Source organism: Enterobacter sp. P82, assembly GCF_037053385.1.
Taxonomy (GTDB): domain Bacteria; phylum Pseudomonadota; class Gammaproteobacteria; order Enterobacterales; family Enterobacteriaceae; genus Enterobacter.
In genome coordinates, this window is record NZ_JBALHX010000009.1 from 1 (window position 1) to 56,818 (window position 56,818).

At 55.1% G+C, this 56,818-nt stretch carries 56 protein-coding genes, 2 pseudogenes and 1 other annotated feature (1 of these 59 cut by a window edge); of the genes and pseudogenes, 21 read left to right on the forward strand and 37 right to left on the reverse strand.

Features of this window, described 5'->3' with window-relative positions:
• The 10 genes and pseudogenes from WB237_RS21780 to WB237_RS21825 all read right to left on the reverse strand — a co-directional run.
• A pseudogene (locus WB237_RS21780) lies at positions 1-127 on the reverse strand (type VI secretion system Vgr family protein); the annotation flags it as partial.
• A 144-nt stretch (positions 128-271) separates the two neighbouring features.
• Entirely contained in the window at positions 272-1,669 is a 1,398-nt protein-coding gene (gene uhpT / locus WB237_RS21785; RefSeq protein ID WP_336216353.1) for a hexose-6-phosphate:phosphate antiporter, read from the reverse strand.
• A 132-nt stretch (positions 1,670-1,801) separates the two neighbouring features.
• A complete protein-coding gene (locus tag WB237_RS21790; protein WP_028017806.1) occupies positions 1,802-3,112 on the reverse strand; it encodes an MFS transporter in 1,311 nt (436 codons plus the stop codon).
• On the reverse strand, positions 3,105-4,610 hold the full coding sequence (gene uhpB / locus WB237_RS21795) for a signal transduction histidine-protein kinase/phosphatase UhpB (RefSeq protein WP_028017805.1): 1,506 nt from the start codon (positions 4,608-4,610) through the stop codon (positions 3,105-3,107). Before uhpB ends, WB237_RS21790 begins: the two co-directional genes overlap by 8 nt.
• Positions 4,607-5,200 carry a transcriptional regulator UhpA gene (gene uhpA / locus WB237_RS21800; RefSeq protein WP_114979020.1) on the reverse strand — a complete coding sequence of 198 codons (594 nt, stop codon included), beginning with the start codon at positions 5,198-5,200 and terminating at the stop codon, positions 4,607-4,609. Before uhpA ends, uhpB begins: the two co-directional genes overlap by 4 nt.
• Before the next feature lie 77 nt (positions 5,201-5,277).
• A complete protein-coding gene (ilvN, locus tag WB237_RS21805) occupies positions 5,278-5,565 on the reverse strand; it encodes an acetolactate synthase small subunit (protein WP_033144334.1) in 288 nt (95 codons plus the stop codon).
• A gap of 3 nt (positions 5,566-5,568) precedes the next feature.
• The gene (ilvB, locus tag WB237_RS21810; RefSeq protein ID WP_336216358.1) at positions 5,569-7,257 is read right to left on the reverse strand and encodes an acetolactate synthase large subunit; all 1,689 of its coding nucleotides are present in this window, start codon (positions 7,255-7,257) and stop codon (positions 5,569-5,571) included.
• A gap of 106 nt (positions 7,258-7,363) precedes the next feature.
• On the reverse strand, positions 7,364-7,462 hold the full coding sequence (gene ivbL, locus WB237_RS21815; protein ID WP_057979964.1) for an ilvB operon leader peptide IvbL: 99 nt from the start codon (positions 7,460-7,462) through the stop codon (positions 7,364-7,366).
• A 147-nt stretch (positions 7,463-7,609) separates the two neighbouring features.
• Complete coding sequence (locus tag WB237_RS21820) at positions 7,610-8,026, reverse strand: helix-turn-helix domain-containing protein (protein ID WP_336216486.1); 417 nt, start codon at positions 8,024-8,026, stop codon at positions 7,610-7,612.
• Positions 8,026-8,340: a type II toxin-antitoxin system HigB family toxin gene (locus WB237_RS21825; protein ID WP_032662028.1), complete on the reverse strand. Its 315-nt coding sequence runs from the start codon at positions 8,338-8,340 to the stop codon at positions 8,026-8,028. Before WB237_RS21825 ends, WB237_RS21820 begins: the two co-directional genes overlap by 1 nt.
• Before the next feature lie 485 nt (positions 8,341-8,825).
• Between WB237_RS21825 and tisB the strand changes: the two genes are divergently transcribed.
• The 4 genes from tisB (at position 8,826) to emrD (ending at position 11,682) form a co-directional block, all read left to right on the forward strand.
• Positions 8,826-8,915, forward strand: a complete 90-nt coding sequence (gene tisB / locus WB237_RS21830) for a type I toxin-antitoxin system toxin TisB (protein WP_336216362.1) — start codon at positions 8,826-8,828, stop codon at positions 8,913-8,915.
• 64 nt (positions 8,916-8,979) lie between these two features.
• Entirely contained in the window at positions 8,980-9,426 is a 447-nt protein-coding gene (locus tag WB237_RS21835; RefSeq protein ID WP_014881927.1) for a GNAT family N-acetyltransferase, read from the forward strand.
• A 62-nt stretch (positions 9,427-9,488) separates the two neighbouring features.
• A complete protein-coding gene (locus WB237_RS21840; RefSeq protein ID WP_336216368.1) occupies positions 9,489-10,322 on the forward strand; it encodes an EamA family transporter in 834 nt (277 codons plus the stop codon).
• 175 nt (positions 10,323-10,497) lie between these two features.
• Positions 10,498-11,682, forward strand: a complete 1,185-nt coding sequence (gene emrD / locus WB237_RS21845) for a multidrug efflux MFS transporter EmrD (protein ID WP_114979059.1) — start codon at positions 10,498-10,500, stop codon at positions 11,680-11,682.
• On the opposite strand, the gene WB237_RS21850 is transcribed toward emrD, so the two are convergent.
• Positions 11,585-12,673: a cellulase family glycosylhydrolase gene (locus WB237_RS21850; protein WP_336216371.1), complete on the reverse strand. Its 1,089-nt coding sequence runs from the start codon at positions 12,671-12,673 to the stop codon at positions 11,585-11,587. The genes emrD and WB237_RS21850 overlap by 98 nt on opposite strands.
• Before the next feature lie 84 nt (positions 12,674-12,757).
• Positions 12,758-13,684: a DNA-binding transcriptional regulator DsdC gene (gene dsdC, locus WB237_RS21855; RefSeq protein WP_336216373.1), complete on the reverse strand. Its 927-nt coding sequence runs from the start codon at positions 13,682-13,684 to the stop codon at positions 12,758-12,760.
• Between the two features lie 204 nt (positions 13,685-13,888).
• Between dsdC and dsdX the strand changes: the two genes are divergently transcribed.
• Together dsdX and dsdA are read left to right on the forward strand one after the other, a co-directional pair.
• On the forward strand, positions 13,889-15,226 hold the full coding sequence (gene dsdX, locus WB237_RS21860; RefSeq protein WP_336216375.1) for a D-serine transporter DsdX: 1,338 nt from the start codon (positions 13,889-13,891) through the stop codon (positions 15,224-15,226).
• A 17-nt stretch (positions 15,227-15,243) separates the two neighbouring features.
• Entirely contained in the window at positions 15,244-16,530 is a 1,287-nt protein-coding gene (dsdA, locus tag WB237_RS21865) for a D-serine ammonia-lyase (RefSeq protein ID WP_336216379.1), read from the forward strand.
• Here the strand turns inward: dsdA and WB237_RS21870 are convergent.
• From WB237_RS21870 to WB237_RS21890, 5 genes are read right to left on the reverse strand one after another with little or no spacing between them, the layout of a single operon-like run.
• On the reverse strand, positions 16,513-17,616 hold the full coding sequence (locus tag WB237_RS21870; RefSeq protein ID WP_336216381.1) for an anaerobic sulfatase maturase: 1,104 nt from the start codon (positions 17,614-17,616) through the stop codon (positions 16,513-16,515). The two genes, dsdA and WB237_RS21870, sit on opposite strands and share 18 nt — an antisense overlap.
• Positions 17,616-17,975: a DUF202 domain-containing protein gene (locus tag WB237_RS21875; RefSeq protein WP_061096700.1), complete on the reverse strand. Its 360-nt coding sequence runs from the start codon at positions 17,973-17,975 to the stop codon at positions 17,616-17,618. Before WB237_RS21875 ends, WB237_RS21870 begins: the two co-directional genes overlap by 1 nt.
• The gene (locus tag WB237_RS21880) at positions 17,965-18,312 is read right to left on the reverse strand and encodes a YidH family protein (RefSeq protein WP_061096701.1); all 348 of its coding nucleotides are present in this window, start codon (positions 18,310-18,312) and stop codon (positions 17,965-17,967) included. The genes WB237_RS21875 and WB237_RS21880 overlap by 11 nt, the downstream gene beginning before the upstream one ends.
• Before the next feature lie 9 nt (positions 18,313-18,321).
• On the reverse strand, positions 18,322-19,818 hold the full coding sequence (locus WB237_RS21885) for a sulfatase-like hydrolase/transferase (protein ID WP_336216385.1): 1,497 nt from the start codon (positions 19,816-19,818) through the stop codon (positions 18,322-18,324).
• A complete protein-coding gene (locus WB237_RS21890) occupies positions 19,815-21,530 on the reverse strand; it encodes a solute:sodium symporter family transporter (RefSeq protein ID WP_336216387.1) in 1,716 nt (571 codons plus the stop codon). The genes WB237_RS21885 and WB237_RS21890 overlap by 4 nt, the downstream gene beginning before the upstream one ends.
• Before the next feature lie 172 nt (positions 21,531-21,702).
• On the opposite strand from WB237_RS21890, the gene WB237_RS21895 reads away from it, so the two are divergent.
• The gene (locus WB237_RS21895; protein WP_336216390.1) at positions 21,703-22,596 is read left to right on the forward strand and encodes a helix-turn-helix transcriptional regulator; all 894 of its coding nucleotides are present in this window, start codon (positions 21,703-21,705) and stop codon (positions 22,594-22,596) included.
• On the opposite strand, the gene WB237_RS21900 is transcribed toward WB237_RS21895, so the two are convergent.
• Both WB237_RS21900 and WB237_RS21905 read right to left on the reverse strand, forming a co-directional pair.
• Positions 22,593-23,915 (reverse strand): 6-phospho-alpha-glucosidase, encoded by a 1,323-nt coding sequence (locus tag WB237_RS21900; protein ID WP_336216392.1) that lies wholly within the window; start codon positions 23,913-23,915, stop codon positions 22,593-22,595. The genes WB237_RS21895 and WB237_RS21900 overlap by 4 nt on opposite strands.
• Positions 23,912-25,534 (reverse strand): alpha-glucoside-specific PTS transporter subunit IIBC, encoded by a 1,623-nt coding sequence (locus WB237_RS21905; protein WP_028017793.1) that lies wholly within the window; start codon positions 25,532-25,534, stop codon positions 23,912-23,914. Before WB237_RS21905 ends, WB237_RS21900 begins: the two co-directional genes overlap by 4 nt.
• A gap of 222 nt (positions 25,535-25,756) precedes the next feature.
• Between WB237_RS21905 and WB237_RS21910 the strand changes: the two genes are divergently transcribed.
• On the forward strand, positions 25,757-26,503 hold the full coding sequence (locus tag WB237_RS21910) for a GntR family transcriptional regulator (RefSeq protein WP_336216394.1): 747 nt from the start codon (positions 25,757-25,759) through the stop codon (positions 26,501-26,503).
• Here the strand turns inward: WB237_RS21910 and WB237_RS21915 are convergent.
• The 3 genes from WB237_RS21915 to ibpA form a co-directional block, all read right to left on the reverse strand.
• Complete coding sequence (locus tag WB237_RS21915) at positions 26,471-28,132, reverse strand: putative transporter (protein ID WP_129324376.1); 1,662 nt, start codon at positions 28,130-28,132, stop codon at positions 26,471-26,473. The two genes, WB237_RS21910 and WB237_RS21915, sit on opposite strands and share 33 nt — an antisense overlap.
• A 172-nt stretch (positions 28,133-28,304) precedes the next feature.
• The gene (ibpB, locus tag WB237_RS21920) at positions 28,305-28,733 is read right to left on the reverse strand and encodes a small heat shock chaperone IbpB (protein ID WP_336216399.1); all 429 of its coding nucleotides are present in this window, start codon (positions 28,731-28,733) and stop codon (positions 28,305-28,307) included.
• 136 nt (positions 28,734-28,869) lie between these two features.
• On the reverse strand, positions 28,870-29,280 hold the full coding sequence (gene ibpA / locus WB237_RS21925; protein ID WP_008500162.1) for a small heat shock chaperone IbpA: 411 nt from the start codon (positions 29,278-29,280) through the stop codon (positions 28,870-28,872).
• Positions 29,274-29,346 (reverse strand) — a sequence feature (ROSE (Repression Of Heat Shock gene Expression) occurs in the 5'-region of heat shock genes and acts as an RNA thermometer to modulate expression.). It overlaps the preceding gene by 7 nt.
• Before the next feature lie 247 nt (positions 29,347-29,593).
• Between ibpA and WB237_RS21930 the strand changes: the two genes are divergently transcribed.
• Entirely contained in the window at positions 29,594-29,926 is a 333-nt protein-coding gene (locus WB237_RS21930; protein ID WP_336216404.1) for a YceK/YidQ family lipoprotein, read from the forward strand.
• On the opposite strand, the gene WB237_RS21935 is transcribed toward WB237_RS21930, so the two are convergent.
• The 8 genes from WB237_RS21935 to WB237_RS21970 form a co-directional block, all read right to left on the reverse strand.
• Positions 29,923-31,152, reverse strand: a complete 1,230-nt coding sequence (locus WB237_RS21935) for a DUF3748 domain-containing protein (protein WP_336216406.1) — start codon at positions 31,150-31,152, stop codon at positions 29,923-29,925. The genes WB237_RS21930 and WB237_RS21935 overlap by 4 nt on opposite strands.
• Before the next feature lie 51 nt (positions 31,153-31,203).
• Entirely contained in the window at positions 31,204-32,541 is a 1,338-nt protein-coding gene (locus WB237_RS21940) for an MFS transporter (RefSeq protein ID WP_128348472.1), read from the reverse strand.
• 74 nt (positions 32,542-32,615) lie between these two features.
• The gene (gene dgoD / locus WB237_RS21945; RefSeq protein WP_336216409.1) at positions 32,616-33,764 is read right to left on the reverse strand and encodes a galactonate dehydratase; all 1,149 of its coding nucleotides are present in this window, start codon (positions 33,762-33,764) and stop codon (positions 32,616-32,618) included.
• On the reverse strand, positions 33,761-34,378 hold the full coding sequence (locus WB237_RS21950; protein ID WP_129324378.1) for a 2-dehydro-3-deoxy-6-phosphogalactonate aldolase: 618 nt from the start codon (positions 34,376-34,378) through the stop codon (positions 33,761-33,763). Before WB237_RS21950 ends, dgoD begins: the two co-directional genes overlap by 4 nt.
• Positions 34,362-35,240, reverse strand: coding sequence for a 2-dehydro-3-deoxygalactonokinase (locus WB237_RS21955; protein ID WP_336216415.1), 879 nt, complete (start codon positions 35,238-35,240; stop codon positions 34,362-34,364). The genes WB237_RS21950 and WB237_RS21955 overlap by 17 nt, the downstream gene beginning before the upstream one ends.
• Complete coding sequence (gene dgoR, locus WB237_RS21960; RefSeq protein ID WP_003861109.1) at positions 35,237-35,926, reverse strand: D-galactonate utilization transcriptional regulator DgoR; 690 nt, start codon at positions 35,924-35,926, stop codon at positions 35,237-35,239. The genes WB237_RS21955 and dgoR overlap by 4 nt, the downstream gene beginning before the upstream one ends.
• Before the next feature lie 225 nt (positions 35,927-36,151).
• Positions 36,152-36,964, reverse strand: coding sequence for a sugar-phosphatase (yidA, locus tag WB237_RS21965; protein WP_336216418.1), 813 nt, complete (start codon positions 36,962-36,964; stop codon positions 36,152-36,154).
• A gap of 115 nt (positions 36,965-37,079) precedes the next feature.
• On the reverse strand, positions 37,080-38,105 hold the full coding sequence (locus WB237_RS21970) for a zinc-dependent alcohol dehydrogenase family protein (RefSeq protein ID WP_336216421.1): 1,026 nt from the start codon (positions 38,103-38,105) through the stop codon (positions 37,080-37,082).
• 110 nt (positions 38,106-38,215) lie between these two features.
• Here WB237_RS21970 and WB237_RS21975 point away from each other — a divergent pair, with 110 nt between their 5' ends.
• A complete protein-coding gene (locus WB237_RS21975) occupies positions 38,216-39,151 on the forward strand; it encodes a LysR family transcriptional regulator (RefSeq protein ID WP_336216424.1) in 936 nt (311 codons plus the stop codon).
• Between the two features lie 32 nt (positions 39,152-39,183).
• On the opposite strand, the gene gyrB is transcribed toward WB237_RS21975, so the two are convergent.
• The 4 genes from gyrB to dnaA are packed head-to-tail and all read right to left on the reverse strand — an operon-like array spanning position 39,184 to position 45,196.
• On the reverse strand, positions 39,184-41,595 hold the full coding sequence (gene gyrB, locus WB237_RS21980) for a DNA topoisomerase (ATP-hydrolyzing) subunit B (RefSeq protein WP_114979037.1): 2,412 nt from the start codon (positions 41,593-41,595) through the stop codon (positions 39,184-39,186).
• A gap of 28 nt (positions 41,596-41,623) precedes the next feature.
• Entirely contained in the window at positions 41,624-42,697 is a 1,074-nt protein-coding gene (recF, locus tag WB237_RS21985) for a DNA replication/repair protein RecF (RefSeq protein WP_013094779.1), read from the reverse strand.
• Entirely contained in the window at positions 42,697-43,797 is a 1,101-nt protein-coding gene (dnaN, locus tag WB237_RS21990; RefSeq protein WP_008500170.1) for a DNA polymerase III subunit beta, read from the reverse strand. Before dnaN ends, recF begins: the two co-directional genes overlap by 1 nt.
• Positions 43,798-43,801: 4 nt before the next feature.
• Positions 43,802-45,196, reverse strand: coding sequence for a chromosomal replication initiator protein DnaA (gene dnaA / locus WB237_RS21995; RefSeq protein WP_010426558.1), 1,395 nt, complete (start codon positions 45,194-45,196; stop codon positions 43,802-43,804).
• A gap of 321 nt (positions 45,197-45,517) precedes the next feature.
• On the opposite strand from dnaA, the pseudogene WB237_RS23085 reads away from it, so the two are divergent.
• The 10 genes and pseudogenes from WB237_RS23085 to WB237_RS22040 form a co-directional block, all read left to right on the forward strand.
• Positions 45,518-45,568, forward strand: a pseudogene (locus WB237_RS23085) (hypothetical protein); the annotation flags it as partial.
• A 228-nt stretch (positions 45,569-45,796) separates the two neighbouring features.
• A complete protein-coding gene (gene rpmH / locus WB237_RS22000; RefSeq protein ID WP_000831330.1) occupies positions 45,797-45,937 on the forward strand; it encodes a 50S ribosomal protein L34 in 141 nt (46 codons plus the stop codon).
• 16 nt (positions 45,938-45,953) lie between these two features.
• Complete coding sequence (gene rnpA / locus WB237_RS22005) at positions 45,954-46,313, forward strand: ribonuclease P protein component (protein ID WP_024907873.1); 360 nt, start codon at positions 45,954-45,956, stop codon at positions 46,311-46,313.
• Complete coding sequence (gene yidD / locus WB237_RS22010; RefSeq protein ID WP_001307474.1) at positions 46,277-46,534, forward strand: membrane protein insertion efficiency factor YidD; 258 nt, start codon at positions 46,277-46,279, stop codon at positions 46,532-46,534. The genes rnpA and yidD overlap by 37 nt, the downstream gene beginning before the upstream one ends.
• A 2-nt stretch (positions 46,535-46,536) precedes the next feature.
• Positions 46,537-48,180, forward strand: a complete 1,644-nt coding sequence (gene yidC / locus WB237_RS22015) for a membrane protein insertase YidC (RefSeq protein WP_114979038.1) — start codon at positions 46,537-46,539, stop codon at positions 48,178-48,180.
• A 72-nt stretch (positions 48,181-48,252) separates the two neighbouring features.
• A complete protein-coding gene (mnmE, locus tag WB237_RS22020; RefSeq protein ID WP_129994683.1) occupies positions 48,253-49,617 on the forward strand; it encodes a tRNA uridine-5-carboxymethylaminomethyl(34) synthesis GTPase MnmE in 1,365 nt (454 codons plus the stop codon).
• A 111-nt stretch (positions 49,618-49,728) separates the two neighbouring features.
• Positions 49,729-50,904 carry an MFS transporter gene (locus WB237_RS22025; protein WP_336216435.1) on the forward strand — a complete coding sequence of 392 codons (1,176 nt, stop codon included), beginning with the start codon at positions 49,729-49,731 and terminating at the stop codon, positions 50,902-50,904.
• On the forward strand, positions 50,873-51,844 hold the full coding sequence (gene yidZ / locus WB237_RS22030; RefSeq protein WP_028017775.1) for an HTH-type transcriptional regulator YidZ: 972 nt from the start codon (positions 50,873-50,875) through the stop codon (positions 51,842-51,844). Before WB237_RS22025 ends, yidZ begins: the two co-directional genes overlap by 32 nt.
• A gap of 122 nt (positions 51,845-51,966) precedes the next feature.
• Complete coding sequence (locus WB237_RS22035; RefSeq protein WP_336216439.1) at positions 51,967-52,713, forward strand: 4'-phosphopantetheinyl transferase family protein; 747 nt, start codon at positions 51,967-51,969, stop codon at positions 52,711-52,713.
• Between the two features lie 36 nt (positions 52,714-52,749).
• Complete coding sequence (locus tag WB237_RS22040) at positions 52,750-53,316, forward strand: NADPH-dependent FMN reductase (protein ID WP_028017773.1); 567 nt, start codon at positions 52,750-52,752, stop codon at positions 53,314-53,316.
• A gap of 62 nt (positions 53,317-53,378) precedes the next feature.
• Here the strand turns inward: WB237_RS22040 and adeP are convergent, their stop codons facing one another.
• Positions 53,379-54,716, reverse strand: coding sequence for an adenine permease AdeP (adeP, locus tag WB237_RS22045; RefSeq protein WP_336216489.1), 1,338 nt, complete (start codon positions 54,714-54,716; stop codon positions 53,379-53,381).
• Between the two features lie 166 nt (positions 54,717-54,882).
• Here adeP and yieH point away from each other — a divergent pair, with 166 nt between their 5' ends.
• Positions 54,883-55,548, forward strand: coding sequence for a 6-phosphogluconate phosphatase (gene yieH, locus WB237_RS22050; protein ID WP_336216442.1), 666 nt, complete (start codon positions 54,883-54,885; stop codon positions 55,546-55,548).
• A gap of 44 nt (positions 55,549-55,592) precedes the next feature.
• Here the strand turns inward: yieH and phoU are convergent, their stop codons facing one another.
• On the reverse strand, positions 55,593-56,318 hold the full coding sequence (gene phoU / locus WB237_RS22055) for a phosphate signaling complex protein PhoU (protein WP_008500182.1): 726 nt from the start codon (positions 56,316-56,318) through the stop codon (positions 55,593-55,595).
• Between the two features lie 13 nt (positions 56,319-56,331).
• Positions 56,332-56,818 carry the 3' portion of a phosphate ABC transporter ATP-binding protein PstB gene (gene pstB, locus WB237_RS22060; RefSeq protein WP_049007093.1) on the reverse strand. It continues 287 nt past the right edge of the window, so 487 of the gene's 774 nt are visible here — the last part of the coding sequence; its start codon lies off the right edge, out of view — the gene reads right to left on this strand; its stop codon occupies positions 56,332-56,334.

Sequence of the window (56,818 nt, forward strand, 5' to 3'; positions counted from 1 at the left end):
GCCATTCAGACGGGGCGCTCAGCGCTTCGCGTCCGTGGAAGTTCAGCACATCCGGTTTGACCCGGCTGTCGTTTATCTCCAGCGTGTAGCGGGTCTGTCCGTCGAACAGCGCCAGCCAGTTATCCATAACATAACCCTACAAAAATAATGTTAATCGGTTATATTGACACGTACTGGCTAAGAGTTATACAACTGAAAAATGGATAAATTCTGAAAAAAAACAGCCCTGAAGAGTGACCTCTACAGGGCTGTTTTTATTGTTCTCGTTTACTTAAGCTGCTTTCAATTTCTGCTTCTGCACACGATTCTCACGGCGGATCTTACGCTCTTCCAGCACCGCGACCATCGCCATCAGGACGATACAGCCGATCGCTGCGGCATCCAGCGCGGCGAAGGTGCCAGCCCAGCCGGTGAGGCCGAAAATTGGCGTGCCGTCGGCGATCATCCCCAGACCGAGCTTGGCGAAGCTGTCGCCAATCAGGTACGCGAAGGTGCCCTTAATCCCATCGGCAGCGCCGATCGCTTTTTTAGGTACGAAACCAACGGCGGCCACGCCGATCAACAGCTGTGGACCAAACACCAGGAAGCCGAGCGCAAACAGTGACGCCAGGTATACATACTGGTTGCTGGCATGCTGGTAAACGCCCAAGGTGGCGATAATCAGCGCCAACGCGATGCAAGCCACCAGCGCACGACGGCCATTGGCGAGATCCGAGAGCCAGCCCCACAGCAGCGTGCCGACCAGCGCGCCCACTTCGAACAGGGTAAAGCCCTGAATCGCGACTTCTTTAGAGAGCTTCAGCTCCTGGAAGGCATACACGGTTGACCACTGGTCGATACCGATACGCACCACGTACAGGAAGATGTTGGAGAAGCAGAGCAGCCAGATCACTTTGTTTTTCAGCACGTACTCAACAAAGATCTGCCACTTGGTCATCTCGTTTTCTTCGGTTTCTTTGTCCTCTTCGCTGATCTCCTCGCCAAACAGCTCTTCAGCTTTGCCGAGGCCATAAGATTCCGGGGAATCACTACCGAAGCGCAGACCGATAAAACCGACGATCAGGGCGATAATAGACGGGAAGATAAACATGCCGATCACATGGCCGTCGAACAGATAGTTGGCACCGAACAGCGCCACACCTGCCGCACCCGCACCACCGAGGTTGTGGGAGATATTCCACATGCCAAGATACGAACCACGCTTGCGGCGCGGCGTCCATTTGGTGATGGTGGAATAGCTGCACGACCCGCCGGTACTCTGGAAGAAACCGCTCAGGGCGTAGAAGGCGATCATCAGGAACAGGCTAACCGAACCTGCGCCCATGCTGGCGCTAAAGCCGAGCATACAGATGGCGGAGAGGATCAGCATAAACGGCAGGAACTGCTTGGTGTTTTTGCCGTCAGCGTAATAGGAAACCAGCGTTTTACCCACGCCGTAGGTGATGGAGAAGCCCAGGCCAATCATCCCCAGCTGCGTCATGCTCAGCCCGTAGGTGGAGATCATGTCGTTCTGCGCGATGTTAAAGTTTTTGCGGATGAGGTACATGGTCAGGTAGCCGATAAAGACTACCAGATAGGACTGCATGAACGGTTTGAACCACATTTTGCGCCGCACGTCGAGCGGCAGATCCAGGGTCGGCTTGCGCACCTGGTTTAAGAAGGCCAGCATGGTTGGTTTACTCCTGAGCTGATTTTTACCGCATTGTAAAAATCAGCCGGGAGAGATGCCTGAGACAGCGTCCAGGTGAAACCGGGAATATTTCCTAGTTTTGCCCCATTCAGGACGAAAAGGTGAGGCGTATCACGCTTCGCGCGGTACCTGGGCGTGCAAAAACGGCAACAGCAGCAGAGCAGAAACCCCCGCCGCGATGGCGATCACCGCGAAGAAACCGCTCCAGTGCCAGATGTCGATGACCCGCGCCAGCGGCCAGCCGGAGAGCGATGCGCCAAGGTAGGCAAAGAGCCCGACAAAGCCCGTCGCCGCACCGGCCGCCTCTTTGTGCGAGCACTCCGCCGCCGCCATGCCGATCAGCATTTGCGGGCCAAACACAAAGAAACCGGTGGTGAAGAAGCACGCCGCCTGCATCACGTAGCTGGCAAACGGCATCAGCCACAGTGAGCCTACCGAGAGCAAAATCCCGGCAGCAAAAATGAGATTCATCGGGCCACGGTTGCCGTTGAACAGCTTGTCCGATCCCCAGCCTGCCACCAGCGCGCCGATAAACCCGCCAAGTTCAAACATGGTCACCGCCGAGTTGGCCGTCACCAGATCCACGCCGAGCGTCTCGGACATGTACAAATTACCCCAGTCGTTGATCGCCGCGCGCACCACGTAGACCAGCACGTAACAGAGCGATAGCAGCCAGATGTAGGGGTTCTTCAGCACGTATTTGGTGAGGATTTCTTTGCGGGTTAACCCTGCCCCTTCCTGCTGCTGGGCAATCTCCATTTCATCATGACGCCAGTCACCCACCGCGGGAAGTCCTACGGTCTGCGGCCTGTCGCGCAAACGCCAGCAGAGGAACAACCCGGCGATAATCGCTAACCCGCCCGCAATCATCATGCCTGCACGCCAGCCGTAATGCAGCGCCGCTGCGCCGACGACGATGGGGATCAGCGCACCACCCACGTTATGCGCGGTGTTCCAGACTGCCCACCAGCCGCCACGCTCGTTGCGCGAGTACCAGGTAGTGAGCAGACGGGCACAAACCGGGGCTCCCCAGCCCTGGAAAAAGGCGTTCAGCGCCCACAGCAGCGCAAAGGCCCACAGTGATGTGGAAAAACCAAACAGGATATTCACCACTCCCGTGGCAATCAGCCCGAAGCCCATAAAATAGCGGGCGTTGGAACGGTCGCTGACGATACCCGAGAAGAACTTCGACAGGCCATAGGTGATGTAAAACAGCGTCGCCAGCAGGCCGATATCGGTGCGGGCCATCACGCCGCTAGCGAGGATCTCCGGTGCGGCGGCGTTGAAGCTTTTGCGGGTGAAGTAGAACAGCGCATAGCCGAGCCAGATGGTGATCAGAATATGGCGACGCCAGTAACGATAGCGGGCGTCAATTTCATTTTTATCGCCGATCGGGGTGGCATTAGCAGGGGCTTTAAACATGGTAACTCCTCAGCGGCAAACTGACGCTGACGCGCGTTCCGTGGGTACAGGAGATATTCAGCGTGCCGCCCAGCGCCTTCACGCGCTCGCGCATCCCCGCCAGACCAAATCCCTGCTGGCCGGAGCCCGGCGGCAGGCCGCAGCCGTCATCTTCAATTACCAGCATCAGACGCTCGTCCTGCTGCCAGGCCTGCAACGTTACCGCACTGGCATTGGCGTGCTTCACAATATTATTCAGCCCTTCCTGACACACCCGAAACAGCGTCACACGCTGGCCTTCACTCAGCAGCGACTCTTCAATCCGCCAGTCGAGATGGCTGACAATCCCGCGACTTTCCAGCTCCATTTCACGCATGAGCGATCGTACCGCCTGCTCCAGAGATAAATCATCCAGCTGGCGTGGACGTAACCTTCCGAGCAAACGCCTTACCGAGTCATACACACCTAGCGAGAGCTGTTCGATATGCGCCCCACCCTGCTTCACGCCGGCGTTTTCCGCCGCCAGACGCTGAACGATGCCCGCCTGGGTGCGGATGGCGGTGATGGTCTGGCCGATGTCGTCATGCAGTTCGCGCGCCACCTCCTGCCGTACGCTCTCTTCTGTTTCCAGCAGGCGTTCGGCCAGACGACGGTTGCGCGCCAGCTCGGTTTGCAAAGACTGGTTCAGTTCACGCAGCCGTTGAATGCCCGCCCCGAGCAGCAGCCCGGTCAGGCTCTGGGCCAGCAGCGAGAGCAGTAAGTCTACCGGATGATCGTGCCAGGTCTGGCTGGCAATCAGCGCAATGGCGTTCATCAGGGTGGCGATAAGCGCGCCCTGCCAGCCATAGTGCCAGGCAAGCGCAATAATCGGCAGGGCCAGGCAAAACGGCGTAAAGCGCGAGAGCTCAGCGGGCAGACCAAGCTGCAGCCACAGGCTTACCACAAACAGCAGCAGATACCAGATGAGGTGCCGTGCGCGCCAGTTCACCGGCTGAGAAACCAGCGCCGGGCCGAGTGGCTGCCAGACGGTGCTGGTCAGGTAATGCCAGATCACCAGGCAAGTTGGCGCGAGCGTCAGGCCGCCGGTAAGGGTCAGTAGCAGAGCGTTGAGCATCTCTTTTTCGCCCACCCAGGGCAGAGACTGAAGCAGCGCGGCGGCAATCAGCGCCGCCCCCTGACGCAGCAGCGTGCGCCAGTCGCGCTGGTGACGGTATCGGGAAATCAGCGCAACAGGGAGAAGCGTGAGCAGACTTCCGGTCATCAATAAGGGCAGATGCGCGAGGGCGACTTCCTGCGCCAGCCAGACCAGCATCAGCCACTCTGCGCCCAGCAAAACGGGCCAGTAGCCACGCGGGCACTGCAGCATTAACCCCAGACGCAGGCCGAACGGGAACAGCAGTACTGCCAGTTCCGGGCGCTCCACCAGATGCAGGCTGATGCTCCACAGGCAAAACCAGGCTGCAGAGAAGATAAAAAAGCTGGCGACGACGGCGATCAGCCGCGAAAGCACGGGACTCATTGCCAGCTATCAAACATGCGGCGCGCCAGCTCGACATCGTTACTGACGTTGAGTTTTTCCATCAGATTGGCGCGGTGAACGTGCACGGTTTTTGGCGACAGATCCAGCTCAGCGGCAATCTCTTTCACCGACATCCCCTGAGCGAGCTTCTCCGCCACCTGCCGCTCGCGTTTGGTCAGCGGATCTTGTCGCCCGGCGGCTAGCTTGATGGCGATATCCGGTGTCAGATAGCAGCCGCCGGTAGAGACGGTACGCACGGCGGCGATCAGTTCGTCCGGGCTACAGCGTTTAGAGAGAAACCCACGTGCGCCCGCGTTAAGCGCCTGCTCCACCAGCGCCGGGCTGTCATGGACCGAAAGCATAATGATCGCCATTCCCTTCGGTAACTGAGTCAGCAGTTCCAGCCCGGAGAGATCAGGCATTGAGATGTCACAAATACAGACCTGCACCCCACGTCCGGGCAAACCGGCCAGCGCCTCGCGCCCGGAGCCGAACTCTGCGACGACCTCAAAATCAGGTTCAAGGTTCAAAAGCTGAGCAAATCCGGAGCGGACGATAAGGTGGTCGTCGATAAGAGCGATGGTCGTCATGGCGCGTTCCTGGCGAGCAGATAAAAAAACGCGCTTACCTTAACGATAAGCGCGTGGGTGTTCAAGCAATGAGCGATTTATTCGAAGAACACCGCAATTTTGTTAAACATGGTGGGATCGGACTGGTTGCGCGCCACTCTGGTGACATCTTCCAGCTTATCGATCTGCGCCATCATCTGCTCCAGACGCTGATCGTCGTTGACCAGTAGCCAGATGCGGCTGTGCTCGCTGCCCTGAATCGGCAGACAGAGAATGCCTTCGACGTTAAATGCACGGCGGGCGAATAGCCCACAGACGTGCGTCATGACGCCAGGGTGGTTGCGGACGGTGAGTTCCAGAATGACGTTATCATGTTGTTTCTGCATGGCTTATTCCCCCACCATCTCAGTATTTGCCGCACCCGGCGGCACCATCGGATACACTTTTTGTTCAGGGTCGATACGCACGTGGATCAGCGCCGGGCCTGGCCGTGAAATCGCCGCTTGCAGCGCCGCGTGGGCATCCTCTTCAGCGTTCAAATCGCAGGTATGCAGGCCAAAGCCGGCGGCAATCTGCATAAAGTTGATCATACCGGGATAGGTCGCGGCAAACACGCCCTGCTTATAGAACAGGCTCTGCTGCTGATGCACCAGCCCCAGCGCTTCGTTGTTCATCAGGATGATTTTGACGTCTAACTGGTTTTCGGCCGCGGTCGCCATTTCCTGAATGTTCATCATCAGGCTACCGTCACCGGAGAAACAGATAACCTTGCGGTCCGGATTCGCCAGCGCCGCACCCACAGCGGCAGGCAGACCAAAGCCCATGGTACCCAGGCCGCCGGAAGTCAGCCACTGACGCGGACGGTTCAGCGGATAAGCCTGCGCGGTCCACATCTGATGCTGGCCTACGTCGGTGGTGATGATCGCGCTGTCGTCCACGCAGGCGGCAACGGCGTTAATCAGTCCGTAGTGGCTGAGTGGGTCGCCTTCCGTCGGGATGGCACCCGGGAACTCTTTTTGCAGGTCGGCTACCAGCTGACGCCACTCTTCACGCCCGGTCGCTTCTGTCTGCGGGATCAGCTGCGCCAGTACCTCGGCAACGTCACCCTGAATCGCGACGTGCGGCTGTTTAATTTTCCCCAGCTCGGCGCGATCGATATCCACATGAATGATTTTGGCATTCGGACAGAACTGCTCGGTTTTACCAATCGCCCGGTCATCAAAACGTGCGCCGAGAACAATCAGCAAATCAGCCTCTTGCAGAATGTAGTTGGTGCTGCGCGCACCGTGCATCCCCAGCATCCCCAGTGACAGCGGGTGCGCTTTCGGCAGCATGCCAAGCGCCATCAGCGTCATGGTGGTGGGCAGGTTGGCTTTCTCTGCCAGCTCACGCACCGCGTCAGAGGCATTAATCGCCCCGCCGCCCAGATAGAGCACCGGGCGTTTGGCGGCGTTAATCATGGCTGCGGCGTCACGTACGCTTTCAGCGCTGAATTCCGGGGCAGGGGCACGGCCGCCCGGCTCAGGCAGTACGTCGATCTCGATCTCTGCGGTCTGGACATCCTTAGGAATGTCTATCCACACCGGGCCCGGACGGCCGGACTGCGCAATGCGGAACGCATCGCTGATAACCTGAGGAAGCTCGGCGATATCGCGAACTAAATAGTTATGTTTGGTGATGGGGATAGAGATGCCGTAGGTATCCACTTCCTGGAACGCATCAGTACCAATCATTGAGGATGGTACCTGGCCGGTAATGCAGATCAGCGGAATGGAGTCGAGACGTGCATCGGCAATGGCGGTCACCAGGTTGGTCGCCCCCGGACCGCTACAGGCCATACAAACCGCCGGTTTACCCTGCGTACGTGCCATGCCCTGGGCGATAAAACCAGCCCCCTGCTCGTGGCGCGCCAGGACGTGGCGGATCTGCGTGCTTTGGCTTAACGCATCGTACAGCGGCAGCACCGTCCCGCCAGGAATACCCGCAACCGTGGTGATGCCCTGTCGTTCCAGTAAATGAACGATTAACTGCGCGCCAGTAAAACGCGTCTTGGTGGATGTTGTGCCCGAACTTGCCATGCTCCAGTCCTTTTCTTCTGGGCCGACTTTCCGGGGAGGCTCTTAAACGAAAAACCCCGCCCGGTTTGCGCCGGCGGGGTTTTGGATTCGTGTGTTGATCCAGTCCCTACGGCGCATTGCCGACGACCACCACCACACGCACGACGACCACTGCGGCTGGTTGCGCAGTTTTTAGTAGGGTCGAAGTGAAGATGGATGAAGTCATTGGGGACCTGTGTTTGGAATCATTGATGGAATTTATACAAACACAGGTTTTCTGGCGTGACAATGGAAATATTTTCATCTGCGCAAAAATGCGTCAGGGATCACGTTTCGTTTATTGGATGATAGCACTCAAAAAGCCGGTTTTAACTCACTCAATAAACAGAGCTGGTGATACCCCAAATCTGGCCGCCAGCTTTTTAATATGGTTCAGAGTAAGCTGTCTTTGACCATTCAGAACCCGTGAAACCATTGATTTACTGCCAATTTCATCCTGAAAATCCGATATCGTCAGTTTGTATTGATCCATTAAGGTTCTTAAAACCGCAATACCGACAGGAACAGACTCCATCTCCTTGCGTAATGCGACTATCTCAGGCCGATTGGCTTCGTAACGGCTAATCCTGGCGCACACAATATCCAACAAGGGGCTATCGGGCTCGTTCATGAGCAGATACTCAACCAGCTCAAGCGCATCTTTATAATCTTTCTCGCTCGGATGTTCACCCAGTAAAGGAACTGCCGTAACAAGGGCATGCGTAGCTTTCATTGCATCAGCGACGATCATCATTTCTTCCCCTTAGTGCGATGTTTCTCCGTAAAACGGTCATATTCCTTATGAGTAAAAACATGGCGCACATAAAACTTTTGGCTTTCAAAGAAAATGAGAGCCACTACTCTGAGATTGTTGTTTGCAATATCAATAACATAATGCTTATCCAGATACTTAAAGTTATCCAGCGTCGGAAACAGTTTTTTCAGCGCAGCAGGCGTCGGACAATGGCTCTTTTCGATGGTGCGGCCCAAAAAGAGAAGTTCTTCTTTGTGCTGCGGAAACTGAGTTACCGCATCCAAAATAGCTTTCATAGAGATTAAATGCATACTGCATGCCTGCCGCGTCCGTTGCCATTATGGCAATGATGACATTCATTGCCAATAAGTCAACAGGCATTTTTGGTGCGTAGCCCAGAAAACAAAAAACCCCGCCTAAGCGAGGTTTTTATCAGGGTTTTGCGGTTGGTCGCCGCAGAACACACTGTGTTACGTCAACGCAAAAAGTATACGCGATCGCAGGAGAACGCGCAATTCCGGCACGGATTTTGACGTTTTTGAGTATGGATCGTCTTCCAAATTTTGTCCATAAAATACTGTTCATGCATACAGTATTTATCTATACTGAGGGTGTTCGCAGTGCGCGAGGGGGCCGCTGTTCTACCGGCGCAACAAAGTCCTGGCTGAAACGGGTGGTGCCGTCAGTGCCTTAACCCCCGAAGTGAGCACACTGTGTTACGTCAATCCAGGTGCTGGCAACAGGCGGCGGAAAGGTACGCCAGCATCGTGCTCCTTTTGACCAAAAGGAGACGCGTATGAGCGTAGTGGATATGATGATACTTATCCTCAAACTCATTGTTGCTGTACTGCAACTGCTTGATGCTGTCCTGAAATACCTTCGGTGATTCAGGTTCAAGTCGCACCTGAGAGGGGCGGGCAACCGCCCCTCTTTAATAACGAGGGAATGCTATGTCGCGTCTGTTAATTGAGCCTGTCACACCGGATGAGCCGGGGTATATCGCCCTGAAGGCGGAAAGTATCGCACTGAATTTCAACATGCTGCGCAGGCTGGAAGAGAACTGGCAGCGTGGTGAAAACCGCTTTAACGCGCCGGGTGAAAAGCTACTGGGGGCGTTTCTCAACGGCAAACTGGTAGGCGTGTGCGGCCTCAACCGCGATCCCTTCAGCCAGCAGCCGCGTGCCGGGCGCATTCGCCACCTCTATGTCAGCGAGAAATGCCGTGGGCTGGGCATTGGCAAACAGCTTTTGACCGTGGTGATGGCCGATGCCAGCATCTGGTTTGATTTTCTCAATACCCACGCGCCTGACACCGCTTACGGGTTCTATCGCCGGGCGGGTTTTACGCTGGTCTCGGACGAACCACGGGTGACGCACCGCCTTTTTTGTGCGGTGTAACTGGCTGGCAGCATCAGGGTGTGAATGTTACAGTTGAGTGACAATTCATCAGCCGATACACCATGACCATCACCGTTTTCTGCATTTTGCTCTTCGCCGCACTGCTGCATGCCAGCTGGAACGCCATCGTCAAAGCCGGAACGGACAAGCTCTATTCCGCGATTAGCGTCAGCGGCTCCGCTGCGGTTATCGCTCTGATCTTACTGCCATTTTCCCCACAGCCTTCTGCAGAAAGCTGGCCGTTTTTGATTGTCTCTTGTGCCTTACAGGTGGTGTATACCGTACTGGTGGCGAAGACGTATCAGGTCTCAGACATGAGCCAGACCTATCCGTTGATGCGCGGGACAGCCCCGTTGCTGGTGGCGCTGATCAGCGTGCTGGTGCTCGGGGATAGCCTCTCATGGCTCGCATGGTCCGGCATCGGCGTGATCTGCCTGTCGATTCTGGCCATGGCGATGAATGGCCGTATGCGGTCGCGCAAAGGGATATGGCTGGCACTACTCAACGCATGTTTTATCGCCGGGTATACGCTGGTGGACGGCACGGGCGTACGTTTATCCGACACCGCACTGGGTTATACGCTCTGGACCTTCTTTATGAACGGCTTCTGTCTCCTGTGCTGGGCGATGGTCGCGCGACGACGCGAAGCCTCTCGTTACCTGGGTCTGCACTGGAAAAAAGGTCTGCTCGGCGGCGTCGGGACGATGGGATCGTATGGCCTGGCATTATGGGCGATGACTCAGGCTCCGCTTGCGGTTGTCGCCGCGCTACGTGAAACCTCAATTCTCTTCGGTGCGTTAATTGCTTTTGTGCTTTTGAAAGAGAAGGTTGCTGGTCTGCGCATCGCTGCTGCGCTGGGTATTGCCGGCGGGGCTATCCTGCTACGCCTGGCGTAATCCACTGGCAACATTAGTTGCCGATCTTGTTTACAAATCCTGCCTTTACCGGTTTTTTCATTCACCACGACAATGCTTAAATTGTCATCTCTCTGTGGTAGATTCTTCGCGCATTTATGGGAATGCGCAGTCACTTATTCTTCATTTTTCTCTTTTGGCAAAAGTATTCAGCGACATGAAAAAACAAAGGAACGTTAACTTATTGTTGATGCTGGTGTTACTGGTGGCCGTCGGTCAGATGGCACAAACCATCTACATTCCGGCGATTGCCGACATGGCAAAGGAACTTAACGTCCGTGAGGGCGCAGTACAAAGCGTGATGGCGGCCTACCTGCTGACCTATGGCGTTTCGCAGTTGTTCTATGGGCCGCTCTCCGACCGTATCGGCCGCCGCCCGGTGATTTTAGTCGGTATGTCTATTTTCATGGTCGCCACGGTGATCGCGATGACCACCCACAACCTGACCGTGTTGATTGCCGCCAGCGCCCTGCAGGGTGTCGGCACCGGCGTTGGCGGGGTGATGGCGCGTACCTTACCGCGGGATATGTATCAGGGCACTCAGCTTCGCCATGCCAACAGTTTGTTGAACATGGGGATTCTGGTCAGCCCGCTGCTGGCCCCGCTGATTGGTGGCCTGCTGGATACCATGTGGTCCTGGCGTGCCTGTTACGCTTTCCTGCTGGTGCTGTGCATGATCGTCACTTTTAGCATGGCGCGCTGGATGCCGGAAACGCGCCCGCAAGATGCACCGCGTACGAAGCTTATTGCCAGCTATAAAACACTGTTCGGCAACGGAGCGTTTACCTGTTACCTGCTGATGCTGATCGGTGGCCTGGCGGGTATTGCGGTGTTCGAAGCCTGCTCCGGTGTACTCCTGGGCGCAGGGCTTGGCCTGAGCAGCATGGTGGTCAGTATTCTGTTTATTCTGCCTATTCCTGCGGCATTCTTCGGTGCCTGGTTTGCCGGACGTCCCAACAAACGTTTCTCAACGTTAATGTGGCAATCGGTCATCAGCTGCCTGCTGGCAGGCGTAATGATGTGGATCCCGGGGCTGTTCGGCGTGATGACCGTCTGGACGTTGCTGATCCCGGCGGCACTGTTCTTCTTCGGTGCGGGGATGCTGTTCCCGCTCGCCACCAGCGGCGCGATGGAGCCGTTCCCGTTCCTGGCAGGCACTGCGGGGGCGCTGGTGGGCGGTTTGCAGAATATCGGTTCCGGTGCGCTGGCCTGGCTCTCCGCTATGATGCCGCAGACCGGTCAGGCTAGTTTGGGTTTGCTGATGACGCTGATGGGACTGCTGATTTTACTGTGCTGGCTGCCGCTGGCGTCGCGTGTCCCGCATCACGAGCAACCGGTTTAACCGCATGATGGCCCGGCTTTTCGCTGGGCTTTTCACAGACAGGGGCGATCATCGCCTGTAGCAGCGGTTCTGGTGCGGGTCGCCAGGCCCCCTCTTCTCCGTCGTAAAACTGGAAATCTGCGTTGATCGCATAGGGAATTTTCGCCTTTTGTAGCTCACAGGCCATAAAGGTAGCAAAGGCCATTTGCGAAGCGGTTGGGGTGAAGTGGCTTGATTCCCCAACACCCCAACCCCCGACCCAGCTAACGTGTCCGGTTTTTTGTTGCCAGTGCAGCGCGGTAGTGATGCGATTATGAATCGCGGCTTTCTCCGCCGCCGTCCCGGACGTCCACGGATATTTACCGCTATTTTTCAGCGGGCCCCACGGGAAAATGTGCCACTCCGCCAGAAGGTAGTTTTGGCTGTGCGCAGGGAGCTTCAGGCTGGATAAATCTTCCGGTGCGGCACGCAGGCGAGGAGCGATAAAAATCATGCGATTAGCATCAATTGCATGAATGTCTTTGATCGTCTTCTCATACACACGGTTGAGCGATGCCGTATTGTGATTGAGCTTGTCCGCAGGCTCGTAGATCAGGTCAAAACCCAGCAGTGGTGAGCTTTGGCCGAAATAGTGCGCGACAGCAATCCACCAGTTTACCACCTCTTTCTCGTTATCCGCTTTCGGGTCATTTTTATATTCATCAGCCTGATAAGAGATAATCGGGATCACACCGTATTGCTCGCAGGCTTCCACCAGCTTGCGCAGATGAATCAACCGCGCTTCCGTCGGCTCATCGGCTACTCGGATGCGCACGTGGGTAATGCCCTTTGCGCGAAAATCACGCACCACCAGCGGGTCAAACTCGCGGATCCCGCGCTCGGTACGCGCCCAGTCGACATCGAGACCCACACCCAGCAGCTGTGCATAGCGGGCAGCTGTCATCGGCGGCTCAGCAGCAATGGCCGAGCCGGAAGCGATCAGTAACGCAGAGGCAATAAAAGGCTTTAACACGGTTTACCCTGGATAAATCGAAAGCATTACCTGTATTTAGCACGCTTTTTCACATTTGGTGTAGAGCCAAAGCGTAATAATTCTTCAGCTTGCCAGTTCTCTAAGCCAGCCAATAAAGGCGTCTATTTTCGGCCACTGGCGACCGGAAAGCGTCGAGATATAGTAGTGCTGATGACATTTTAGGGTCTTTTCACCAAACGGGGCGATCAGCTCGCCCCGTTCGAGCCGTTTCTGCACCAGCCGCTTTCTGCCCATCGCGACGCCGACGTGGTTAATGGCCGCGATAATCGCTAAATCGGAACGATCGAAACCAATGCCCGACGATGGCGGCATATTCACCGCAAAGTGCTGCGCCCAGCTAAGCCACTCATCCGTACCGGAATCATTGCTCCAGGCCTGACGGTCGTGCAGCAGCGTGCAGTGGCTGAGGTTATCGGGGTTTTTCAGCAGTTCATGCTCGCGGGCATACTGCGGTGAGCAGACGGGCAAGATCTCTTCGTCCATCAGGAAGTGATGAGAAAGGTGGTTTGGCGGCGTATCGTCAAAATACAGCGCCAGATCGACACCCGTTCGCTGCATATTGACGTAATCATTGCCGGTCAGAATAGTGAGAGAAATAGACGGGTAGCGACGGGTAAAATCCCCCAGCATGGGGACCAGCCAGCACTGGGCAATCGACGGTCGGGAGTAGACCGTCAGCGTACCGGACAGCGCCTGGTTTTTGATATCCAGGATCTCCTGGTTCAGGGTGTCGAGTGAAGATTTGAGCGTCCAGTAAACGCGTTTTCCCTCTTGCGTCAGCTCCACTTTACGGTGCGAGCGGACAAACAGCTGAATGCCCAGCTCCTCTTCCAGCAGGTTGATGCGGTGACTCACCGCGCTGGGGCTGAGCGACAACTCTTCCGCAGCCAGCGCGAAGGACTCGTGCCGGGCAGCCACCTCAAAGGTGTACATTTTCGACAGCTGCCAGCCGTTTAACAGCCGGTTTCGGGCTTCATTCACATCGTTCATCACAATTCCCACGCCTTATTTTCATGTTCAGCATATCGTTCAAAGGTGAATTTATGTGAACCTAATACGAATTTAGTGCGCTTTTTAGAGTTTAGTCACTCAGTTGATCCAATCTGGCTCATCTGAAAGCCAATTTATATCGTTTGTCAGCCCAAGCCGTTTTTTCGTCCAATACCCGTAGATTACTTAAGGGTGAGGTGAGATATGGGATCTCAGGTCTGGGTTGTGGCGACACTGCTTGTCAGCATCGTGTTGATTGTTTTAACCATCGTAAAACTGAAGTTTCACCCGTTCCTCGCACTGCTGCTGGCGAGCTTTTTCGTCGGTGCAATGATGGGGATGAGCCCGCTGGATATGGTGAACGCCATTGAGAACGGGATTGGCGGTACGCTGGGCTTCCTGGCTGCGGTCATCGGCCTTGGCACTATTCTCGGTAAAATGATGGAAGTCTCCGGGGCGGCAGAGCGCATCGGGATCACACTGCAGCGCTGCCGCTGGCTGTCAGCTGACGTGATTATGGTGCTCGTGGGGATGATTTGCGGGATCACGCTGTTTGTGGAAGTGGGCGTGGTGCTGCTGATACCGCTGGCATTTTCCATTGCCAAAAAGACCCACACCTCACTGCTCAAACTTGCCATTCCGCTCTGTACCGCATTGATGGCGGTGCACTGCGTGGTGCCTCCCCATCCTGCGGCGCTGTTTGTCACCAATAAATTAGGCGCAGATGTCGGAACGGTTATCGTCTACGGTCTGCTGGTGGGCCTGATGGCCTCACTGGTCGGCGGCCCGCTGTTCCTGAAACTGCTCGGCAACCGTCTGCCGTTTAAACCGGTTCCGGCGGAATTTTCAGACCTGAAAGTTCGGGAGGAGCATACGCTGCCATCGCTGGGTGCGACGCTGTTCACGGTGCTGCTGCCGATTGCCCTGATGCTGGTGAAAACCATCGCTGAGTTAAATATGGCGAAAGACGGCACGCTGTATACGCTGCTGGAGTTTATCGGCAACCCGATCACTGCGATGTTTATCGCCGTGTTTGTCGCCTACTACCTGCTGGGGATCCGCCAGCATATGAGCATGGGCGCAATGCTGACCCATACTGAGCACGGCTTTGGCTCTATCGCGAACATTTTGCTGATTATCGGCGCAGGCGGGGCGTTTAACGCCATCCTGAAAACCAGCGGACTGGCGGATACGCTGGCGCATATTCTCTCGAACCTGCACATGCACCCTATCCTGCTCGCCTGGCTGGTGGCGCTGGTTCTGCATGCCGCCGTGGGTTCGGCTACGGTGGCGATGATGGGTGCCACCGCGATTGTTGCACCGATGCTGCCGCTCTATCCGAACGTCAGTCCGGAGATCATTACTATTGCCATCGGTTCCGGCGCAATTGGCTGCACGATCGTCACCGATTCCCTATTCTGGCTGGTGAAGCAGTACTGCGGCGCGACCCTGAATGAGACCTTCAAATACTATACGACGGCGACGTTTATCGCCTCGGTGCTTGCACTTGCCGGCACATTCCTGCTTTCTTTCATTATCTGAGCGCGAAGAGACGTATTATGGAAAACGCAACTATCACTACTTTAACCGCACAGTTTCCTCTGGTTGAGGATCTGATCGCCCTGAAAGAAACCACCTGGCTTAACCCGCGTACCACCACGCTGGCAGAAGGATTGCCTTACGTCGGGCTAACCAAAGTCGACGTGGACGACGCGCATGCCCGCCTCAACCGTTTCGCGCCGTATCTGGCGAAAGCATTCCCGGAAACGGCGGTGACCAATGGCATCATCGAATCTGAACTGATTGCCATTCCGGCGATGCAAAAACGGCTGGAGAAGGAATTTGCTACAAACATTCCTGGCACCCTGCTGCTGAAAAAAGACAGCCATCTGCCGATCTCTGGCTCTATCAAAGCGCGCGGCGGCATCTATGAAGTACTGACCCATGCCGAAAAACTGGCGCTGGAAGCCGGATTGCTGAGCATTGAAGACGACTACAGCATTCTGCTGGAGCCGCGCTTTAAGGACTTCTTCAGTCAGTACAGTATCGCCGTGGGGTCGACCGGCAACCTGGGGATGTCCATCGGCATTATGAGTGCTCGTATCGGCTTTAAGGTGACGGTGCATATGTCCGCCGACGCCCGCGAGTGGAAGAAAGCCAAACTGCGCAGCCACGGCGTGATCGTCGTGGAGTATGAGCAGGATTACGGCGTGGCGGTGGAACAGGGGCGCAAAGCGGCAGAAAGCGATCCGAACTGCTTCTTCATTGACGATGAAAACTCCCGCACCCTGTTCCTGGGCTATGCGGTGGCAGGTGAGCGCCTGAAGGCACAGTTTGCCGCCCAGGGGCGTGTAGTGGATGCAGAACATCCGCTGTATGTTTACCTGCCATGCGGCGTCGGCGGCGGTCCTGGCGGCGTGGCGTTTGGTCTTAAGCTGGCCTTTGGCGATAACGTGCACTGCTTCTTCGCAGAGCCAACGCACTCGCCGTGCATGCTGCTGGGCGTCTACACCGGCCTGCACGATGAAATCGCGGTGCAGGATCTGGGCATTGATAACGTGACGGCGGCGGACGGTCTGGCCGTAGGACGGGCGTCCGGCTTCGTGGGCCGCGCGATGGAACGCCTGCTTGACGGGTTCTATACGCTTTCCGATCAGAGCATGTACGACATGCTCGGCTGGCTGGCGCAGGAGGAAGGGATCCGCCTGGAACCGTCGGCGCTAGCGGGGATGGCCGGGCCGGTGCGCGTTGATGCCGGTGCGAACGTCACCCACCTGGTCTGGGCGACCGGCGGCGGAATGGTACCGGAAGACGAGATGGCGAAGTATTTAGCAAAAGGCCGTTAACATCGCCATCAGCTCAATCGGCGAGCGGTGATGCCTGATGAGATCACGCATCACCCGCATAGAGGGCGCAGTATGGCAAAAGAAGTCACGATAACCCACGCAGAGCACACTTTTACCGTTCAGGCGATGTTTAGGGCAGTCGCCGTTGCACAGGCGAAGCACCGGACATTGCCTGCATTCATCCGATAATGTGCGCTGCTTATACGTACCAAATTCGCGCGCGGCACTGCTGGCATTAAGCTTTGCCAGCGTCGTCTGATGAATATTTCCCAATCGATATTCGGGATAAACAAAGTGGTCACACTGGTAAAGATCGCCGTTCGCCTCCAGCGCAAACGCATGTCCGCAGCATTCGGCCAGAGAACACATCTGCGCGGGGTATCCACTCCAGACACCGAGCATTGAATCAAAGAGCTGCACATATACGCGACCCACATCTTCTCTTACCCAGATATCAAAAACGTTTTTGAGAAACGTTCCCCACTGCTCGCCGGTGACCGAGGCTGGGTTATCCTGCTCCACTAGCGGTATAAACTGCAAAAACGGCGTGCCGAGCGTGCGAAGATAGCGGTACATCTGCTCCGGTTGTTGGCTGTTTTCACGGCTAACCACCGTCAGAAGATTAAACGAAACCTGATGCTCACGCAGACGCGCAATCGCCGCAACAACCTTTTGGTGGGTGGGATTACCGCGACGGTTAACACGATAGATTTCATGCAGTTCAGCAGGTCCATCAATAGATATCCCCACCAGCCAACCATGCTCGCGGAAAAAGCGGCACCATACGTCGTTGAGTAATACGCCGTTGGTCTGAAAGGCGTTCTGGATACGTTTGCCCTGCCCGTAACGTTGTTGCAACGCTACCGCACGGCGAAAAAAATCAATGCCGCACAGCATGGGTTCTCCGCCCTGCCAGGCGAACTGAACATCGACACCCGGCTGAGCGGCGATTTGCTGGCGAATAAATGCCTCCAGCGTGGCGTCGTCCATGTGCGGTTGTTGGCGTTTATTGAGATAAAAACAGTAGCGGCAGTTCAGGTTACAGCGGGAACTGGCCGGCTTGGCCATCACATGACATCCTGTCATTACACCTCCTCAAGAAACAGCACAATTTGACTTAAGTGCGTCACAGCAAACAGCAATGAGAGGGAAAGCACGGCGAGGGCAATCAAAAATTTATCGCGCACAGCTTTCGGCTGAGCAAAATCACCTCTCTCTACGTCCATCAGGTTACGGTTGCGGGTATAGCGCCACAGAATAACCGCGACGAGCGCCAGCACGCCGAGCGAAATCCAGAACGGCAGTCCCGAACGGTGCCAGTTATGTTTGATGGCCAGCGCGATAAGCGCACCGTAGCCCAACAACGTACGCAGCCAGGCCAGAGAAGTGCGCTCGGGTTGTAGACCCGGATCGGCTTCGCGTCGGGCTTTGCGGCTATCCGGCATAGAGCACCAGGCCCATCACCACCACGGCGACCACCAGTAGAATGACGCTGATTATTAGTAGCCCACGGGTATACGGCAAATCCTCTTTTAGCCGCATCGCTTTTTCGTTACGCAACCAGCGAAGATAACCATAAATTGCCAGCACGCCCGCAAACAGGCACAGCAGAAGCGCCAGCACCTCGCGGATCAATGGCGTGGCGAAATCGGGCGCAAGCTGGTCAAGTCCTACGCCTGCGGCCAGAAAACCCAGCGCGGTGCGGATCCACGCCAGAAAGGTACGTTCATTAGCCAGCGAGAAGCGATAGTCTGGCGCTTCGCCAACGCGGGAAATCTTCATGGCGTCTCCTTAAAACTTCTGTTTCTTCTCTTCCACCTTCACCCCCTGCGTAGGCAATCCGGTGTCGTAGTCACGTACCACTGGCGAGTAACCATCCTCCGGGCGTGGGCGGAAAGCCCCCATCCAGCGCGGGGCGGCATCCGGGCGCCACGGGCGGCAAGCCCATTGATACGTACGGAACGGATCGCGGATTTTATCCATGTAATCCAGCAACGCGTCGTGCATCTGATTGCGCTGCTCAGCATAGCGCGGCAAGTCGATCAGGTTATGCATCTCATCCGGGTCGTTGCGGCGATCGTAGAGTTCATCCGTGGTGAATAAGTTCAGCACAAGCTTGAACGCATCCGTTACCCAGCAGCGTACCGGAATAAAGCCGCCGAAGCTGTCATGTTCTATCTCGTAACGGTTAAATTCCACCATCACACCGCGCTGCGCGTCTGCCGTCAGAATATTGTCACCAGGCAGGATGTCAGGTTTAGGTATCCCCGCCAGCGCCATCATGGTCGGCAGCAGATCGATATGGCTGACCGGCGTATCAACTTGCTTCGGCGCACCCTGTGGCGGACGCATAATCAGTGGGATGCGGGTAATGTCGTCGTACATTGCCGCCCCTTTGCTGATAAGCCTGTGCGCCCCCATCATCTCACCGTGATCGGAGGTATAAATCACCCACGTGTTCTCACGCTGCTCGGGTGTGAGGGCGTTAATAACGCGGCCAATCTGGTCATCCACAAAATCATTGCAGGCAAAATAGAGCGGATGATGGTAATAACGGCTTCCCTCTGCCACTGGGGACGGCATGGCCTGTGACCACAGCCGATGATGAACCGGTTTATCCGCCAGTGTGTCCAGCGCTTTTTCGCCTAAATCGTAGTAAAACTCCTGATATTTCTCGAGATAATCGACTGGACAAATGAAAGGATGATGCGGCTCATCATAGGACACTACCATCAAAAATGGTTCATCCTCAGCGTGTGGACGCTGTAGAAAATCGACCGCGCGATTGCTGATACGGTACGCCCAGGTAAAGGTTTCATCGATATTGTTGGCCTGCAACTCCTCTGCGCTGTTGAGCCCGTTGCGCCACAGGGTGATCTGCTCTTCAGTGAGTTCCGCCAGATAGTTTGCGCCATCGAACCAAAACTCGTCATTCCATTCGGGAGGGCAAACGCCGGTGCCGAAATAGTCATGACCATCAAGATGCCATTTGCCGATGTAGCAGGTTTGATAACCCGCATCCTTGAAGTAGCGTCCCATCGTTGAGATGTTCTTGCCTGGTGCAACATTGTTAGTCCACGGCCCGGACTGGTTAGCGTAGATCCCTGTGAACAGCCCCGCACGTGCGGGGGTGCAAACAGGGGAGCAGGTGTAGGCAGCATTGAAGCGAATCCCCTCCTCTGCAAGCTGGTCAATATGGTTGGTGTTCAGGGGTTTACCACTATAACAACCCACCATATTTGTGGCCTGAGTGTCGGTCATGATGAACAGAAAATTCGGGCGTTTCATGGTTTTTCCTTAACGTCGGAAACATAAACAAGCGAAGGATTACGACGCTGACGAATGGCATCGATAATGAGATAAATGACGACTGCAGCGGTGATGGCGTAGCTGAGGATAGCGAGCCACTGAGTGGAATACCCCCCAAATTGCGCAAGCCCGGCGTAGACGCCAATCATGGCGAAGAGAATACCCACCGAAGCAATTTTCGCGTTACGCCAGGGTGACATGTCCACGGCAAACGCGTCATGAAAGGTAAATGGCGTATCGCGTGGCTTGAGCCAGCCGATAGCCAACATTACCGCCACGTTGATACAAAACGTGCAGGCCAGGACATAGAGAAAGTGAAAATCGAATTGCACCAGGTAATTAATCACGATGTAGCTGCAAATGCCGATAAACAGCGCCACCTTCGCGGCAAGAGCGGGAATCCGCGGGAAGAAAAAGCCCATGATGATGATGGTCACCAGCGGAACGTTATAGATACCGTTTAGCTGTTTCATCCATGAATAGAGTCCCTGGGGCGCATTGGCAATCCACGGAGCGACAAGGACAGACACCACGGCGATAAACAGGCCAAAACGACGCCCCACCTGCACCAGCCTGTCCGGCGTCGCATCAGGGTTCAGGATGCGACGATAAATTCCCATACTAAAGAGCGTGCTGGCACTATTCAGGAACCCGTTGAACGTACTGATAACTGCACCAAATAAAACGGCACCAAAAAAACCCACCAACGGTGTCGGTAGGACTTTGTTGACCAGGGCAGGATAGGCCATGTCCGCACTCGGCAGATCGCTGTACAGGTGGAACGCAATCAGGCCAGGAAGCACCAGAATCAGAGGGTCGAGCATTTTTAACACGGCGGTTAATAAGGCCCCTTTTTGTCCCTCGGCGAGACTTTTCGATGCCAGCGTTCGTTGCACGATGCCCTGATTCGTACACCAGTAAAAAGTGTTCACCAGAATCAAGCCCGTAAACGCTGCGCCGATGGGCAGCGGGTCGGCGCTTGCGCCAATGGAATTTAACTTTTCGGCGTGAACGGTGGTCAGACGTTCAATCCCCTGTAAAAAACTGCCATCCCCCATCACAATCAGACCAAATACGGGCACCAGCAGACCGCCGATGACCAGACCAATGCCGTTAATGGAGTCCGCGATCGCCATGGCGCGCATTCCTCCTATAACGGCATACACAATCCCGGCCAGCCCCAAAAGAATGACCAGCAACCAGATGGCTGCTCCCTGCGAAAGACCAAGCGCATCGCCGACGTGAAACAGGCTATTCAACGCCAGCGCGCCGGAGTAGAGCACAATCGGCAGGAAGCAGACGCCCGTCGCGATAAGAAAACAGAAATCAATAATGATGCGCGTCGTTTTGTCGTAACGCTCTTCCAGAAAATCGGGAATAGTAGCGATGCCACGCTGCAAATACTTCGGCAGGAAAATCAGTGCCAGAAAAATCAACGTAACCGCTGACGTGACCTCCCAGCCCATGACCGACATGCCGCTTTTGTATGCCTGGCCAGACAGGCCCACCAGTTGCTCTGTAGACAGGTTGGTCAGCATCAGCGAAGCGGCAATCACTGGCGCTTTCAGCGACCGGCCCGCCAGAAAGTATCCTTGCTGCGAAGCGGTATCCACTTTACGTATCTTCCACCAGGTGATAAACGCCACCAGCAGCGTAAAGGCAATAAAGCTCACAATTTGCTGAATATTCATCTTGTTGCCCTTATTTATGATTATGCCCCGGCAGTTCGCTGTACAGAGGAATTTAACGCACCGGGCCAGGCTATTCGATATCTTAAAATACAAGACTGGTTTCCCCATCGCGGTAATTCTCTGATAAATTCCGCTTCAGGTTGTGGGCATAGTTTGCTGACGGGAAATTAAAATGAATGGAAAAATTCAAATTTCGCATGTAAAAAACGAAACCACGTACAATATTCCCTTGGTTCTTGATGAAAGTGTGATCTCAAGCGGAATTTCACTGATCTCACTCTGGCATACGCTGGCCGACGAGAGCTACCGCGTTATCTGGCCTCAGGATAAGAAAAAACCGCTGATTGCTAACTCCTGGGTGGCGGTTTATACCGTGCAAGGGTGCGGGATAATCCAGCTCAAAGATAATTCTGAAATTATGCTTAATGGAAATAATGTTATATTCTTAAAACCTACCGATATCATGTCGTACTACTGTGACGGTCTTATCTGGGAACAATACTGGATGGAATTCATCCCCACAAATATAATGGAAATCCCTATATTACAAACTGGCATAATTTATAATGGCGAGGAGTATAATAAAGAACTTTCAGAAGTTGCTGAATTACTCGCTTTGCGATCCTCTATAAAAAATAATTTAGCCGTTGCGTTTCTCACAAAAATTATTTATCAGTGGATTTGTCTTATTTCCGAAAATGGCAGGAAAGATCGGGAACTGCTGCGTCTGGAAAACCTGTTGGCCGAGTTGCACGCCAGTGTGCAAAAGCGCTGGAGCGTTACAGAAATGGCACAACGGATGCAGTGCAGCGAGCCCTGGCTGCGGCGGATCTTTTTACGCTACACGGGAAAAACGCCGAAAGAATATTATCTGGATGCACGTCTTGAACTGGCCCAATCGCTGCTGCGCCAGGAAGGGAATACGGTGAACAAGGTGGCTGACATGCTCAACTTCTTTGATTCGTTTCACTTTAGTAAAGCGTTCAAGAAGAGGTTTGGCTATGCGCCCTCGGCGGTGCGTAAGGTTAAGGACCGGCAACTTAACGATGCCGGTCAGGACGATTAGTACAGTTCTGGCCAATATTCTTTATTGGCCTCGATCAGGTCATCCAGAATAGCTTTCGCAACGGAGGCACTTGGCACGGTTTTCGACAGGGTAATCGCCTGCCAGAGTTTCTGGTATGAGCGCTGCTCCCAGGCATCCACCACCAGTTTTTCCACCGCCACCTGCTGGCTCATCAATCCTTTCTGGAAGTGCGGAATATCGCCCACGGTCAGTGGTTCCGGCCCGTTGTGGCCCACCAGGCACGGAATTTCCACCATCGCGTCGGCATCAAAGTTATGGATGGCCCCATTATTCGGCACAATCAGCAGCATGCGCTCCTGGGTGTTGAAGGCAATCGCGGTGGCAAGATCGACGATGTACGACGCATGTTCGTCGATTTCCAGCTCACCGGCGGCGGAGTTACCGGCTTCGATAATCGCCCGGCAAGAGCTGAACACGTGCTTCTCGCGGTGATCCATGACTTCATTGGCGCGGGTGCGTTCCGGGTTGGAGTGCGCGACCACGTAGTCCGGGAACAGGTAATATTTCAGGTAGGTGTTCGGCATGGTGTCCGGATCCAGCGCCTGCACATCTTTTGCTTTGGCAAAGGTATCGTTCCAGCTCGCTTCGGTATGCGCATCTTCCGAAGGCGGGACATAGCCGTTTTTCGCAACGTATTCGCGCAGTTTCGGCATCAGATCGTTGCCGTTCAGATCTTCAATCGACGTCCACCAGCCGAAGTGGTTCAGGCCGTAGTAGCGCACGCGCATCTCTTTGCGGTCCTTCAGGCCAACAATCTGCGCCATGCGCCCTTCAATGCCGATCGGCATATCGCAGATATTGAGGATTTTGGCGTTCGGACGCAGACGGCGGGTAGCTTCCGCCACAATCGCCGCCGGGTTGGAGTAGTTCAGCATCCAGGCGTTCGGGGAGTACTGCTCCATATAATCCACCAGTTCCAGCACACCGCCGATAGAGCGCATGCCGTAAGAGATCCCACCCGGGCCGCAGGTTTCCTGGCCCAGCACGCCGTGGCGCAGCGGGATTTTCTCGTCTTTTTCACGCATTGGGTATTTGCCCACGCGGATATGCGCCATCACGAAATCGACATCGGTAAAGGCGGCTTTTGGATCGGTGGTGTAGCTGAATTCAATTTCCGGAGCCTGTTCTTTAAGGATGATTTTGCACGCTTCGGCGATGGTCTCCTGACGTGCGCCGTCGTTGTCATAGAACTTCAGCGCGCGCAGCGGGAAACGGTCACGGTTGGCTAACAACATCAGGACGATACCAGGCGTGAAAGTGCTACCGCCGCCTGCAATGACAACTGAGAATTTTTTCATGATATAGCCTCTGTCAGGGTGGTTTGTTCATTCGTTAAAGGGGTTTTCATCAGTGATTCCAGCTGGTCACGCACCTGAGGAACATGCAGACCGACAATCACCTGAATACCGTTGCCGCGCCGGACGACACCGTGTGCGCCCAGGGCTTTGAAGACGTCATCACTTTGGGTTTTCGCCATATCCACCAGCGCGATACGTAAGCGGGTGGCGCAGTTGTTAATGCTTTCGATATTGGCCGCGCCGCCGAGTGCCTGTAAGAATCCGGCGGCTTGTCCAACCTGCTGGCTGGCCGCCGCCGGGGCGGTGGTTTGCTCGCGCGCGGCCTTATAGTCAGCCTTGCTGTAGAGTTTGATTTCACTCTCTTCCCGGCCAGGTGTTTTGAGGTTCAGACGCTCAATCAGCGTTTTGAAGACCACGAAGTAGATACCGGTGAAGCAGACGCCGATACCGATTTGGGTGAACATCATTGAGGCGTGGTTATGGAACATTGGGATCCAGTTTTGCGGCAGGAACTGGTCCAGCATGCCGCCGCCCATATTGCCTACCACGCCAAAGATGTACATCACCGTTGCCATCGTCGCGGCCAGTACGGCGTGGACGGCAAACAGCAGCGGCGAAATAAACAGGAAGGTGAATTCGAGTGGCTCGGTAATCCCCACCAGTACGGCGGTGAGCGTGGCCGGGATCAGCAAACCCGCTACCTTGACGCGGTTTTCCGGCGACGCGGTGTACCACAGCGCCAGCGCAATCCCGACAGAGCCAAACACCTTTGAGTTGCCGTGCAGCGCGAAACCGCCTTCCGGGAACAGGGTTTTCAGCGGCAGCGTGCTCTGGCTGAACTCCTGCAGATGCTGCGCCCAGTAGACCTGAATCCCGCCTTCCACTGCCGCAGGGCCGAAAATAAACGGACCGTAGACAAAGTGATGCAATCCGGTTGGGATCAGAATGCGTTCCAGGAAGGTATAAACCCAGACACCCAATGCACCGGCAGATCGTAAGAAGGCCTGCAGAGATTCAATGCCCATTTGCACTTTCGGCCAGCCCAGCAGCGTCAGCCAGGCGCAGGGGATCATAACGAAGAATGCGAGGATAACGACGAACGACGTACCCTGGAAAATCCCCAGAAAAACCGGCAGCGGCTTGTCGAAATAGCGGTTATGGATCGCGGTGACGATGCCCGAAATCACAATCGCCCCAATAATGCTGGTATCCAGCGTTTTGATGCCCGCAATCATCGCCAGCCCACTTCCGGCCGTCGGTTCGGCGGAGAAATCGACGCCAAAGAAATGACCCCAGGTCATCCCCATCGCATTGATAAAGTAGTTCCAGGTCAGGAAGCTAATCAGCACCGCCAGACAGGCACGGCCCTGCGCCTGCTTCGCCAGACCAATCGGCAGGCCGACGGCAAAAATCAGCGGCATATTGCGAAACACCGCCCAGCCGCCCTCTTCAATGATGTGAACGATCTGCGCGAAAAGATTATCCGGAGCGGTTAAAGCCTCGCCCACAAACAGCGGGTTGCGAAGCATGATGGCGATTCCCACCACTATCCCGGCGAACGGAAACAGCAACACCGGGGTAAACATGGCACCGCCAAAACGTTGTATTTGACTGAGCATTTTTAAATCCTCACGTAACAACCTGTAGGGGGTAGAGGCCTTTATGGTTTTTTACTGGCCTGAGGTGAGCATAAGAACTTACTGATGCGCGAACATGGCGTGCCGCTGCGATTCGTGATCGCATTCATGGTTTTATTTTGACCAGTCAGGTCTACTTTTCGTTATAAATATGGACATGTCAGGACACAATCCACCTCCAGACAAGGGCAGAGAGGTCTACTGGTGATCTACAAATCTATTGCTGACAGATTACGGCTGCGGCTGAATTCGTCGGACTACAACATCGGCAGCCCGCTTCCTGGTGAAAAGGCGTTGGCGCATGAATTCGGCGTGGCGCGGATGACCATTCGAAAGGCACTGGACCTGCTGGTCAGTTGGGGGCTGGTGGAGCGGCGCCACGGCAGCGGGACGTTTGTATCGCGAAAAGATGTCCACCACGAAACCACTAACCTGACCGGGCTGGTGGAGGTGCTGCGTCAGCAGGGGAAAGAGGTGCAGAGCAAGGTGTTGCAGTTCGAAGTGATGCCCGCACCGCCCGCCATCGCCAGCCAGCTGCGGATACAAGTGGATGAACGGATCTACTTTTCGCGTCGCGTGCGTTTCGTGGATGGGAAACCCCTGATGCTGGAGGACAGCTTTATGCCCGTGAAGCTGTTTCGCAATCTGTCGCTGGCGCATCTTGAAGGGTCGAAGTTTGATTACATCGAGAAGGAGTGCGGGATCACTATCAGCGGTAATTACGAGAGCCTGACGCCAGTGCTGGCAGATAAACAGCTGGCCGGTTACCTGAACCTGCCGGAACAAACGCCGCTGCTGCGAATTACGTCTCTCTCTTACAGCGACAGCGGCGAGTTCCTCAATTATTCCGTGATGTTCCGTAATACCAGCGATTACCAGGTGGACTACCATCTGCGGCGCATCCACCCGGACGAATTGCTAGCTTATCCCCCAGAACAGCACCGCCAGTAGCTGCGGGGTGATGATGCGCAGGAACATGACCAGCGGGTAGACTGTGGCATAGGACAATGCCGCCGCACCGCTGGTGGCGTGCAGGTTATTGGCAAAAGCCAGTGCGGGTGGGTCCGTCATGGAACCAGCAAGCATGCCGCACAGCGTCAGATAGTTCATTTTAGCGAACATCCGCGCCAGAATGCCCACCGTCAGCAGCGGGATCGCCGTGATAAATATCCCGTAGCCGACCCAACTCATCCCTTCGCCCTTGACCAGGGTATCGACAAAATCTCCGCCGGATTTCAGGCCGACAACGGCCAGGAACAGCACGATGCCGAGCTCGCGCAGCGCCAGGTTGGCACTCGGTGGCATAAACCAGTAGAGCTTACCGATGCAGCCGATACGCCCAAGGATGAGCGCCATAATCAGCGGCCCGCCCGCCAGGCCCAGCTTCAGCGCAACCGGGAAACCCGGCACGTACAGCGGAATGGAGCCCAGCAGCACGCCAAGCCCGATACCGATAAACACGGGCAGCATCTGTACCTGCTGCAGTTTTTGCTGGGCGTTCCCCACCATATCCGCCACAGCATCAATCGAAGACGGCCGCCCGACCAGGTTGAGGATATCCCCAAACTGCAGGCTGGCCTCCGGGCTGGCGACCAACTCGACACCCGCACGGTTAAGACGGGAGATCACCACGTCGTAGCGCTCTTTTACCTGCAGATCGCGTATTTTCTTGCCCAGAACGTGCTCGTTAGTCACCACCACACGTTCCACGCGCATATCGGTGCCACGGGTTGAGAGCGACGTATCCACTTCCTGACCAATCACCAGCCGCGCGTTGTTTAAATCCCCTGGCTGGCCGACCAGATGCAGCAAATCGCCTTGCTGAATGACGGTACCGGGCGCGGGCACCATCAGCATATCGTCACGCTTAAGGCGGGAGCAGATGATATTGGCGCTGTTCAGGATCGGCACATCCTGAATCGCCATGTTGTTCAGATTGGGGTTATCAACCCGAATATTGATGGTTTTGATCGGCATATGGCCGTTAGTGAGGGTGGTTTCGTGGTCCTTCGCCTCTTTGTCGACGTTAATCCGGAACAGGACGCGTACCAGCCACATGGAGAGCAGAATGCCGCAAATCCCAAACGGATAGGCCATGGCGTAGCTCATCCCCATCTGGTCGACAATACCGGGTTCGATACCCAAATCGCGCAGAATTTGCTGCCCCGCACCGAGTGCCGGCGTGTTGGTCACTGCCCCGGAGAAGATACCCAACACCACAGGCAGCGGGATATCAAAGACTTTATGCAGAATAGCGGTAACCAGCCCGCCCATCACCACAATGCCGAGAGCAAACAGGTTAAGCCGTAATCCGGAAACCCGAAGTGAGGCAAAAAAGCCCGGCCCCACCTGAATACCGATGGTATAAACGAAGAGGATCAGACCGAATTCCTGAATAAAGTGGAGCATTTCGGCGCTGAGGACCAGCCCGAGTTTGTCGGCAAAGTGCCCGACAAAAATTCCGCCAAACAGGACCCCGCCAATCCCAAACCCGACGCCACGGATTTTGATATTACCTATCCACAGTCCAACTACAGCGACCAGGGCCAACACGCTAACCGTTAACGCGATATCACTCATGATCCACTTCCTGTGCATAACCTTAGTTATGACGAGGATTCTCTCAGAGCCAGACGTAGTTGTATGGGCGATGGCGCACAAAAAAGCCCTGCCGGAGCAGGGCTTTGTGCAGTCGGTGAGTATTGTCGAGTGGCGGCTACGCCTTACCCGACCTACAGGATCGGCGGGCTTGTTAACTGTTTAACGCAGGCCGCTCGCTAATGGCGATACGCTGTGGCGCGATAGCTTCCGGCACATTACGGGTCAGGTCGATATGCAACAGCCCGTTGGTGAAAGTCGCACCGGAGACTTCCATATGATCGGCCAGGGTAAAGCTCAGGCTAAACGGCTGAGTGACCAATCCCTGATGTAACCATTTGGTCTCGGTTTCTGGTTTTTCCAGCGTACCCTTCACGGTCAGAAGCGTGCCTTCAAGCTGGATATCCAAATCGTCCTGACGGAAACCGGCCAGCGCCAGGGTAATGCGATAGTGGTTATCATCGCTTTTTTCGATATTGTACGGCGGAAATGTCTGTTGCTCGGTGGTGCTTTGCAGGGCGTTAGCCAGTTTGTCAAAACCAATCCACTGACGCAGCAGGGGGGATAAATCGTAGTTACGCATACTAAATCTCCTTCTGAGAAGCGAGTTCGGCACAGTTTAATTTTGTGCGCAGTTATTCCTGCAAATCCCGATGGATTCGCATATGCTCCCATTACGGCAAGCAATTCTGGATGGGCCGCTTAGGCGACCCGCATAATTAGTTAATTTCGATACGACGCGGTTTTTTCTCTTCCGGGATCACGCGTTCCAGTTCGATAAACAGCAGGCCGTTAACCAGGTTCGCGCCTTTAACGTGAATGTTCTCAGCTAACTGGAACTTACGTTCAAAGTTGCGCTCGGCAATGCCCTGGTAAAGGTAGGTACGTTCTTTCTGCTCGGCCGTATGGGAACCTTTCACTACCAGCAGGTTGTCCTGGGCGGTGATCTCCAGTTCGTTTTCTGCAAAACCGGCGACAGCAATCGCGATGCGGTAGTGGTTTTCGTCAACCAGCTCAACATTGTATGGAGGGTAGCCGTTGCTCTGGCTTTGGTTATTTTCTAAATGGTTAAACAGGCGGTCAAAACCAATTGCAGAACGGTATAGCGGAGAAAGATCGAAGTTACGCATAAATAAAACTCCTGAAATCAGCGAGAAAATGTAGCCTTCCACCATGGACAGGCCTTAGTACCCCGAACACCCATCAGGCGTGTTCGTTTTCGTGGTTACATTCTTAAAATGGGTCTGGAACCGGGCTTTTCAAGCACGCCAGCTGCACTTTTTTTTGCACTTTCTTGCATCTCGCTTAGACTGGGACAACAGCACAAAGGGTTAAATTGCGATGACTGCCACAGTGCGGGGTTATCGGGCTATCCATTTTGGTTAAGGCTCGCTATAAACCTGAGTTGCAGGTCTTTGCAGTGCCATTAATGATGACTGAGTGATGATGAAAAATGTTCTGATAAAGCTGACGATGTTCAGCGGGGTAGTTTTACTTTGCGGGTGTTCGAGCGTGATGTCTCACACCGGTGGTAAAGAAGGAACATATCCGGGGACACGTGCCAGTGCGGCGATGATCTCCGATGACGATACAAACTGGGGCACCAAATCCCTGGTTATCCTGGATATGCCGTTTACGGCTGTGGCGGATACGCTTCTGCTGCCGTGGGATATGTTTCGTAAGGACAATTCTGTGCGCTCACGGGTAGAAAAAAGCGAGCAGGAGAATCTGGCGACAAACGCCGTCATTCCGCCCGCTGAATTGCCTCCACGCTAGTGTTGCGCGGTTTCTGTTAACCAAAGCTGACGGAAACCGCCTGTCTCTTCCATCCACGCAATAAAACGTCCGTCCGGGGAAAACACGACCGCATCTGCTGAAGGTGGGTTGCCGTGATCGGACGTCAAAAACGTCACCGCACCATTCTGCGCATCGCAACAGGCGATCCGATTTTCAAGCACGAATCCCAGCATGTTCCCGGAAGGGTGCCAGTTAAACGCTGACTGAATACCACTCGCCGTATGGGTTAACTGGCGCGTCTCGCCACCCTCAGGAGAGATCAGCCACAGCTGCACAATACCGTTATCGTCGCGCATCAGAAACGCGATCTGCGTCCCTTGCGGATTACAGCGAACCCAGTGACGCGGCACGTTCACAAGCCCCGGATACGCCCTTTGATGTGTAAAGGTCAGACGACGCTGCTTAACCCCTGCTGGCGGGGCTGGCAGGGTCTCTGTCGTACCCTGCAGAGGCTCATCGCCCGCCTGCTTCCAGCCCTGTTCGTTCTCAGGCAACTCAACAATAAACAGTTCTGGCACTTTCTCGCCCTGCACTGACAGGGTATCGCCAATAAACGCCAGCCGGTCATTACTCACCCAGCCCTCTTCATAGGCGCGGTTGATGTCATCGCTGCCAGGCTGAGGTGTTGGCGTCGTGCGGCTCACCAGCACGCTCCAGTATGCACCGGTATATTCTCGCGGATGGTTCCCCTGTGGGTTCACCGGGCCAAACGGTGCAGCAACACCCACGTTACGTAAATCGAGTTTCGGATCGCGCTCGTGCAGGACGTGGTCGTTATAGGTAAAGCTAACGAGCTGCCCGTTCGGGCTGAAGACGTGTACGTGGCTGCCGCCGCGCAACGCGCCTGCGGTGTAAGGCGCGGTGATATCCATCGCATCCAGGTTGCTCACCTGGCCATGATGCGCAATCACTCCCTGGCGATGGTGAAAATCATAGTGCCAGTCTGCATCCGGGTGTTTCGGGCCGTGGATAAACACATACTTATCTTCAGCGGGATGAACGGTCACCACGCCGACATGCGCGCCGTCAGTGGCACGATAAATCACCTCAACCTCACCCGTACTGACATTGACTCGCTCAATGGTTTCACCGGTGAACGATGCGCCCGACGGGCGCACATCAAAGACGAGCCACTGGCTGTCCGGCGTCCAGGTATTGATATTGGTCAGCTGGTGATGGCGGGAAGCGAAGGTGATTTGTTTCATGGAGATACCCTGATGCGCAGTTGTCGCATCAGGGTAAAACATCAGCGGGATTTAGCCTACTCGTTTCACATCGCCCACCAGCAGAATGTAGGAGAGCGCACCGATCAGTGCTACCGCGGAGATATAGACCAGCGCCGGGCCAAAGCCGTAATCCTGGGCCAGGTAGCCGATGACCAGCGGTACAGTGATGCCGCCGAGCCCACCGACAAAGTTGAACACGCCACCGGTCAGGCCAATCAGGCGCATTGGCGCCAGGGATGAGACCAGTGACCAGGTGATGGAGGCAAAACCGTTGCCGAAGAACGCCACCGCCATCAGGGTCATAATCCATACCGGATCGTTGGTGTAGTTGGCGCCCATGATGCAGGTGGAAATCAGCAGGCCGCAGATAATCGGCGTCTTACGCGCGACCCCCAGTGAGACACCTTTCTTCACCAGTCTATCCGCCAGCCAGCCCGAGAGCAGTACACCGAAGAATGCCGCAAGGAACGGTACTGTAGTCATAAAGCCAGCTTTCAGCGCAGTGATCCCCTTTTCCTGCGTCAGATAGTTAGGGAACCAGGTCAGGAAGAACCACAGCGTCGAGGTAACCGCGAACTGACCCAGATAAACGCCTACCAGCTTACGATGGAAAACCAGCTTCCAGTCCGCTTTGGTCAGCGGCTGGCGCGCCTCTTTTTTAGCTGGCGCATCGCCGTCTACCAGACCACCGCCGTCGCGGATGTAGTCCAGCTCGGCTTTGGTAATGCTTTTGGTCAGACGCGGTGGCTGGTACACCTTGAACCAGATAAACGACCAGATAATGCCGATCCCGCCGGTGACGATAAATACCCAGTGCCAGCTCAGCAGCTCCTGGATCCAGATCAGCAGCGGCGTCAGGAACGCCAGGCCGACAAACTGCCCGGAAGTGTAAAAACCAACGGCAGAAGCACGCTCATGTTCCGGGAACCAGCTGGTCACCATGCGGTTGTTGGTCGGGAACGCCGGGGCTTCGAAAATCCCGGTGATGGCGCGCAGACCAATTAGCGACATCAGCCCGGTGGCGAACCCCTGGAACAGCGTCGCCACGGACCAGCCGAAAATGGCGATGAAGTAGGTTAAACGAGAACCTACGCGGTCAAGGAACCAGCCACCGGGGATCTGACACAGCGTATAAAGCCAGGCGAACGCCGAAAAGACATAGCCCATTTCCGCTTTGGTGATGCCAAACTCTTCCTGAATATGGGCCGATGCCACGGCAAGGTTGGCGCGGTCGACATAACAAATGACCACGGTGATAAAGATCATAATCAGCGTCAGGTAGCGGCGACGCCCGGTTTTTGTAGCAGTAACTGGAATATCCATCGCAATCTGTCTCCAGATTTTGGGCATAGCGAAGCCGCTCACCATGCCCTGTAATTTACAGAGGGTTATATTTTTTGTAGGTAAGGTTTTTGTCCGGTGGCGAAGCGCCATCCGGCGAACTACCACTCGGCTACGGAACCGTCTTCATGACGCCAGAGTGGGTTACGCCAGTCCGGCGCATTTTTGCTGAGCTCAATGACTTTGGCTTCGTCAATATCCACGCCAAGGCCCGGCTTCATTAACGGTTTAAAGAAACCACCTTCCATGCTGAAGTCTTCTTTGTTTTTCACAAAGTCGAGCAGTTCCGCGCCCTTGTTATAGTGAATACCCATGCTTTGCTCCTGGAACACGGCATTGCGGGAGACAAAGTCCACGTGCAGACAGGCAGCCAGCGCGATCGGCCCAAGCGGACAGTGCGGTGCCAGCGCCACATCGTAGGCTTCTGCCATTCCGGCAATTTTGTAGCATTCGGTGATGCCGCCTGCGTGGGAGAGATCCGGTTGCAGTATGGCAATGCCGCCCGCTTCCAGCACGCGTTTGAACTCGAAACGCGAGAACATACGTTCACCCGCCGCGATAGGAATATGGGTCTGCTCAGCCAGTTTCGGATAGTACTCCGCCTGCTCGGCCAGCACCGGCTCTTCGATAAACAGCGGACGATACGGCTCAAGCTCTTTAATCAGCACCTTAGCCATCGGCGCACTGACGCGGCCGTGGAAATCCAGACCAAACTCAATCTCGTTGCCGAAGGCTTCACGGATTTGCGCGACGGTATTTACCGCACGGTCTACCGCACGCGAGTTATCAATAACGCCCATTTCTTCACAGCCGTTGAGCTTGAAGGTGTCAAAACCGATATTGCGCAGCTGCTTAATGCCGTCGATCACTTCCGCAGGGCGGTCGCCGCCCACCCAGCTGTAGGCTTTGATTTTGTCGCGCACCAGGCCGCCCATTAATTGCCAGACCGGCGCATTCAGGACTTTACCTTTGATATCCCACAGCGCCTGGTCGATACCGGCGATAGCGCTCATCAGGATAGGACCGCCACGGTAGAAGCCCGCGCGATACATCACCTGCCACAGGTCGTTAATGCGCGCCGGATCCTGGCCAATCAGGTATTCGCCCAGCTCATGCACTGCCGCTTCAACGGTGCGCGCACGCCCTTCAATCACCGGCTCGCCCCAGCCGACAACGCCTTCGTCGGTTTCGATTTTCAGGAACATCCAGCGCGGGGGTAAACGGTACGTGGTGAGTTTGGTAATTTTCATTTCACTGCCTCTCGATACGCTTTCACAAATGCTGTCGCCTGCTGCGCGGTTTGTTCAACTGACTGCCCGGCGCGATAGAGATCGCTGCCGAGCCCCGCCCCCACACAACCGGCTTTCATCCACTGCGCCAGGTTTTCTGGCGTGACACCGCCCACGGCAAAGACCGGCACGCTGGTGGGTAATACCGCTTTAAGCGCTTTGATGTAGTCCGGGCCAAAAGCCGATGACGGGAAAATTTTGAGCGCCTGCGCGCCCGCATCGAGGGCAGTAAAGGCTTCCGTAGCTGTCGCACATCCCGGACAGACGGTCATGCCGTAGCTCACCGCGCGGCGGATCACTTCAGGATTAATGTTGGGCGTGACGATAAGCTTGCAGCCCATTTTCGCCAGCTCATCCACCTGCTCCGGGTGTAACACGGTTCCCGCGCCAATCAGTGCCTTATCACCAAAGGCATCCACCACAGCTGGAATACTTTTTTTCCACTCCGGAGAGTTAAGCGGGATTTCCACCGCATCGAACCCGGCGTCAATCACTGCGCCTACGTGCGCGATCGCCTCATCGGGCGTAATGCCGCGCAAAATCGCGATAAGGGGAAGATCAGTTTGCCACTGCATGAGCGATGCTCCTTATTCCTGCCTGAAATGCCGTATCACCGGAGATCACCGCCACATCACGCCCAATAGCGTGAAATGCCTGCTGATAGCGCGACGTTAACGCGCTTCCGGCAACAATCGTGATTGCCTGCCCGGACGGGACAAAATCGCGCATGGTCGCGACTTCTGCGCCAATCAGCAGGCCTGAGAGAAATTCGCTAACCTGCTCGCGCGGGAGATTTCCCAGCACGTGCGAGGCGCGAACTTCGAAGAGTTTCGGCAGAACATCAGGTGATGCGAGACCACGCTCAAGCCCGGCGGTAAACGCTGCGGGCGACGTCTCTTGCGCTGGCAACCCCGCACCCACCAGCGAAAGCGTCAGCAGCAAATGGTGCAGCTCACCGGTCATCACGGTGCGAAAATCATGGATTTGCTCAGCATCGGCCTGCACCCACTTGCAGTGCGTACCGGGCATAACGTAAACAGAAGAAGGAGAAAGCGTGCGCGCGCCAAGCAACTGTGTCTCTTCGCCACGCATCACGTTGTGGTTATCGTCGCGAGAGACGCACAAACCTGGAATAATCCAGACATTGTCATCAACGGACGTTAACTGATCGCCAATGGCAGAGAAATGCGCAGGAACCGGCAGGTAAGGGGCGATTTTCCAGCCCACGTTGCTGCCGACCATACCCGCCATCACCACCGGCGTGGCGCCATCGCGCCAGTTTTGCGTCACCTCTGCTAACACCGCCTCGGGGGATTTACCGTTCAGGCGTGTGATACCTGCCTCTGATTGCCTGCTCTCCAGGCACTGCTCGCCCTGATAAAGCCAGGCGCGCAGATTGGTCGATCCCCAGTCAATTGCGATGTAGCGAGATGTCATGTGATTTCCTTCAACCTTCGTGTCGAGCTGGCGATCATGGTAAGCGCCGCCTGCTCTGCCGCATCGCCGTCCTGATGCCTTATCGCATCGAACAACGCTTTATGTTCCTGGAGCGTTTTCGGCATGTTAGCCTCATCACCCATCCAGGTTCGTTCAAATACTGCTCGCTGTAGCGAGCTGATCGCCACGCTAAGCTGCTGTAACACCGGGTTGTGCACCGACTGCAGCACCGCCTCGTGATAGCGAATGTCCGCCTCGTTGAACGCCTCCCGGTTCTGGTTATTGGCGATCATGTCGTTTAAAGCCGACTCAATCTGGGCCAAATCGCCGGAGGTTGCGCGCTCCGCCGCCCAGCGGGCGATGGCCGGTTCCACCAGGTTCCGGACTTCACTCATCGCGCCAATCAGCCGTGGGTCGTAGTCGTTTTCAAGAACCCACTGCAATACGTCGGTATCGAGGTAATTCCACTGGTTGCGAGGAGCAACAAACGCGCCGCGATAGCGTTTCATTTCAATCAGCCGCTTCGCCATCAGCGAGCGGAACACTTCCCGGATGATGTTGCGCGAGGTTTCAAACTCCTCACACAGTTCGGCCTCAGCAGGGAGCGGCGAACCCGGGACGTATTTGCCCCCCACAATTTGAGTGCCCAGCGTGATGACAATGCGATCGGTTTTGTTAAGCGTCATGGAGAGTCCTTGTGCTCTGTATGTCCATCACTACTTTACCGTGCCCGCCGAATTTCGCCTCACTTTTGCAGTACAAACGTGAGGCCTTTCATCTTTGTCGTGATGACAATGTAGTACAATCAATACATGTTGTACTACAATCAAGATCACAAAAAGAACAATCCAATAAATTCAGCGCAAAAAAAAGCCCCGGTTGATAACCGAGGCTGATGATTTTGGTTGCTGTTACCGCAGGACAAATTTCTCAATGGCGTACGCCACGCCGTCTTCCAGGTTGGATTTGGTGACAAAATTGGCCACTTCTTTCACCGATGGGATCGCGTTGTCCATTGCCACGCCCATACCCGCGTATTCAATCATCGCGATGTCGTTTTCCTGATCGCCCAGGGCCATGATCTCCTCAGGTTTGATGCCCAGCGCATCGGCCAGTGATTTAACACCGGTACCTTTATTCACGCGTTTATCGAGAATTTCGAGGAAGTACGGCGCGCTTTTCAGCACGGTGTATTTCTCTTTCACCTCGGCAGGGATGCGCGCAATCGCTTTATCGAGGATCTCAGGCTCGTCAATCATCATCACTTTCAGGAACTGCGTCGCCGGGTCCATTTTCTCGGCTTCACAGAACACCAGCGGAATGGTCGCAACGAAGGACTCATGTACGGTGTAGTAGCTGATATCGCGGTTGGCGGTATAGAGCGTATTGCGATCGAGCGCGTGGAAGTGAGAACCTACTTCACGGGACAGTTTTTCGAGGAACAGATAGTCATCATAGCTCAGCGCGGTTTGCGCAACCGCGCTGCCATCCGCAGCTTTCTGCACCAGCGCACCGTTATAAGTAATGCAGTAATCACCCGGCTGATTCATGTGCAGCTCTTTCAGGTAGCTGTGCACACCGGCATACGGACGGCCAGTGGTCAGTACCACATTCACGCCCTTTGCGCGTGCCGCGGCAATTGCGTTTTTAACGGCTGGAGAGATGGTATGGTCTGGCAGCAGCAGTGTGCCGTCCATATCGATTGCAATGAGTTTGATAGCCATGAGGTCCCCGGAATAAATGAATGCAACCCATGCTAACGCGATTAAGCACACAAAAATAGAGCTAGATTGCGCAACCAGATCACCCCTTTTCAGGCTTATCCCGGGGAACGACAATTCACTCTCGGGTGAGGACTATTTTGCCAAACGCACCGCGATCGAGGTGCTCAAGCGCCTGTTCAAGCTCGTCAAAACGGTAGCGATGCTCAATCACAGGTTTTAATCCGATTACATCGACAGCCTGAACGAAATCCTCCAGCGCCCGACGATGCCCAACGCCAATCCCCTGAATAACCGGAGATTTCAGCAACAGCTCGCCAGCTGGGAGTGAAATTTCGGTCCCGGCCAGAACGCCGATAACCGAGATACGTCCATGAACGGCAACGGCGCGCAGGGAATGCTTCAGGTTTTCACCCCCTACGGTTTCGATAATATGGTCGATACCGCGATCCTGAGTCAGCGCCAAAATGGCTTCAGCCCAGTCACCTTTCAGCCTGTTGATCCCCTGGTCAGCCCCGAGTTTTTTGGCCAGTGCCAGTTTTTCATCACTCCCGGAGGTGACAAAAACCTCTGCTCCTTGTGCTTTTGCAATTTGCAGAGCGAATATCGCTACGCCGCCCGTCCCCTGTACCAGCACTGATTGCCCGGCGCGTAACTGGCCGCGTTCCACCAGCGCAAACCATGCGGTAAGCCCTGCGCAGGGTAAGGTGCTGGCCTCTGCGTCATCCAGTGTTTCCGGGGCGGCCACCAGCCAGTCTGCCTTCACAATCACATATTCAGCCAGCATCCCCTGGAAGTATCCACCGGACGTTCTATAGGGCAAATTGCGCGCGTCCGCCTGCGGCTTGCCGTCGATCCACTCAGGGAAGAAGGTTGAGATGACACGAGCGCCGGGTTTGAAACGCGTCACACCTTCACCAATGCTGTCCACCACGCCCGCCATGTCAGACGCCGGCGTAAACGGGAAGGAACGTGAAATCGGCATGTTGCCTTCAATCACCATTTTATCGCGGTAGTTGAGTGCAACGGCATTCACCCGCACGCGCACTTCACCCGGACCAGGCTGTGGAACAGGTTCCTGAATGAGTCTGAGGTTCGCGCGCCCGAGGGCGTTCATCGACCAGCGTTGCATTGTCTCTGTCATTGTATTTCTCCAGCCATCAAATGAGTTTCAGGACTCACAGTCTACCGTTGACTCATCATCACCAGTGGCGATAAGTTTTCTCTTTATTGTCGCCACAATGGATACAATTCATGACTGATACACTGAAGGATATTCCTGTTTTTGTGGCCGCCGTTGAGGCGGGGAGTTTTGCTCAGGCCGCAACTCGCCTGCATTTATCGCGCTCGGCGGTAGGGAAAAGTATCGCTCGCCTCGAAGAGCGACTGGGCGTTCGTCTCTTCCAGCGCACCACCCGCAGCCAGAGCCTGACCGATAACGGCGCGCTTTTTTATGAGCGCTGTCTGCGCGCGCTGGAGGAAATTCGCGGTGCAGAATCACTGCTTGAAACAGGGAAACAGCAGGTCAGTGGCCGCCTGCGTGTTGCCATGCCGGTGCTGTTTGGTCGCCAGTGCGTCGCCCCGCTGTTGATTGAACTGGCGCAGGAACACCCTGGACTTGAACTGGAAATGTCATTCAGTGACCGCGTGGTGGATCTTGTCGAGGAAGGGTTTGATATGGCGGTGCGTAACGGCGTGCTTCAGGACAGCAGCGTGCTGGTTGCCAGAAGGCTGGGGGAACATCGCATGGTGCTGTGCGCCGCACCGGATTATCTGCTGAAGAAAAACACGCCAGAAACCGTGGATGATTTACACCAGCATACCGCCATTAACTATCTGCGGGCAGGCAGAGTGCTCCCCTGGCAACTGATGGACAACGACGGAACGCCGCGCACATTTATTCCGCGGTCATCACTCAATATGGATGATTTGCAGGCGATCTGCGACGCTGCATTGGCCGGACACGGCATTGCATGGCTGCCCTGCTGGATGGTCGTCAAAGATATTCACCAGGGTAAGCTCGTCCCGCTCCTGAAGCAGGCACCGGATGTGCATTTCGACGTTCATGCGGTCTGGCAGCAGACACCGCATCTGCCGTTGAGGGTAAGAATTGCCATCGACATGCTGGTCAGTCGTTTACCGTCAGTGATGTCGCTGGATATGCCCACACCTACAAAAAAGCCGCGCTAAAAGCGCGGCCGGTGTTTTGCAGTGTTACGGCATTAAATATCGATATTAGCCGCTTTCAGGGCGTTCTCTTCGATGAAGGCACGACGTGGTTCAACCGCATCGCCCATCAGGGTAGTGAACAGCTGGTCCGCAGCAATCGCGTCTTTAACAGTCACGCGCAGCATGCGGCGGCTTTCCGGATCCATAGTGGTTTCCCACAGCTGATCCGGGTTCATTTCACCCAGACCTTTATAACGCTGGATAGACAGACCACGACGGGACTCTTTCACCAGCCAATCCAGCGCCTGTTCGAAGCTGGCTACCGGCTGACGACGGTCGCCACGTTCGATAAACGCATCGTCCTCGATCAGACCGCGCAGCTTCTCGCCGAGCGTGCAGATGCGGCGGTATTCCGGGCCGGTAACAAATTCGTGCTCCAGCGGATAGTCGGTGTCGACACCATGGGTACGCACGCGAACAATCGGCTCGAACTGTTGAGCGGCGTTCTGCTGAACATCGAATTTCCACTGGCTACCGTGCTGCTCTTTCTCATTCAGCTCGCTCACCAGAGCGTTCACCCAGCGGGTCACGGTTTGTTCATCGCTCAGGTCAGCTTCGGTCAGCGTTGGCTGATAAACCAGCTCCTTCAGCAGCGCTTTCGGATAACGGCGCTCCATACGGCCAATCATTTTCTGCGTGGCGTTGAACTCAGACACCAGGCGTTCCAGCGGCTCACCTGCCAGTGCTGGTGCGCTGGAGTTCGCGTGCAGAGTCGCACCATCAAGGGCGATGGCGATTTGATACTGATCCATCGCGTCATCATCTTTGATGTACTGTTCCTGTTTGCCTTTCTTCACTTTGTACAGCGGTGGCTGTGCAATGTAGACGTGGCCACGTTCAACAATTTCCGGCATCTGACGATAGAAGAAGGTCAACAGCAGCGTACGGATGTGCGAGCCGTCGACGTCCGCATCGGTCATGATGATAATGCTGTGATAGCGCAGTTTATCCGGGTTGTACTCGTCACGCCCGATACCACAGCCCAGCGCGGTGATAAGCGTCGCCACTTCCTGAGAAGAGAGCATCTTGTCGAAACGCGCTTTCTCAACGTTGAGGATTTTCCCCTTCAACGGCAGGATAGCCTGGTTCTTACGGTTACGGCCCTGCTTCGCAGAACCGCCCGCGGAGTCCCCTTCCACGAGGTACAGTTCAGACAGCGCCGGGTCACGTTCCTGGCAGTCAGCCAGTTTGCCTGGCAGGCCTGCTAAGTCCAGCGCGCCTTTACGGCGGGTCATTTCACGGGCTTTACGCGCCGCTTCACGGGCACGTGCCGCATCAATAATTTTGCCGACAACGATTTTCGCGTCAGACGGGTTTTCCTGCAGGTAGTCGCTCAGCAGTTCGTTCATCTGCTGTTCAACCGCCGATTTCACCTCAGAAGATACCAGCTTGTCTTTGGTCTGTGAGGAGAACTTCGGATCCGGCACCTTCACGGAAACCACAGCAATCAGGCCTTCACGGGCATCGTCACCGGTGGCGCTGACTTTCGCTTTTTTGCTGTAGCCTTCTTTGTCCATGTAGGCGTTCAGGGTACGGGTCATCGCCGCACGGAAGCCTGCAAGGTGAGTACCACCGTCACGCTGTGGAATGTTGTTGGTGAAGCAGTAAATGTTTTCCTGGAAACCATCGTTCCACTGCAGCGCCACTTCTACGCCGATACCGTCTTTTTCGGTGGAGAAGTAGAAGATATTCGGGTGAATTGGCGTTTTGTTCTTGTTCAGATACTCAACGAACGCCTTGATACCGCCTTCGTAATGGAAGTGGTCTTCTTTGTTGTCGCGTTTATCACGCAGACGAATAGAGACGCCAGAGTTCAGGAACGACAGTTCACGCAGGCGTTTCGCCAGGATGTCGTACTCGAATTCGGTGACGTTAGTGAAGGTTTCCAGGCTCGGCCAGAAACGCACCATGGTACCGGTTTTGTCGGTATCGCCAGTGACAGCCAGCGGTGCCTGCGGCACGCCGTGGGTATACAGCTGGCGGTGAATTTTGCCTTCGCGCTGAATAACCAGTTCCAGTTTCTGTGACAGGGCGTTAACCACGGAGACACCTACGCCGTGCAGACCGCCGGAAACTTTATAGGAGTTATCATCGAACTTACCGCCTGCGTGCAGCACAGTCATGATAACTTCCGCTGCGGACACGCCTTCCTCCGGGTGAATACCGGTTGGGATGCCACGACCATCATCGGTGACGGAGACGGAGTTATCCGCATGGATCGTGACCACGATGTCTTTACAGTGACCCGCGAGCGCTTCGTCGATAGCGTTATCTACCACCTCGAATACCATGTGGTGCAGACCGGTGCCGTCATCCGTGTCGCCGATATACATACCCGGGCGCTTACGCACCGCATCCAGCCCTTTCAGGACTTTGATACTGGAGGAGTCATAAGAATTCGACATCAACGTTTCTCGCTCATTTCAACTTGGGTTAATCCGTTATTTTACCCTTTTCCACGGTAAACATCTTCGAATTTTCGTCCGACATGTCCATAACGTGTTCAGCGCTAATGGCGCTGACGAAAACCTGCGACTGCGTGGCTTTTAAGCGGCTGGCAAGCAGCCCGCGCCGCGCGTCGTCAAGTTCCGAGGCAAAATCATCTATCAGGTACAGGCAGCGTCTTCCACTCTCGCGGGTGAGAAATTCCCCCTGTGCCAGGCGTAGCGCGCACATCAGGAGCTTAAGCTGCCCGCGCGACAGCGTGTCTTCCACCGGCGCACCGTCGGCACGAATGCGGAAATCCGCCTTGTGCGGGCCATGCGCGGTGTAGGTCAACATGCGATCACGCTCGAAGTTTCTCTCTAACACCTCGGCATAATCCGTCTCTTTCTCCCAGCCGCGCTGGAAGGAGAAGGTGAGAGAGAACTCAGGTAAAAACTGTTTGCAGGTATCCGCCATGTCTTCGGCAATACCTGCGCTGTATTCGGCACGCCAGCGGCTGATTTGTTCCGCGAGAGGGATTAACTCCATGTCCCACGGACGCAGCTGGGCGTAACGGGTGACCTGGCGCAGTGCAGCGTTACGCTGCTTAAGCAGACGCTTCAGGTTGCTCCAGGCGTTAAAGAAACCGGCTTCGTTGTGAAAGCATCCCCAGTCAAGGAACGCTCTTCTGTATTTGGGGCCGCCGTTGAGTAAAGTAAACCCCTCAGGCGTAATCAGCTGCATTGGCATCAGCAGTGCCAGCTCCGCCACCTTGTGGCCGTCGGTACCGTCGATACGTACCTTGCTGTCGCCCTGCTTGTCTTTGGTCAGGCCGATGGCGGTTTCCCGCTCTTCACCCTGTAAGCGCCCGTGCAGAACAAAGGACTCCTGCTCGTGTCGAATGACGCGACCAATCTGCAAACTGCGAAACGCCCGGCCATGGCCGAGCGTATAGATGGCTTCCAGCACGCTGGTTTTACCGCTGCCATTCGCGCCAACCAGGAAGTTAAAGCCCGGGGATAAAGCAAGATCCGCGCTTTCAATATTGCGAAAGTCGCGGATCAACAGACGGGTGAGCGACATTACAGTCTCATTGGCATGACAACATAGGCAGCCGACTGTGATGCGGCATCTTCAATCTGTACGCTTGAAACGGAATCGGTCAGCAGGATACGCACGTTCTCGCATTTCAGTGCATTCAGCACATCCAGCACGTAGCTGACGTTAAAGCCGATTTCCATCTCAGCCCCGGCGTAGGTGACGTCCAGAATTTCTTCTGCTTCTTCCTGCTCCGGGTTGTTAGCGGTGATTTTGATCTGGTTTTCGCTCACATACAGGCGCACACCGCGGAATTTCTCGTTAGAGAGAATGGCGGCACGGGCAAACGCCTGCTTGAGGCTATCGCAACCCGCTTCCAGCGTTTTGTCCGGGTTCTTCGGCAATACGCGGCGATAATCCGGGAAACGGCCGTCAACCAGCTTCGAGGTGAAGACAAAATCGCCTACATGAGCGCGAATGTTGTTGCTGCCGATCTGCACGCGCAGCGGGGTATCGCCGCCGTCGAGCATACGCATCAGCTCAATCACGCCTTTACGCGGCACGATCACCGAATGGTTTGGCAGCGAGTCGCCAATTGGCATGGAACAGACCGCCAGACGGTGGCCGTCGGTGGCTACGGTACGCAGCTCTTCACCTTCGGTTTCGAACAGCATGCCGTTTAAGTAGTAACGAACGTCCTGATGCGCCATGGAGAACTGCGTGGCTTCAATCAGGCGCTTCATCGTCGCCTGTGGCAGGGTGAATTCAACTTCGCTCTGCCAGTCGTCCAGGTTCGGGAAGTCCGCAGCAGGCAGCGTGGAAAGCGAGAAACGGCTGCGACCAGAGCGCACCAGCATGCGGTCGCCCTCCAGCTGCACGGCAATTTCAGCGCCTTCTGGCAGCCCACGGCAGATATCAAAGAATTTACGTGCCGGAACCGTGGTCGCGCCCGCGTCGTGCGGCTGAGTCAGCGTAACGCGCGCGATCATTTCCATTTCCAGGTCTGTGCCAGTCAGCGACAGTGTACCGTCCGCGACCTGAAGCAACAGGTTTCCGAGAATAGGCAGCGTTGGGCGGCCACCTAATGGGCCACTCACCTGTTGCAGCGGTTTTAATAAATGTTCACGTTCAACAGTAAATTTCATAGCGTCACGATGATAATGTTCTGATTAAATTGGAAAAATCTTCTTTTATGTCGTGGCTTTCTTCACGTAACTGCTCAATCTTGCGACAAGCGTGCAGCACGGTCGTATGGTCACGGCCACCAAACGCGTCCCCGATTTCCGGCAGACTGTGGTTGGTTAACTCCTTTGCCAGCGCCATCGCCATCTGACGCGGACGCGCCACCGAGCGGGAACGACGTTTAGACAGTAAATCTGCCACTTTGATCTTGTAGTACTCAGCCACCGTCTTTTGAATATTATCGATGGTGACTAATTTTTCCTGCAATGCCAGTAAATCGCGCAGCGCTTCACGCACAAAATCGATCGTGATCGCACGGCCGGTAAAGTTGGCATTGGCAATAACACGGTTCAGTGCCCCTTCCAGCTCACGCACGTTGGAGCGTAGACGCTTGGCAATGAAGAACGCGACTTCACCCGGCAAGCGAATGTCGTTTTCATCGGCTTTCTTCATCAGGATCGCAACGCGGGTTTCCAGCTCCGGTGGCTCGATCGCCACGGTCAGGCCCCAGCCGAAGCGGGATTTCAGACGATCTTCAACACCGTTGATCTCTTTTGGATAACGATCCGAGGTCAGAATGATCTGCTGATTACCTTCCAGCAGGGCATTGAAGGTGTGGAAAAATTCTTCCTGCGATCGTTCTTTATTGGCAAAGAACTGAATGTCATCGATGAGCAGCGCGTCAACGGAACGATAGTAGCGTTTAAACTCTTCGATCGCGTTGTTTTGCAGGGCTTTTACCATGTCCTGAACGAAGCGCTCGGAGTGCATATACACCACTTTGGCATTCGGCTTGCGCGCCATAATGCCGTTACCCACTGCATGCAGAAGGTGCGTTTTACCTAAACCCGTGCCGCCATAAAGGAACAGTGGGTTGTAGGCACCGCCGGGGTTATCCGCAACCTGACGAGCCGCCGCGCGCGCCAGCTGGTTCGACTTACCTTCAACGAAGTTATCGAACGTGTGTTTCACGTTTACGTTAGAGCGGTAGGTTGGTTCAGCAGGTGCAGGAACATTATCCCAGCCCTGACGAGCGGGTGCGACGCGAGGGGCCGGAGCAGGAGCAGCCTGAGCAGGCGCTGCTACGTTCACGGTTTCACGAACGGTTTGGGTGACCGGCTTTGTACCCACTTCAAAGCGCAGCTGTGGGGCATCTGACCCGCAGAAATCGTTCAGCAGTCCATTGATGTTATTGAGGTACTTGTCCCTTACCCAATCGAGCACAAAACGGTTTGGCGCATACAAAGCCAGCGTGTTATCGCTCAGTTCCGCCTGCAACGGGCGGATCCACATACTGAATTCTGTGGCTGGTAACTCATCCTGCAATCGGGCAAGACACTGCTGCCAAAGCGAAAGTGACACGGCGGACTCCACTCGAACAATAAAAGAAAACTATTGAATATTCATGATTGTTGGCGCACATCGACATGACCCTGTGCATAGGGGGATGTGCGAATTGCTATCTGCAATTTAATCCTGACCAGGATCCTGGGATCCCGATCGGGACCGCGGATCATAGCCTAAACTGAGCCAGAGATCTTCTGTTTCTCACAGATTCTTCCCGATTTATCCACAGGACGATCCGAAACCGGGTAAGTGTAAACGATCCTGGCGCAAGTGCCCCACGATTTAGCCCGCATATTGGAAAAATTAATGAGCACAGACAATTTATTGCTTAAATGATCTAACGAAGATCCGGGACGATCCTTGCGCTTTGTCGACGAGCCCGTATAATCCTCGACCCGGCGCGTGATGCTCATCTTCCTGCGTCGTCCGCTGCTCATTTTCCACGCGAAAACGTGCGGAAATACGCGGGAAATAAGGAAAGAGAATTGACTCCGGAGTGTACAATTATTACAATCCGGCCTCTTTAATCACCCACGCTGAGGCGTTAGTCGTTCGAAATTCGTTCGGGTATACGCAAAAGTCAGTGAATTTATTCAAGTTTAGGTAGAAATCGCCATGAAACGCACTTTTCAACCGTCTGTACTGAAGCGCAACCGTTCTCACGGCTTCCGTGCTCGTATGGCTACTAAAAATGGTCGTCAGGTTCTGGCACGTCGTCGTGCTAAAGGCCGCGCTCGTCTGACCGTTTCCAAGTAATAAAGCTAACCCCTGAGTGGTTAAGCTAGCATTTCCCAGGGAGTTACGTTTGTTAACTCCCGCTCATTTCACTTTCGTCTTCCAGCAGCCACAACGGGCTGGCACGCCGCAAATCACCATCCTCGGCCGCCAAAATTCGCTGGGGCATCCCCGCATCGGTCTCACAGTCGCCAAGAAAAATGTTAAGCGAGCGCATGAACGCAATCGGATTAAACGTCTGACGCGTGAAAGCTTCCGTTTACGTCAGCACGAACTGCCTTCGATGGATTTCGTGGTGGTGGCTAAAAAAGGGGTTGCCGACCTCGATAACCGTGCTCTCTCGGAAGCGTTGGAAAAATTATGGCGCCGCCACTGTCGCCTGGCTCACGGGTCCTGATAGCCCTCATTCGGGTCTATCAACGCCTGATTAGTCCGCTACTCGGGCCACATTGCCGTTTCACACCAACGTGCTCAAGCTACGGAATTGAGGCATTGCGCAGGTTTGGAGTGATAAAAGGCAGTTGGTTGACGGTGAAACGCGTATTAAAATGCCACCCTTTACACCCCGGTGGAGACGACCCCGTCCCTCCAGGACCCTTTGATACCAGAGAACACTAACGATGGATTCGCAACGCAATCTTCTTATCATCGCTTTGTTGTTCGTGTCTTTCATGATCTGGCAGGCATGGGAGCAGGATAAAAATCCTCAACCCCAGCAGCAGACCACGCAGACCACGACCACCGCAGCGGGTAGCGCCGCCGACCAGGGCGTACCGGCCAGTGGCCAGGGGAAACAGATTACGGTTAAGACCGATGTGCTTGAGCTGACTATTAACACCCGTGGTGGTGATGTTGAGCAGGCGCTGCTGTTGACCTACCCGAAAGAGCTGAAGTCTAACGAACCGTTCCAGTTACTGGAAACCACGCCTGAGTTTATCTACCAGGCCCAGAGCGGCCTGACCGGTCGTGATGGCCCGGATAACCCGGCTAACGGTGCGCGTCCACTGTATAACGTCGAGAACAACACCTTTGTGCTGGCTGATGGTCAGAACGAACTCGTTATCCCGATGACTTACACCGACGCCGCAGGCAACACCTTCACTAAAACCTTCACCCTGAAACGCGGTGAGTATGCGGTGAACGTGGGCTACACCGTACAGAACGCCAGTGCGAAACCACTGGAACTGTCGACCTTTGGCCAGCTGAAGCAGTCCATCAATCTGCCGTCTCACCGTGACACCGGAAGCAGCAACTTTGCGCTGCATACCTTCCGTGGCGCGGCGTACTCCACGCCTGACGCGAAGTATGAGAAATACAAATTCGACACCATTGCCGATAACGAAAACCTGAACGTCAGCGCTAAAGGCGGTTGGGTGGCAATGCTGCAGCAGTATTTCGCCACTGCATGGGTGCCTAATAACGACGGTACCAACAACTTCTACACCGCGAACCTGGGTAACGGTCTTGCAGCTATCGGCTACAAATCTCAGCCTGTTCTGGTTCAGCCGGGTCAAACCGGTAAAATGGCAAGCACCCTGTGGGTCGGCCCGGAAATCCAGGACAAAATGGCCGCTGTCGCGCCACACCTGGATCTGACCGTAGATTACGGTTGGTTGTGGTTCATCTCTCAGCCGCTGTTTAAGCTGCTGAAGTTCATCCACAGCTTCCTGGGTAACTGGGGCTTCTCCATCATCGTTATCACCTTCATCGTTCGTGGCATCATGTACCCGCTGACTAAAGCGCAGTACACCTCCATGGCGAAGATGCGCATGCTGCAGCCGAAGATTCAGGCCATGCGTGAGCGTCTGGGCGATGACAAACAGCGTCAGAGCCAGGAGATGATGGCCCTGTATAAAGCAGAGAAAGTAAACCCACTGGGTGGTTGCTTCCCACTGCTGATTCAGATGCCAATCTTCCTTGCGCTGTACTACATGCTGATGGGTTCCGTTGAGCTGCGCCATGCGCCGTTCGCGCTGTGGATCCATGACCTGTCTGCACAGGACCCGTACTACATCCTGCCGATCCTGATGGGCGTGACGATGTTCTTCATCCAGAAGATGTCTCCGACCACTGTGACCGACCCGATGCAGCAGAAGATCATGACCTTTATGCCGGTCATCTTCACCGTGTTCTTCCTGTGGTTCCCGTCAGGTCTGGTGCTGTACTATATCGTCAGCAACCTGGTGACCATCATCCAGCAGCAGCTGATTTACCGTGGTCTGGAAAAACGTGGCCTGCATAGCCGCGAAAAGAAAAAGTCCTGATTCGGTAAGTTAACGCTAAAATAAGGGCGGTCGATTGACCGCCTTTTTTATTTGTATTGAACGAGACCAACCATGAGCCATAACGACACTATCGTCGCCCAGGCAACCCCACCGGGACGCGGTGGTGTAGGCATTCTGCGTATCTCCGGCCTGAAGGCGCGCGAGGTCGCCGAAGCGGTACTGGGTAAACTGCCAAAGCCACGCTACGCTGATTACCTGCCGTTTAAAGATACTGACGGCACCCCGCTGGACCAGGGCATTGCGCTGTGGTTCCCGGGCCCAAACTCCTTCACCGGTGAAGATGTGCTGGAGCTGCAGGGCCATGGCGGCCCGGTTATCCTCGACCTGTTATTAAAACGCATTCTGACCTTGCCAGGTCTGCGCATTGCGAAGCCAGGCGAGTTCTCGGAACGTGCTTTCCTGAACGATAAGCTCGACCTGGCGCAAGCCGAGGCAATTGCTGACCTGATCGACGCCAGTTCTGAACAGGCAGCCCGCTCCGCCCTGAACTCGTTGCAGGGGGCATTCTCCGCGCGCGTGAATCACCTTGTGGAAGCACTTACTCACCTCAGGATCTACGTGGAAGCGGCTATCGATTTCCCGGATGAGGAGATCGACTTCCTCTCTGACGGTAAAATCGAAGCCCAGCTCAACCAGGTGATGAACGATCTCGACGCGGTGCGTGCCGAAGCGCGTCAGGGTAGCCTGCTGCGGGAAGGGATGAAGGTGGTGATTGCCGGACGTCCTAATGCCGGGAAATCGAGCCTGTTGAACGCCCTGGCGGGCCGTGAAGCGGCAATCGTGACCGACATTGCCGGCACCACCCGCGACGTACTGCGCGAGCACATCCATATCGACGGCATGCCGCTGCATATCATTGATACCGCCGGTCTGCGCGATGCCAGCGACGAAGTTGAGCGTATCGGTATCGAACGCGCCTGGCAGGAGATCGAGCAAGCGGACCGCGTGCTGTTTATGGTGGATGGTACAACTACCGACGCCGTTGACCCGGCAGAGATCTGGCCAGACTTTATTGCCCGTCTGCCGGCGAAGCTGCCTATCACCGTGGTGCGAAATAAAGCAGACGTGACTGGCGAAACGCTGGGCATCAGCGATGTGAATGGTCACTCACTAATCCGTCTGTCGGCGCGTACCGGCGAAGGCGTTGACGACCTGCGTAACCATCTCAAGCAGAGCATGGGCTTTGACACCAGCATGGAAGGTGGCTTCCTGGCGCGTCGTCGTCACCTGCAGGCGCTGGAAGAGGCGGCACGCCATCTTGACCAGGGCAAAGCGCAGCTGATCGGTGCGTGGGCGGGTGAACTGCTGGCGGAAGAGCTGCGTCTGGCGCAGCAGAATCTGAGTGAGATCACCGGGGAGTTTACGTCGGACGATCTGCTGGGAAGGATCTTCTCAAGCTTCTGTATTGGAAAATAATTTCCGCTAACCGATGGTGTTTTCCTGTCAGGAAATCACCATTGTCCAAATGGCAACTCGCTTAATCCCTTTTCACCCCCTATTCTGCTTGCCTGCATTTATGGGGGGTTTATGGCTCGTTTTCTGTTTTGTAGTTTTGCGCTGGTTCTGCTTTATCCGTCTGGCATTGATATGTACCTGGTGGGATTACCGCACATCGCCCGCGATCTGGGTGCCAGTGAAGCTCAGTTGCACATCGCGTTTTCGGCCTACCTCGCGGGAATGGCGTCGTCGATGGTGTTTGCCGGGAAGGTCGCAGATAAGGCAGGTCGTCAGCCCGTCGCCATAACGGGTGCCATCATCTTTGCCCTGGCCTCTCTTCTCTGCTCACAGGCGCAGAACAGTACCTTGTTCCTGGCTGGACGGTTTATCCAGGGCATTGGAGCCGGTGGCTGTTACGTCGTTGCCTTTGCGATTTTGCGCGATACCTTAAGTGCCCAGCGTCGCGCCAAAGTGCTTTCGATGCTGAACGGTATTACCTGTATCATCCCGGTGCTGGCCCCGGTCGTGGGATATCTGATCATGCTGAAATTCCCGTGGCAGAGCCTGTTCTGGACCATGGCGGCCATGGGCGCGCTGGTATTTATCCTGTCCATCACTGTGCTGAAAGAGACCCACCCTGGCTCGCAGAATATCGGTCATACCCCAACGATTCATCCAGCCGAGAAGCTGCTTAATCGCTTTTTCCTCAGTCGTCTGGCCGTAACCACGTTAAGCGTGGCGGTGATCCTGACCTATGTAAACGTTTCCCCGGTTTTACTGATGGAGACCATGGGCTTCGATCGGGGTGAGTATTCAACGGTGATGGCATTAACCGCGATGGTCAGTATGGCCGTCTCGTTCTCCACCCCCTTTGCGCTAAATGTTTTCAGCCAGCGCACGTTGATGCTGACCTCACAGGTGTTATTTCTCGCAGCAGGCGTGATCCTGGCGACCACCAGCTCACATGTGGTGATGCTGGTAGGCATTACCCTCATTTGCGCCGGGTTCTCGGTTGGCTTTGGCGTGGCGATGAGCCAGGCGCTCGGCCCGTTCTCACTACGGGCAGGCGTGGCAAGCTCCGCGCTGGGTATCGCTCAGGTTTGTGGCTCGTCCCTGTGGATTTGGCTGGCAGCGGTAATCGGACTTAACGCGCTCAATATGCTGATCGGGATTCTGATTGGCTGTAGCATGGTTTGTATTACCTTACTTATGGTCATCCAGCCCGCGGCAAATTATGAAGAAGCCCATCAGCAGTCTCGATCTTAATCTGTTGCTGTGCCTGCAGCTGTTGCTGCAGGAGCGCAGCGTCACCAAAGCGGCGAAGCGAATGAACGTGACGCCGTCCGCGGTGAGTAAATCACTGGCCAAGCTGCGCGACTGGTTCGACGACCCGCTGTTTGTCAAAACACCGTTAGGGTTACTGCCGACGCCACTGACGGTAAGCCTGGAGCAGGATCTGGCAGACTGGATGCAAATCGGCAACCAGATCCTCGATAAATTCCACCATGACGCGCCAGGCGGGCTGACGTTCGTGCTGGCCGCCGAAACGCCGTTGATGCTGATCCGCTTTAATGCCCTGCTGGAGCAGGTGAACCAGCGCTATCCGCAGGCTACTGTGAAGATGCGTCACTGGGATTACGACTCTCTGGACGCCATTACGCGTGGGGAAGTGGATCTTGGCTTCACCGGTCGTGAAACTCATCCACGTTCCCGCGAACTGCTGAAGTTGTTGCCGTGGTTTATCGACTACGAAATCCTGTTTAGTGACCGTCCGTGTGTTTATCTGCGCGAGGATCACCCGGCACTGCAGGAAGAGTGGAACCTGGAGACCTTCCTGCGCTATCCACATATCAGTATCTTCTGGGAACGTAGCGACACCTGGGCGCTTGATGAGGTGCTAAAGGAGATGGGACGTGAGCGAAATATCGCCATGTGCCTGCCGGGTTTCGAACAGGCGATGTTTATGGCGGCACAGCCCGGCCATAATTATATCGCTACGGCTCCCCACTACTGCCACCACTACAATGAACTCCACCAGCGGAAGCTGATCGCGCTTCCTATTCCCATTGACGAAGCGCAAGCTGAAAAACTGACCGTCCCCTTCACGCTGATTTGGCATAAACGGAACAGCCATAATCCGAAAATTCTCTGGTTGAGAGAGACTATCAAGGCGTTGTACGGTGGCAGCGATCCAATTTTTACCTAAGAAAATGTAAAGTTCGGTCCTCAGGCTTCTCTTACTCCCATTTACTGATTAAAACAGGAGTGAAGTTAAGCGATAATCATGTAACCGTTTAACCGATTACGACCATTATCAAGGAGCGAAAAATGGCAACGCACTTTGCAAGAGGGATACTTACAGAAGGACGCCTCGTATCGGCACGAATTTCTTCAGCCTGTCACAGTGAAGCACGCAAACTCCCGGAACACCGCAGGACACGTTTTTTAGCGTCCAGAGCGCTTCTCGCAGAGCTGTTGTTTATGTTGTACGGCACCAGTGAACTGCCGGATATCATCACCCAACCTGAAGGCCGCCCGGTTTTTGCTAACCCGGATCTCCCCCGTTTTTCCATTGCCTATACGGGCAATATCATTGGGGTAGCACTCACCACCGAAGGGGATTGTGGGCTGGATATGGAACTACAGCGCGCAACCCGGGGCATTCACGGCGCGAACCCACACGATGATTACCCACTCTCCAGCAATGAAAAGCTGTGGGTGCGTAACCAGAACGATCCCATCGAGGCCAGAGCCCAGCTCATCACCCTGCGCCAGAGCATTCGAAAGCTCTGTGGATGCGCCTCAGACGACGCCAGTATGCTGCAGCTGCTGCCAGGTTCCGGACGACTTCGTGCCACCCAAGCCACGCTGGTAGAGGCGCTCAGTGACGCAGAGGATGTCCTCATTTGGTCCATTGCGGTTACCCCCGCTATCGAACGCATGAAAATCTGGGAATTTGACAGTCAACAGGGATGGCGTAGCCTTCCTGATGTGCCCGAGCGCGCTAACGAGCCCGCCGCACGCCTGATGCGTTTAACCAGTTTACCGGCAGAAAAAGCATACACCCTTAGCTGATCCATTCAGGGTCATCATGATGAAACAGGAGTAATCATGTCTGATACGTTAAAAGTCGTTACGTTACTGGGAAGCCTGCGCAAAGGTTCATTTAATGGGATGGTTGCCCGCACGCTGCCACAGCTGGCACCGGCAGGTATGGAGATTAGTGCCCTTCCATCTATTGGTGACATCCCGCTCTATGATGCAGATGTCCAGCAGGAAGAAGGATTCCCGCAGAGCGTTGAGGCGCTGGCGGCGCAAATCCGTCAGGCCGATGGTGTGGTTATTGTCACACCAGAGTATAACTACTCCGTTCCTGGCGGTCTGAAAAACGCCATTGACTGGTTATCCCGCCTCCCTGAGCAGCCTCTTTCAGGTAAACCCGTGCTGATCCAGACCAGTTCTATGGGTGCCATTGGCGGCGCGCGCTGCCAGTATCACCTGCGCCAGATTCTGGTGTTCCTGGATGCGATGGTAATGAACAAGCCGGAGTTTATGGGCGGAGTGATTCAGAACAAGGTCGACCCGCAGACGGGTGAAGTGGTGGATCAGAGCACGCGTGACCATCTGTCTGGTCAGCTGACTGCTTTTGGCGATTATATTAAGCGGGTGAAGGCTTAAGCTTATTGCGGCCTGATGCCCTCACCCTGGCCCTCTCCCACAGGGAGAGGGAACAAACATGTTTATTTACCGTCAATAAACACAATCTTCAGCACAAACAGCAGCGCGACAACGATGACGCACGGGCTGAGATCACGGAAGCGACCGGTACCAATTTTCATTACGCAGTAAGAGATAAAGCCCAGCGCGATACCTTCGGTAATCGAGAAGCTGAACGGCATCATCACGGCGGTAATAAACGCCGGCACCGCTTCGGTTAAATCATCCCACTTCACGCGTGACAGGCTGGAGGTCATCAGCACACCTACGTAGATCAGCGCGCCGGCTGCCGCATACGGAGGAACCATTCCCGCCAGCGGCGAAAGGAAGATCACCAGCAGGAACAGGATACCTACCACGACCGCCGTCAGACCAGTACGGCCGCCCACTGAAACACCGGAAGAGGATTCAATATAAGCAGTAACAGAAGAGGTACCGATAAAGGAGCCCGCAACAGACGAGATGCTGTCAACAAACAGTGCCTGCTTCATGCGCGGGAATTTCCCTTTCTCATCGGCCAGACCTGCTTTGTCGGTCACGCCAATCAGGGTACCGGAGGAGTCGAACAGGTTTACCAGCATAAAGGAGAAAATCACGCCCGCCAGGCCCAGGTTCAGGGAACCCGCCAGATCAACGTGACCAATAACGGTGGAAACACTCGGTGGCGCAGAAACGATACCGTTGTAGTGAACGTCACCCAGCAGCCAGCCCAGCAGCGTGGTTACCACGATGGATACCAGCACCGCCGCATGAATATTCCGGGAAGCCAGGATCGCGATAATGAAAAAGCCCAACACGCCCAGCAGTACGTTGTGAGAGGTCAGGTGACCGATGCTCACCAGCGTATCCGGGTTAGCCACGATAACGCCGGCGTTTTTCAGCCCCATCATACCGATGAACAGACCGATACCACTGGTAATGCCCACGCGCAGGCTCACAGGAATGTTGGCAATCATCCAGTAACGTACGCGGAAAACAGTCAGCAACAGCAGACCAATAGCGCCCCAGAAGATAGCGCCCATGCCAACTTGCCACGGCAGGCCCATCGCCTGAACGACCACAAACGCGAAGAACGCGTTCAGGCCCATCGCCGGTGCCAGTGCAACCGGCAGGTTAGCGAACACGCCCATCAGGATGCTGCCAAGAGCCGCGATCAGACAGGTGGTCACGAAGACGGCGCTGGTATCCATGCCAGCAACGCCCAGAATTTGTGGGTTAACAAAAACGATATAGACCATCGTCAGGAAGGTGGTGAAACCGGCGATCACTTCGGTGCGTGCCGTTGTGCCGTGCTCGCGCAGTTTAAACACGCGCTCAAGCAGACCCTGACCAGATGCCTGGGTAGTGTGTTGTTGACTCATCATCAATTTCCGAACAAGGAGGGAAAATTCGTCGCTATCCTATACCAAAATGCGACAATAAGGGCGGTTATAGGGTACTTTTTTTCATTGAATTTGCTTATACGGCAACGATTGCGTGTCGTAAAACCACACCACGTAAACGTTAAACTTGTTAAAAGGGAAAGACATGTCCGGAATTGAGGCGGTATTTTTCGACTGCGACGGTACGCTTGTCGACAGTGAGGTCATTTGTTCCCGTGCGTATGTCACCATGTTCCAGGAATTTGGTATTACGCTCGATCTCGAAGAGGTGTTCAAACGCTTTAAGGGCGTGAAACTGTACGAGATCATCGACATCATTAACGACGAGCACGGTGTGGATCTGCCGAAAGGAGATCTCGAGCCGGTTTACCGCGCTGAGGTTGCACGCCTGTTTGATTCCGAGCTGGAGGTCATCGCCGGGGCGAATACGCTTCTGGATGCGATGACGGTGCCCATCTGCGTGGTCTCTAATGGTCCGGTCAGCAAAATGCAGCACTCGCTGGGGAAACTGGAGATGTTGCATCATTTCCCGGAAAAACTGTTCAGCGGCTACGATATTCAACGCTGGAAGCCCGATCCGGCACTGATGTTCCATGCGGCAAACGCGATGAACGTTAACGTAGAAAATTGCATTCTGGTGGATGACTCGTCTGCGGGCGCGCAGTCAGGGATTGATGCGGGAATGGAGGTATTTTACTTCTGCGCCGATCCGCACAACAAACCGATCGATCATCCAAAAGTGACGACCTTTACCGATCTGGCGCAGTTGCCAGCACTGTGGAAGGCGCGCGGGTGGGATATTACGCGTTAAGTTAACGTAGGGCGGGTAAGCGCTAGCGCCACCCGCCTCAGGTATTACTCTTTCGGATCTTTACCCGCCAGCAGCTTATCCAGCTCATCGCCGCCCACGTGACGGAAGTCCTGACCCTTCACGAAGTAGAAGATGTATTCGCAAATGTTCTGGCAGCGGTCACCGATACGCTCAATGGAGCGCGCGCAGAACAGGGCAGTCAGTACGCTTGGGATCGTACGTGAATCTTCCATCATGTAGGTCATCAGCTGACGCACGATGCCTTCGTATTCCTGGTCGACTTTCTTGTCTTCACGGTAGATACGTACCGCTTCGTCCAGATCCATACGCGCAAAGGCATCCAGCACGTCATGCAGCATCTGCACGGTGTGACGACCCAGCGACTCCAGGCTCACCAGCAGTGGCTGGTGCTGCTGAGAGAATTTCTCCAGCGCGGTGCGGCAGATTTTATCCGCCACGTCTCCAATACGTTCCAGCTCGGCGATGGTTTTGATAATCGCCATCACCAGGCGCAGGTCGCTCGCTGTTGGCTGACGCTTGGCGATAATTCGAACGCAAGCTTCATCAATAGCGACTTCCATCATGTTGACGTTTTTGTCGCCTTCAATGACGCGCTTCGCCAGCTCGCTGTCCTGGTTGTGCATTGCCGTGATCGCATCGGAAAGCTGCTGCTCAACCATGCCACCCATGGTCATGACCTGCGTGCGAATGCTTTCCAGCTCTGCGTTGAACTGGCCTGAAATGTGTTTATTAAGATTAAGGTTGTCCATGGTTCACTCCAAATCAACCGTAGCGGCCAGTAATATAATCTTCAGTTTGCTTTTTAGCGGGTCTGGTGAACAGCGCATCCGTATCGCTGAACTCAATCAACTCGCCCAGGTACATAAACGCCGTGTAATCGGAACAACGCGCAGCCTGCTGCATGTTGTGGGTCACAATAACCACGGTGTAATCCTGCTTCAGCTCGGTGATCAACTCTTCAATACGACCCGTTGAGATCGGGTCCAGCGCTGAACACGGCTCATCCAACAGCAACACTTCCGGGCGAATGGCGATACCACGCGCAATGCACAGACGCTGCTGCTGACCACCGGAGAGAGAGTACCCGCTCTGGTGCAACTTATCTTTGGTTTCGTTCCATAATGCGGCCTTGGTCAAAGCCCATTGCACACGCTCGTCCATATCGGCACGGGAGAGCTTTTCAAACAGGCGGACACCAAACGCAATGTTGTCATAAATGGACATCGGGAACGGCGTGGGTTTCTGGAAC

Bases quoted from the DNA above. Each gene is read 5' to 3' on its own strand.
- mnmE (WP_129994683.1), top strand. From the start codon at position 48,253: ATGAGCCATAACGACACTATCGTCGCCCAGGCAACCCCACCGGGACGC.
- ilvN (WP_033144334.1), bottom strand. From the start codon at position 5,565: ATGCAGAAACAACATGATAACGTCATTCTGGAACTCACCGTCCGCAAC.
- yieH (WP_336216442.1), top strand. From the start codon at position 54,883: ATGTCCGGAATTGAGGCGGTATTTTTCGACTGCGACGGTACGCTTGTC.
- WB237_RS21955 (WP_336216415.1), bottom strand. From the start codon at position 35,240: ATGACATCTCGCTACATCGCAATTGACTGGGGATCGACCAATCTGCGC.
- dgoD (WP_336216409.1), bottom strand. From the start codon at position 33,764: ATGAAAATTACCAAACTCACCACGTACCGTTTACCCCCGCGCTGGATG.
- WB237_RS21940 (WP_128348472.1), bottom strand. From the start codon at position 32,541: ATGGTGAGCGGCTTCGCTATGCCCAAAATCTGGAGACAGATTGCGATG.
- yidD (WP_001307474.1), top strand. From the start codon at position 46,277: ATGGCGCCGCCACTGTCGCCTGGCTCACGGGTCCTGATAGCCCTCATT.
- yidC (WP_114979038.1), top strand. From the start codon at position 46,537: ATGGATTCGCAACGCAATCTTCTTATCATCGCTTTGTTGTTCGTGTCT.
- uhpA (WP_114979020.1), bottom strand. From the start codon at position 5,200: ATGACGACCATCGCTCTTATCGACGACCACCTTATCGTCCGCTCCGGA.
- WB237_RS21970 (WP_336216421.1), bottom strand. From the start codon at position 38,105: ATGACAGAGACAATGCAACGCTGGTCGATGAACGCCCTCGGGCGCGCG.
- yidA (WP_336216418.1), bottom strand. From the start codon at position 36,964: ATGGCTATCAAACTCATTGCAATCGATATGGACGGCACACTGCTGCTG.
- tisB (WP_336216362.1), top strand. From the start codon at position 8,826: ATGAGCGTAGTGGATATGATGATACTTATCCTCAAACTCATTGTTGCT.
- dsdC (WP_336216373.1), bottom strand. From the start codon at position 13,684: ATGAACGATGTGAATGAAGCCCGAAACCGGCTGTTAAACGGCTGGCAG.
- WB237_RS21790 (WP_028017806.1), bottom strand. From the start codon at position 3,112: ATGTTTAAAGCCCCTGCTAATGCCACCCCGATCGGCGATAAAAATGAA.
- WB237_RS21930 (WP_336216404.1), top strand. From the start codon at position 29,594: ATGATGAAAAATGTTCTGATAAAGCTGACGATGTTCAGCGGGGTAGTT.
- WB237_RS21935 (WP_336216406.1), bottom strand. From the start codon at position 31,152: ATGAAACAAATCACCTTCGCTTCCCGCCATCACCAGCTGACCAATATC.
- WB237_RS21825 (WP_032662028.1), bottom strand. From the start codon at position 8,340: ATGCATTTAATCTCTATGAAAGCTATTTTGGATGCGGTAACTCAGTTT.
- rpmH (WP_000831330.1), top strand. From the start codon at position 45,797: ATGAAACGCACTTTTCAACCGTCTGTACTGAAGCGCAACCGTTCTCAC.
- WB237_RS22025 (WP_336216435.1), top strand. From the start codon at position 49,729: ATGGCTCGTTTTCTGTTTTGTAGTTTTGCGCTGGTTCTGCTTTATCCG.
- uhpB (WP_028017805.1), bottom strand. From the start codon at position 4,610: ATGAGTCCCGTGCTTTCGCGGCTGATCGCCGTCGTCGCCAGCTTTTTT.
- ilvB (WP_336216358.1), bottom strand. From the start codon at position 7,257: ATGGCAAGTTCGGGCACAACATCCACCAAGACGCGTTTTACTGGCGCG.
- WB237_RS21905 (WP_028017793.1), bottom strand. From the start codon at position 25,534: ATGCTCAGTCAAATACAACGTTTTGGCGGTGCCATGTTTACCCCGGTG.
- WB237_RS21890 (WP_336216387.1), bottom strand. From the start codon at position 21,530: ATGAATATTCAGCAAATTGTGAGCTTTATTGCCTTTACGCTGCTGGTG.
- phoU (WP_008500182.1), bottom strand. From the start codon at position 56,318: ATGGACAACCTTAATCTTAATAAACACATTTCAGGCCAGTTCAACGCA.
- dnaN (WP_008500170.1), bottom strand. From the start codon at position 43,797: ATGAAATTTACTGTTGAACGTGAACATTTATTAAAACCGCTGCAACAG.
- dsdA (WP_336216379.1), top strand. From the start codon at position 15,244: ATGGAAAACGCAACTATCACTACTTTAACCGCACAGTTTCCTCTGGTT.
- WB237_RS21975 (WP_336216424.1), top strand. From the start codon at position 38,216: ATGACTGATACACTGAAGGATATTCCTGTTTTTGTGGCCGCCGTTGAG.
- WB237_RS21895 (WP_336216390.1), top strand. From the start codon at position 21,703: ATGAATGGAAAAATTCAAATTTCGCATGTAAAAAACGAAACCACGTAC.
- WB237_RS21820 (WP_336216486.1), bottom strand. From the start codon at position 8,026: ATGATCGTCGCTGATGCAATGAAAGCTACGCATGCCCTTGTTACGGCA.
- yidZ (WP_028017775.1), top strand. From the start codon at position 50,873: ATGAAGAAGCCCATCAGCAGTCTCGATCTTAATCTGTTGCTGTGCCTG.
- recF (WP_013094779.1), bottom strand. From the start codon at position 42,697: ATGTCGCTCACCCGTCTGTTGATCCGCGACTTTCGCAATATTGAAAGC.
- dsdX (WP_336216375.1), top strand. From the start codon at position 13,889: ATGGGATCTCAGGTCTGGGTTGTGGCGACACTGCTTGTCAGCATCGTG.
- WB237_RS21880 (WP_061096701.1), bottom strand. From the start codon at position 18,312: ATGAAGATTTCCCGCGTTGGCGAAGCGCCAGACTATCGCTTCTCGCTG.
- emrD (WP_114979059.1), top strand. From the start codon at position 10,498: ATGAAAAAACAAAGGAACGTTAACTTATTGTTGATGCTGGTGTTACTG.
- WB237_RS21835 (WP_014881927.1), top strand. From the start codon at position 8,980: ATGTCGCGTCTGTTAATTGAGCCTGTCACACCGGATGAGCCGGGGTAT.
- ibpA (WP_008500162.1), bottom strand. From the start codon at position 29,280: ATGCGTAACTTCGATCTTTCTCCGCTATACCGTTCTGCAATTGGTTTT.
- WB237_RS21840 (WP_336216368.1), top strand. From the start codon at position 9,489: ATGACCATCACCGTTTTCTGCATTTTGCTCTTCGCCGCACTGCTGCAT.
- ibpB (WP_336216399.1), bottom strand. From the start codon at position 28,733: ATGCGTAACTACGATTTATCCCCCCTGCTGCGTCAGTGGATTGGTTTT.
- WB237_RS21875 (WP_061096700.1), bottom strand. From the start codon at position 17,975: ATGCCGGATAGCCGCAAAGCCCGACGCGAAGCCGATCCGGGTCTACAA.
- WB237_RS21950 (WP_129324378.1), bottom strand. From the start codon at position 34,378: ATGCAGTGGCAAACTGATCTTCCCCTTATCGCGATTTTGCGCGGCATT.
- gyrB (WP_114979037.1), bottom strand. From the start codon at position 41,595: ATGTCGAATTCTTATGACTCCTCCAGTATCAAAGTCCTGAAAGGGCTG.
- WB237_RS21870 (WP_336216381.1), bottom strand. From the start codon at position 17,616: ATGACAGGATGTCATGTGATGGCCAAGCCGGCCAGTTCCCGCTGTAAC.
- WB237_RS21900 (WP_336216392.1), bottom strand. From the start codon at position 23,915: ATGAAAAAATTCTCAGTTGTCATTGCAGGCGGCGGTAGCACTTTCACG.
- WB237_RS22040 (WP_028017773.1), top strand. From the start codon at position 52,750: ATGTCTGATACGTTAAAAGTCGTTACGTTACTGGGAAGCCTGCGCAAA.
- uhpT (WP_336216353.1), bottom strand. From the start codon at position 1,669: ATGCTGGCCTTCTTAAACCAGGTGCGCAAGCCGACCCTGGATCTGCCG.
- WB237_RS21885 (WP_336216385.1), bottom strand. From the start codon at position 19,818: ATGAAACGCCCGAATTTTCTGTTCATCATGACCGACACTCAGGCCACA.
- dgoR (WP_003861109.1), bottom strand. From the start codon at position 35,926: ATGACGCTTAACAAAACCGATCGCATTGTCATCACGCTGGGCACTCAA.
- WB237_RS22035 (WP_336216439.1), top strand. From the start codon at position 51,967: ATGGCAACGCACTTTGCAAGAGGGATACTTACAGAAGGACGCCTCGTA.
- adeP (WP_336216489.1), bottom strand. From the start codon at position 54,716: ATGAGTCAACAACACACTACCCAGGCATCTGGTCAGGGTCTGCTTGAG.
- ivbL (WP_057979964.1), bottom strand. From the start codon at position 7,462: ATGACTTCATCCATCTTCACTTCGACCCTACTAAAAACTGCGCAACCA.
- WB237_RS21915 (WP_129324376.1), bottom strand. From the start codon at position 28,132: ATGAGTGATATCGCGTTAACGGTTAGCGTGTTGGCCCTGGTCGCTGTA.